Below are 56,839 nucleotides of genomic sequence, written 5' to 3' on the forward strand. Positions count from 1 at the left end.
CGGCGCGGGTCCTTGTCCGCGGTGGCCAGGCCGTCGAAGACCTCGACCTCGTCGGCGTGCACGGTCACGCCCCGGTAGGTCTCCGGAACGGGCAGATGGGCGAGCGTGTCCAACTCATCGGCGAGGATGGCGTCGAGAATCTTCGCCATGCCGCCCTGACCCGTCGCCCCAGACACGGTGTCCACATCAACACCTTAGGGCGATCGGCCCGGATCTGACATGTGTCAAGGTATCCCAGTGCACCGATGAAGCGCCTCGGCTACCGATCCGGTGGTCACGGCTTGTCCGGTAGCGGTTTCAGTGCTCGCGGACCCGGGCGCTGAGCCTGGTCAGCCCGTACAGGGCGTCGACGGTCGGCGTGGGCACGCCGACCACCGCCCCGATCTCCCGCACCGCACCGACGAGCGCGTCCAACTCCAAGCTCCGCCCGGCCTCGGCGTCCTGGAGCATCGAGGTCCGGAACGCGCCGAGCTTGCGGGCGACGTCGTTGCGTTCGGCCGGGGTCTGGGTGATCGGGCAGCCGATGCGCTCACCGACACGCCGCACCTCGACCATCGCCGTCTCACACCACGCGCGAACCAGATCGTCGTCCAGGATGAGGTCCACGGTCGCCCCGGTCAGCGCGGACACCGGGTTGATGGTCATGGCGCCCCACAGCTTGTACCAGACATCCGCGTGAATGTTCGACGAGACCGAGACATCCAATCCCGCCGAGGAAAGCAGCTCAGCAACCGCACGCGCCCGACCCGACTCACGATGGTCGGGCTCCCCGATGATCAGCTCACGGCCGCCGTGATGCGCGACCACCCCGGGCTCGGGCCGGTCGCAACTCAGGTGCACGACCCCGCCCACCACCCGCCGCCCCTCAATGGCCGCCGCGATCGCCCCGTCCGGGTCGACACTGGCCAGCCTGAGCCCATGGCAGGCCCCGGCCACGTCGTTGAAGAACCACCAGGGCATGCCGTTCATCGCCGTCAGCACAACGGTTTCCGGCCCGAGCAGCGGCCCGATCGAGCCCACGACCCCGCGCAGCGACTGCGCCTTGACCGCGACCACGACCAGGTCCTGCGGACCGAGCTCGGCCGCGTCCCCGCTGGCCCGGGTCGGCGCGCTGTGCTCACCGTCCTCGTCCCGCAGCCGCCATCCGTTGTGCCGCAACGCCTTGAGCGTGGCGCCCCGAGCGAGAGCGGAGGTCCGCACACCGGCCAGGGCCAGCCTCGCCCCCAGGAACCCGCCGATCGCGCCGGCCCCGACGACGGCTACTCTCATTGCGTGTCACCGAAACGGTAGATGACGGTCTCCGTGCTGAAATGGGTGTCGGGCGTCAGACTGTTGGACACGGCCACCAGCGTGTCCTCGCCGTCGCCGATCACCGCGACATCGGTGCCACCGGCGGTCGGAAACTCCTCCACCACAACGAACCGACCGTCCTCCCAGCGGTAGACCTGGGACTGCAACGCGGTGGTCGGGTTCTCCCGGGGCCCGATGATGAAGTTGACCCGGATCAGGTGCAGACCGGCCGCGTTCTCGACGAGGGCGAACTCCCGTCCGCCCTTGCCCGCCAACACCTGGTGCTCGACGAACGTCGAGCCGTCCCACCGGTAGACCAGCGACTCCGCGGCGATCACCGCCACCGCCAGGTAGGTCTGGCCGTCGACGGCGAAGGTGGCGAACGCCCGCCCCTCCGACTCGGTCAGCGTCTGGAACTCGACGAAGCGCTCACCGTCCCAGCGGTACAGCCGCGACGGGTCCCGGTTGTCGGCGTGGGCCAGGTAGAACTGCCCGTCCAGCTCGAAGAAGTGCCAGTTGTACGCCCACTTGGACGCGATCTCCTGGAACGGAACGAACTTGGCGCCGTCCCACTCGAACACGACCGACGGCCGGTTGTCCTTCTCCGTGTGCGGCAGGAACACTCCCTGCGCCAGCGCCAGGAAGTGCCGCTCGCCCAACTGGAAGTGCCGCCACTGCTTGGCCGCGAACGTCGGCACGCGCTGGAACTCGGCGAACTTCCCGCCGTCCCAACGGTAGATGACCGAGTCGATCTGGTAGGAGTACGGCCCGCGGCCGGAGCGGATGCTGGCGGTGGCCAGGAACGCGTCGTCGCCGATGCGGAAGAACTCCGCGTCCTCGCCGCCCGGCGCCGGCAGCTGCTGGTAGAGGACGTACCCTTCCGCCTCCCGGCGGAACAGCAGCAGGTCGGTGTCGCTGTCCCCGCCGTTCATGCCGGGCGGGGTGCCGGGCGAGTCGGAGGAAAGCTGGGGCACGGCAAGGAAAGCGTGGCCGTCCAGCTCGAACGGCGCGACGGCGCGGGCGCCGGAGGTGGGGATGCGCTGGATCTCGGTCAGCATGGTGGTCAGCCTTTCCCTGGGGAGAAGCCGACTCCGGGCAGCCGCCGGCCGACCGCCCGCGGCGGCCGGACGACGGTGCTGGGCTGGTCAGTCCTGGTGCGGCGTGGACTGGTCCGCGCCGGCCCGGAGCACGGCGATGATGTTGGCCAGGTGGCCCCGGGCCGCCGACTCGGCGGCCGCGGGGTCGTGCCGGGCGATGGCCTCGATGGTGGCGATGTGCTCGGGCAGCCAGGTCTGCGGGCCCTGCGGTTGCAGGGCGAGGCGGAACTGGTGCCGGGTGACCTGTTCGTGCAGCCGTTCCAGCAGGCCGGTGGCGACGTTCTGGCCGGAGATCCGCCGGATGGCCCGGTGCAGTTCGAGGTTGAGCGCGGAGAACTTCAGCGGCTCCCCGTCCTCGACCGCGGCGGTGAGCCGGCGGCCGAACTCCCGCAGCTCCTCGACCTCGGCCTCGGTGGCGTGCTCGGCCGCCTTGGCCGCGCACAGGCCGTCCAGCACCATCCGGCACTCGTTGATCGCGATGGCCTCCTCCAGCGGCACCACCCGGACCCGCGCGCCCTTGTTCGGCACGCGTTCGACCAGCCCGTCGGCGGCCAGGTCGATCAGCGCCGCCCGCACGCTGGACCGGCTGACCCCGAAGGCCTCGGCCAGGTCCGGCTCGATGAGCCGCTGCCCGGCCACCAGATCGCCGTCCAGCAGCGCCTTGCGCAGCGCGTCCACCGCGATCCGCTTGGCCGCCTCGCCCGTCCGTGACGTCGTCATCTCGCCACCTCCTGCCGGCATGACATCACCCTACTGACACGTCACAGAAATCGTCAACGATTTCGTTCGCGATACTTGTGACGGAATCGTCAGCGCGCTACCGTTCGGCCATGGACTCCAGTCCCGAACTGGTGGATCTGTTCACCGCCTACACCCGCGACGCCCAGGGCATCGGCCCGCTGTTGTCGCAGGTCAAGCACCGCAGCCTGGTCGAGGATCCGCTGATCGTGGCGACCGGGTTCGACGTCGCCCTCTACCCCGGCGGCGGCCGGCCGCCCATGGTCGACGGCTTCCGGCTGTCCGTCCGCGGCTTCAAGGAGCTCTCCGCCGTCTCCCACCTCGGGCCGGCGGTCGCGTCCCTGGTCAGCATCGCCCATCACACCGGGGACGACTCGTGGCACCACCAGGCCGTGCGCCTGCTGGCCGCGACCGAACGGGCCCGGGCGGCCAACAGCCCGCGGCTGTGGCGGGACGTCATCGCCGTGGAAGCCTTCCGTGGCCGGGAGTTCGCCATCGCCGGCATGTGCGACTACGCCTGCGCGGCCACGGAGGAGTACCTGCGCCGGGCCCTGACCACGCCCGGCTACCTCAGCGCCGAGACGCTGCGCGCGGACTTCCTCAACCGGGACAAAGGCAAGGACGGCACCGGCCTGATCAACGACATGATGGTCGCGACGTTCTTCCTGGCCGGCCTGGACACCTCGTTCCGGCTGATCCGCTGGTTCCGCGAACAGCAGATCGACTGGGAACGGGCCATGGTCGTGGTCGCCGGCCGGCAGGGCCGCCCGACCGCCGGCGTCACCTGGAACACCAGCAGCGTCGCCACGATGCTGCTGGGGGCCAGCGAGTACCGGCTTCCGTTGGAGCGCATGTACATCGCGCCGCACGCGCCGGTGTTCGCGACGCCGAAGGACGGCGACCTCTCCGAGGTCGTGGCCCTGGAGGAGCCGCTGCGCACACTGTGGGCCGGCATGCGCGGCATGCAGGAGCTCGGCGAGATCATGTTCGCCGGCTATCCCCGCTACTCCCCCGACGCCCAGCAGTTCCCGGACGTCTGCGACCCGCGCGTGACCGAGGTCGGCGAGATGCCGGTGATCCACGGGCCCGACGACCTGCGGGCCATGGTCACCCGGCTGCGGGTCGTGCTGGAGGACGCGCGGCAGCTGCTGTCCGGCTGCGTCACCGACTACGCCGTGGCCCAACTCGTCAAGCAGGACAACGATCCCACCGCGGTCACGGTGCCGGGACTGGACAACGTCCGGTACCCGCGGCTGCCGTGACCATCCCCTCCGTCGCGTCTCAACTCACCGGAGAGTTGGTCGACCCCATGTTCAACGCCATCAAGAAGACTCCGACACCGCCCTCAGCCGACGCCCCGACCCGCCGCGGCGCGCTGCTGGCCGTGTTCAGCGCGGTGTTCCTGGCCAACTTCGCCATGGTCATGCCGGCCGCCCTCAGCGGTGTCATCCAGTCCGAGCTCCAGGCCTCCGGCACCCAGCTGGGCTGGATCTCGGCCATCTTCTTCATCCCCACCGCCGCCCTGGAGCTCACCTTCGGCGTGATCGGCGACCGCGTGGGCCGCAAGCGACTGCTGGTGATCGGCACCCTGGTGCTGGCGCTGGGCGAGGGCGTCAACATGGTGGCCCCGGCCGTGCCGGTGCTGATGGTCGGGCAGGCCATCGCCGGCATCGGCGCGGCCATCCTGTTCCCGACCTCGCTGGCCGCCGTCGCCGCGCTCACCCCTGACCCGCGCGCACGGGCCCGGGGCATCGCGACGTGGGCGATGGCGATGGCCATCGGCGCGGCGACGGCTCCGGCGATCAGCGGGGCCATCGGCCTGCACGCCAGCTTCCACTGGGCCTACGCCGTGGTGTTCGCCGTCGCCATCGGCTGCGCCCTGATCAACGCCGTGGCCATGGTCGACTCGCGGGCCACCGAGAACCGGGGCCTGGACATCGCCGGCCAGATCACCTTCGCCGTCGCGCTGACCGCGATCCTGTTCGGCGTCATCCAGGGCGCGGACGTCGGCTACACCACGCCGCCGATCATCGCCAGCCTGGCCGGCGGCGCGGCGCTGATGGCGGTGTTCGTGCTCATCGAGCTGCGCACCGAGCACTCGCTCATCCACACCGAACTGTTCCGCAGCCCCACCTACACCGGCGCCGCCCTGGTCGGGTTGATCAACGCGGTCGGCTTCTTCGCCTACAACTACTGCGTCTCCATCCGGCTCGGCGTCATCCAGGGCCAGGACAGCCTCACCGTCGGGCTGGCCAGCACCATCCAGGTCGCGGTGCCGCTGGTGGTCTGGCCGGTGTTCGCCAAGTTCCTGTTCCGCCTGGCGCCGCGCCGGGTGATGGTCGGCGGGCTGGTCGCCATGGCCATCGGCCAGTTCTGGCTGGCCGCCGTGCCGATCGCCGACACCTCCCTGCTCGACCTGACGCCTTCGCTGCTGCTGGCCGGCATCGGCTTCGTCGCCGTGGTGTCGAGCACGTCGGCCTGCATGGTCGACGTGCCCGCGCACAAGGAGGGCATCGCCAGCGGCACCATCAGCATGGCCCGCGACACCGGCGCGGCGGTCGGCATCGCCGCCATCGGCGCGATCGCCCTGGCCAACGCCGGCTCCGTGCTGCCGGAGTTCCTGGCCCGGGCCGGCATCACCGGCGACGCGCTGGCCACCGTCAACCACGTCGCAGCGGCCGGCGGGCCGATCGCCGTCGCCCACGCGAATCTCGGGCCGATCTCCGCCCGGTCGATTCCGGCGGCCCAGAACGCCCTCTGGCACGGCTTCTCGCTCGGCTTCGTGTGGTGCGGCGGCTTCACCGTCGTGTCCATCGCCATCGCGCTGCTCCTCATCCGCGCGCGGACGTTCGAATCGACTCCCCAGGAGACACCATGAGCACGGATTCGCTGCGGCACAACCCGTTCCTCGACCGACTACGGGCCGGCGACCTGACCCTGATGCTCTCGGTCCGGGCCGCCCGCGGCGCCGAGGTGATCCGGATCGCCGCCAGCACCGGCCACCACGCCGTCATGATCGACCTCGAGCACTCGACGATGCCGATCGACGTCGCCGCCCAGCTGTGCGCCACCGCCGCCGATCTCGGCCTGACCCCGCTGGTCCGGGTGCCCGAGCAGGAGTACGGGGCGATCGGCCGGCTGCTGGACGGCGGCGCGCACGGCATCGTCTTCCCCCGGATCGAGACCGCCGAGCAGGCCCGCCAGCTGGGCCGGGCCTGCCGGTTCCCGCCGGCCGGGCAGCGCTCGGCGCTGACCATGGTGCCGCAGCTGGGCATGCGCCCCACCCCGGCCAAGACGCTCAACCCCGCGCTGGACGAGATGACCATCGTGCAGATCCTGCTGGAGACGCCCGAGGGCATCGACAACGCCGAGGCCATCGCCGAACTCGACGAGGTCGACATCCTCGCCATCGGGGCCAACGACCTGACCGCCGAACTGGGCGCGCCCGGCGACTACGAGCACCCGCTGTTCCGGCAGGCGGTGGCGGCCGCGGCGAAGGCCTGCCTGCGGCACGGAAAGCTGCTCCAGCTCGGCGGCGTCGGCGATCTGTCCATTGTGGAATCCCTGCTGCCGCTGGGCATCTGCCCCCTGCACATGACCGGCAACGACACCGATCTGCTGTTCTCCGGCGCGCAGCTGCGGGCCGAGCGGTTCACGTCGTGGCACAACAGCCGAAACGAAGGGTAGACACCCATGGCCTACGACCCCAACGTGACCACGGTCCGGGACGCCGAGACCAACACCAAGCCGGTGTTCACCATGCCGCCCAACAGCTGCGACACCCACTTCCACGTGTTCGAGCCGGGCTACCCGCACGTCGCCGACGCGCAGTACCCCTTCCCCCAGGCCACCTTGGAGCAGTACCGGCAGGCCACCGAGGTGCTCGGGATCGACCGCGTGGTCCTGGTGCAGCCGACGTTCTACGGCAACGACAACAGCCTGACCCTGCACGTGCTGCGCACCCTCGGCTCCCGCTGCCGCGCCGTGGTGCGGATCTCCGACGACACCACCGACGCCGAGCTCGACTCCTACCACGAGCTCGGGGTGCGGGCCATCCGCCTGGACCTGTTCGCCCGCCAGTCCTGGTCCGACGCCGAGCTCATCGACTACATCCGCCGCATGGCCGACCGGACCCGCCCGCGCGGCTGGCACCTCCAGTTCTACTCGCCCGGCACCGTCGTGCGGAACCTGCTGCCGTTCCTGGCCGATCTCGAAGACACGTTCGTCATCGACCACATGGGCTACATGAAGGAGTCCGACGGCCTGACCGAGGACGACTTCGGGCGGCTGCTGGACGTGCTCAAGCAGGGCAGCTGCTGGGTGAAGCTGTCCGGGCCGTACCGGATCGCCAAGGACAAGCCGCTGTCCACCGTCGGGCCGCTGGGCCGGGCCCTCGTCGCCGCCCGGCCGGACCGGCTCATCTGGGGCTCCGACTGGCCGCACCTGTCGTTCTCCCAGCTCGACACCGGCGAGCTGCTCAACCTGCTGGCCGACTGGGCCCCGTCCGAGCAGGACCGCCAGAGCATCCTGGTCGACGGCCCCGAGCGGCTGTTCTTCGCCCAGTGAGACCGGTGAACGGGCCATCCCGCCGACCGGGATGGCCCGTTCGGCTCAGACGGTCTTCAGGACCCGTTCGAGGCGGGACAGGAAATCGGTCAGCTGGGCGTCCGGGGTGGCGAAGTTGACGCGGACGTGCCCCGCGCCGGCGGCGCCGTGGTCCGGGCCGGCGACGGTGGCGATCCCGGCCTCGTCCCGCAGGTGGACGTCGGGCCGCTCCAGGCCGAATCGGCGCAGGTCGAGCCAGCCCAGGTAGGTGGCGTCGGGGCTGGTCATCAGCGGGCCGTGGCCGAGCGAGTTGACCGCCGTCACGACCAGATCCCGCCTGCGCTCCAACAGGATCAGCGCCTCCCGCAGCCACGGTCGGCCTTGCTCGAAGGCGGCGATGGTGGCGGGGATGCCGAGCGGCGAGATGCCGCCCCTGGCCCCGGCCGGCATCTGGCGGGACCTCACCGCCGGCGAGTCCGCCGCATGCCCGCTGTACCGGCGTCAAGCGCGGCGGATCGCCGCCGACTACGGCGTCTTCTGCACACGGATCGCGCGGGCGGCGCGCCTCGTGGACCAGCTTCGGCAGCAGAACTCGGCGAGGTACTACGTGTTCGCGGTGCTCGACTACCAGCAGCAGCTGGTCGACAACATCGATCTTCGTGCCCCAGACGGGCGCCGACCGACCTAGCACGGGCAGGTGGTGCCGTCGGTTTCGCGGGCGGGTGTGGTGGGGAACAGTCGTTCGACGGCGGTGATGATGGCTTCTCGCCGGGCCGCTAAGAACGTGTCGCGGTCCATGCCGTCCGGGATGGGGATGTCGGGCAGGTTGGCCCAGGTCATGGCGATCTGGCTGACGATCACCAGGATGTCCATCGGGTCCCAGGCCGGGTCGACCAGCCCGGCCTGCTGGGCCTGGCGGACCTGCTCGGTCTTGCGGGCGGCCGACTTGCGCATCGGGTCGTCGGCGTCACGTTCGGCGTCGCCCAGCTCCAGCCGGCTCCAGGCCGTCAGCCGGTACCGCTCGGGATGGGCGGTGTAGTAGTCGAACAGACGGCCCGCGTAGCCCGGCAGGTCGGTGGGGTCCAGTCGGGTCGCCTCGGCGATCGCCGCGAGCTCCTGAGTGGCGACGGACCGGTAGAGGTCGTCCTTGCCGCCGGCGAAGTAGGCGTAGACGCGTTCCGTGCTGGTCTTGGCCCCTTTGGCGATGCGGGCGATGCGCGCGCCGGCGATGCCGTGCCGGGCGAACTCGGCCGTGGCCGCGGCGACGATCCGGTCGCGGGTGGAGTCGGGAACGGCCTGGTGAGTCATGACACAGAGCCTACCAAAACGTTCGTTTTGACAGCGGCCACGGAGCGTCGTAAGTTCAAAACAAAAGTTTTGGTTCGACGACAGGAGCCAGTCATGCACCAGCGGACACTCGGCAGCCAGGGCCTGAAGGTCTCGGCCATCGGCTACGGCTCGATGGGCCTGACCATGGCCTACGGCCCCAGCGACGTGGAGGCGGGCCTGGCCGCCATCCGGCGCGCCCATGACCTCGGCGTCGCCTTCTTCGACACCGCCGAGATCTACGGCTGGGGCGGCGTCTACGGCTGGGAGGACAACAACAACGAGGCCCTGCTCGGCCGAGCGGTCAAGGACTTCCGCGACGAGGTGATCCTGGCCACCAAATTCGGCTTCCAGCGGACCGAGCAGGGCCTGGGCCTCAACAGCCGCCCCGACAACATCCGCCGGGTCGCAGACAACAGCCTGCGCTACCTCGGCACCGACCACATCGACGTCCTCTACCAGCACCGCGTCGACCCCGACGTGCCGATCGAGGACGTCGCCGGCGCCGTCAAGGAGCTCATCGACGCCGGCAAGGTCCGGCACTTCGGCCTGAGCGAGGCCGGCCCGGAGACAATGCGGCGCGCGCACGCCGTGCAGCCGGTGTCGGTGCTGCAGACCGAGTACTCCCTGTTCGAACGGGACGTCGAGCAGCTGTTCCCGACGCTGGCCGAGCTCGGCATCGGCCTGGTCGCCTACTCCCCGCTGGGCCGCGGCTTCATCACCGGCGCGGCCAAGCCCGCCGCCGAGTACGACAGCACCGACATGCGCACCTTCGACCCGCGCTGGCAGCCCGGCAACTTCGAGCGCAACGTCGCGGCCGTGGAGCAGCTGGCCGAGCTCGGCAAGGCCAAGGGGGCCACCGTGTCCCAGCTGGCCCTGGCCTGGCTGCTGGCCCAGGGCGAGCACATCGTGCCCATTCCCGGCACCCGCAGTGTGGCCCGGATCGAGGAGAACACCGCCGCCGCCGACATCACGCTCACCGAGGCCGACCTTGCGGCCATTCGCGAGATCCTCCCGCACGGCGGCTTCGGCGCCCGCTACCGCGAGGGCGAAGTGCCCGCCTGGACCTGAGACCTCGGCCCGGCTCCGATGTGGTCAAGAAGGAGAAACCTATGCGGCACAAGACACTTGGCGCGCAGGGCAGGAACGAGTCGACCACCGGTCGTGGCCCGTGGGATGCGGTCGCCGCCGCCAGATACGCCCTGCTCACCACCTACCGCAAGGACGGCACTCCCGTCGGCGTGCCGGTATGGCTGGCCCGCGACGGCCAGAAGATCGTCATCTGGACCTACGCCGGTTCGGGGAAAGTCAAGCGCATCAAGCGCAACCCCGATGTCACCTTGCAGATCTGCGACACCTACGGCACGAGGACCAGCGGCGAGATCGTCCGCGGCCACGCCGCCGTCCAGGATGCCGCCGCCACCAGGCGCACACGTGCCGTCGTCGGCCGGAAGTACGGCCTGATCGGCCTGGCCATGATCTATGCCAGCAGGTATCTGCGCGGCGCGGACGCCACGATCGGCTTGGCCGTCGAGCCGGTCTGACCCCGTTGCGCACCATCGGAATCGAGGTTTGCTCCATGTCACGACGTGACCCCGGCATCGACCGGCGTGCCGCGTTCCAGGCCCGCGTGATGCAGGCGTTGAACAGGGTGATGGTGCCCTTGGTGTTCTCCTCGCCACAGCTGCAATTCGCCAGCGAGCCGACAGCGGACCCGACGACCGTGACCATCCCGACCCGGCACGGGCCGGTGCGCGCGCTGGTGTACGCCCCGACCGCACGGCAGCTCGACCGGCATGCGGCGGCCGGCACCCGCCCGCCGGTGCATCTGGCCTTCCATCCTGGCGCGTTCATCGGCCGACAGCCGGAGCAGGAGGACAACGTCGCCCGCTACCTCGCCGCCGAGATCGGTTGCCACGTCGTGGTTCCTGACTACGACGTGGCTCCGCAGGTGCGGTTCCCGGTAGCCGAGGAACAGGCCTACGACGCCTACCGCTGGGTGCGCGAGCACGCCGAAGATCGAGGGTGGGACCGCGACCGGATCTCCGTCGGGGGCGGCAGCGTCGGCGGCAAACTCGCCCTCACCGTGGCCCTGATGGCGATCGACGATGACTACCACCGCCCGGTCGCCGTGTCGGCCGAGTACCCGTTCGTCGACACGACCCGCGAGGACGCGGCGCGCACCTCCAGCAAGAAGCGTCCGCTCGCGTCCCCCTCGCTGATGTCGCTGGTGCGGCGCACGTACTTCGCCGGCGTCGACCCGCACGCCCCGCTGGTCGCCACCGCGCACCACCCGCGACGTGGCGAACTGCCCCCGACGCTGGTCATGACCGCCGAGTACGACACGCTTCGCCACGAGGGCAACGACTTCGCCCGCGACCTCGCCGCCCTGGGCGTCGAGGTCACCCACCGCGAGTTCCCCGGCGTCGACCACCAGTTCACCCACACCGCGCCGGCCGAGACCGCCAGGGCCGCGATCCAGATGATCGGCGACCACCTCGCCAAGGCGTACGCCGAGACCGCGGTCAAGTGACGCCGACACACAGTGAACGACCACCCCTTGGGAGGTGTGAGATGGGCTGGACCGCAGCCGACATCCCCGACCAGCACGGCCGCACGGCCCTGGTCACCGGGGCCAACGGCGGACTCGGGTTGGTCACCGCCAAGCAATTGGCGGCCAAGGGCGCGCACGTGGTGATGGCCGTGCGAAACCAGAAGAAGGCCGCCGCCGCGGTCGACCAGATCCGCGCGACCGTCCCCGACGCCTCGCTGGAGCTGGTCGCGCTCGACCTGTCCTCGCAGGCGTCGGTGAAACAGGCCGCCGACACGGTGCTGGCCGCCCATGACCGCCTCGACCTTCTGGTCAACAACGCCGGCGTGATGGCGATCGCCGAGGCCCGAACGGTCGACGGCTTCGAGATGCAGTTCGGCGTCGACCACCTGGGCCACTGGACCTTGACCGCGCTGCTGCTGCCCGCGCTGCTGCGCACACCCGGCTCCCGGATCGTGACCGTCACCAGCACCGCCCGCAACACCGGCCGTCCCGTCGACGTGGCCAACCCGCACCTGCGGGGCCGCTACGGGGCCTGGCGCGCCTACGGGCAGGCGAAGCTGGCCAACTACCACTTCGGGCTGGGGTTGCAGCGTGAGCTGGAGCGGGCCGGCGCGGGCACGGCCAGCCTGATCGCGCACCCGGGCATGGCCAACACCGACTTGCAAACAGCCAGCGTGGCCGGCTCGGGCGGCGGGGCCTCCCAGCGGTTCGGCGTCTTCATGGCCGAGCTCACCGGCATGTCGCCAGACGACGGCGCGCTGCCGCAGCTACGCGCCGCGACCGATCCCGCCGCCAATGGCGGCGAGTTCTACGGACCACGGTTCGTGACCAGCGGTGCCCCGGTCCGCCGGCCGGTGCTGCGCAGGATCGGCATGGACCGGGCCATCTCCAAGCTCTGGCAGGTCTCCGAACGCGAGACCGGCGTCGCACTCGACGTCCATGCCCCGACCCTCGACTGATCGCACCACCACAACCACGCCGAAGGAGCCGGACGATGACGACCACACCCGCGAACGCGGTGAAGGCAGGCGGCGTGGCGCTGGCCGTCGCGGCCCTGTGGTACCTGATCGCCGAGGCGATCACCGCGTCGGCCTGGAAGAACCCGCCCTACAGCTACAGCCGCAACGCCATCAGCGACCTCGGCGTGCCCTCGTGCGGCGGCGAACTCCAGGGCCGCGTGATCTGCTCCCCGCTGCACGGCGTGATGAACAGCGCCTTCATCCTCCAAGGCGTGTTGTTCGTCGTCGCGGCGGTGTTGCTGTTCCGCCTGCTGTTGGGACGAATGCGATGGGTCTACCTGTTCCTGGCCCTGGTGCAGGGCGTCGGCATCGTCGTGGTGGGACTGATCCACGGCTCGCCGGAGTCGCTGGCCAACGGCATGATGGTCTGGCACGGCCTCGGCGCGTTCATGGCGATCCTCGGCGGCAACCTGGTCTTCGTCGTGATCGGCGGGCACATCCTGCGCCGCCGCACCGAGACGTGGCTCGGCATCACCGAGGTCGCGCTCGGCGTCATCGGACTGGTGGCCGCCGTCGTGCTGGCGATGAACTGGGACGCCCCCTACGCCGCGGTGTACGAGCGGATTTCGGTCTACCCGATCATCGTCGCCCAGCTGATCGCCGGGATCGTCCTGATCGGCTGGCGGCGCACCGCGCCCGCCGCCGCCCACGCCCAACCCCTGCCCACCGGCGCGCCCGAATAGGCTCCCGCTCCACCGCCATGGTCGGCAAGGCCGGCGGTGTCATTGGCAGTCCAGGCAACCGGCATATCTTCGGCGGCCCGGCCACTCGACGCGAACGGCCCGCGAAACAACCACCGCGCAGCAGGAAGTTGCACAGACAATGGAATTTGGCGTCGCGACCTTCGTCACCGATGAGACACTGCCGCCGGCCCAACTGGGACGCGCGGTCGAGGAACGCGGGTTCGACTCGGTTTTTCTGGCCGAGCACTCCCACATCCCCAGCAGCCGGAAGACGCCCTACCCGCCCGGCGGCCCGCTGCCTCGGGAGTACTACCGCACCCTCGACCCGTTCGTGGCACTGTCGGTGATGGCCGCAGTCACCGAGCGGCTGCTGCTGGGCACCGGCATCGCGCTGATCGTGCAGCGCGACCCCATCCACACCGCGAACGAGGTCGCCAGCCTGGACGTGGTCTCCGGCGGCCGCGCGGTGTTCGGCGTCGGGGTGGGCTGGAACCGTGAGGAGATGGAAAATCACGGCACGGACCCGCGCACTCGCGGGGCGCTGGCCGACGAGCGAATGCTCGCGATCCGCGAGCTGTGGACCAAGGACGAGGCCGAGTTCCACGGCCGCCACGTCGACTTCGATCCGGTCAGCCTGTGGCCGAAGCCCGTGCGCAAACCCCATCCCCCGATCTACGTCGGGGGTGCCAGCGACGCGACCATCCGCCGCATCGCCGAGTACGGCGATGGCTGGCTGGCCAACGCCGCACCCCAGGCTGATCTCGCCCGCTTCATCGACAAGCTCCGTGCCAACGCCGGCCGCGAGGTCCCCGTCACCGTCGCCGCTTTCGGCACCTCACTTGACGTCGCCACCCTGGACGCCTACGCCGAACTCGGCGTGGAACGCGTGGCCCTGCACCTGCCCGACCTCTCGCCAGCCGACGGCCTCACCAAGCTCGACCAACTAGCTGACCTCGCCGGCAAGGCCCGCTGATCAGGCCGGACTGTCACGTCGACAGCCCTGAAGAGCCGCGATCGGCAGGTCTTCGTCGACGGCGACGCAGGTGTCCGTTCCTGTTCAAGTTGGCGGATGATCAAGCTTCTGACCAGCGGTTCGCCAGCTCGCCATGTACGTCGACAAATGGTTCGACGACGTGCGCACCTGGGCGGAGGTCGTGACCGGTCAGGACCTCGACCCACGTTACCGTGTCTATGACGCCGAGTCGGCCGGCACGGGCCTCACCTTCATCGAGCCGCCCCACGACGGCCCTCTGGGCCTCACGATCACTACACCTCGCATTCTTCCACTCCACGCACTGACCAGGGACCGGACTGGGCCGTCGGTGCACAACACCGCGTCGGCCAACTCGAACAACCCGCCCGCTCGCGTGGTCAAGCAGCCGTAGAACTCCAGCCGGAACCGGTCCAGGTCCCCGAGCGCCTGCTCCCGGTTGACATCGTGCACACTGATCACGCAGCCCTTGGTCGGTCTTCCTTCTGTCGCAAGAGGAATGATCAACCAAAGGCTGCGTCCATGATCAACCGGGGTGCGCCTGGCAGACACCGGTGACCTGTTGGTTCGGCTAGTTCGTTGCCAGCGCGTGGATGTCAGCGGCGATCCCGGACAGCGGCGCGGTGTGACCGATCGACGCGAACCAGTCCCACAGTTCGAGCGCGTGATAGAGCCGATAGAGCTCGATTCGGTCGGCCGCGTCGGCCGGCAGCGGCCCGTAACCCTCGAACAGCCCGGCACGTTTCACCGGCGAGGCATCGAGGTCGTACTGCACCGTTTTCGCCAGGTCAATGAGGGGGTCGGCAGCGATCATGTTCTCCACGTCGACGAACCCGGTGACCACGCCTGCCTCGTCGATGAGCACGTTGCCCTCGTGGAAGTCGTTGTGGCACAACACCGCACCTGTGCACGAGGCCAGCAGATGGGTCTGCGCAGCGACCCGGTCCCGCACCGTGTCGTGCAGTTGCATCGGGCCGCCCAGCCCGGCGAACTCGGCCAGCTTCGTGGCGAACTGCCGGCCCATGTAAGCCGGGTTGTCCGGCTCCGGGTCGAGGATCTCGGTCGTCAGATACCCGTACGCGGGCTGGGTGATCCGATGCAGCGCCGCAAGCAGCTCGCCCATCCGCCGGTAGGCGACCCGCAACGCACCCGGCTCCAACGCCACCTCAGACAAGGGGCGGCCCGACAGCAGCGTCAGCACGGTCACCGCTTGGTCGGTGTCGACGTGCACGACCCGCGGCGCCGGCCCGACCCCGTGCTCGGCCAGCAGCCGGTAGACGTGGACCTCCTTGGCCTGCTTCCAGCGCCACTTCTCGGCATACTGCTTGACGATCAGCGGATCGGCATCGGCGAACCGGACCTCGTGCACCGTGCTGAGCTGCCCACCAGTCCGCGGCACGACCTCGGTGACAACCGCACCAGGCGCCACGACCGCCACCACAGCCGGGGTACGCACGAGCGAAACCTACCGACGGCCTGACGACAAGGCGAGCGTATTTCGCGCGGCCATGGGACCAACCCTGACCCCGCCATGCCGATGGCTCTGAGGCCCCATCATCTCCACGCGGAGCCCGAACAGGTCGAGCGACCTTAAACGACAAGCTTAGATGATCTTTCCGGCGATGCCAGCCTGACCTTTGAGGTGAGCGCTCACCCCGAGCTGCGGGTCATATGTGCGGCCAGTTCGGCCACGTTCGGTGTGCTGCTCATCTCGTCTGCGACGCGCTGAGCGGCGCTGCTGTAGGAATCGTCTTCCAGCACCTGTCGGATCGCGGTCCGGATCGCGGGTAGGTCGTCGGGGCCGAACTGGCCCATCGTGGCCTCGGTGCCACCCAGCGGCTCAACCATCCGACCGACGCCGGACGCGGCGACCAGCCGGCCGTTGGCTGGTTGGTCGGCGAACATCGGCAGGATCACCACCGGCACACCGGCGGCGAGGGCGCCGAACGTCGTGCCGGAACCACCATGACAGACCACAAGTCTCGCCTCCGTCAGTACGTCCGCTTGCGGCACCCAGTCGGTGATGTGCGTGTTCGGCGGGACCGGGTCGAGACTGGCGGCGTCGAAGGTGCGGCCGACCGTGAGCAGCACACGGACCGGCAGACCGGCGAGCGCGGCCAGAGCGGTGCGGTAGGCCGGGATACCCGCCGGCAGGCCGCCGGCGACGGTGCCCAGCGTGAGGTAGACGAGCGGGCGGGTGTCGTTCGGCCACCAGTCTGGCAGCGCGCCGGTCTGTTGCGGTCGTTCGTGGAAGCGGCGGGTGGCCGGGAAGGGGGACGGGTCGAGGGATTCGGGGAAGCGGGTGAGGTAGGGCGCGGTGCGGATGCGCTCGCCGATGCCAGTCGGCAGAACGGGCGCGACCAGGTCGAGCACGTGGGTTTCCACTGCGGCGAGGGAGATGGCCACCTGCGCGTGCGGGATGCCGTTCTCCTCGGCGACGATGGCGGAGGCGTATTCGCAGGGTTCGCGGAGGACCAGGTCGGGCCGCCAGTCGCGACAGGTCTCGGCCATGGTGGGAAGCATCGCCGTGGTGGTGAGGCGACCGAAGACCTCGCGGTCGATGAGGACGGTCGCTTCGGCGTGCGGAACAGTGGGGAGGCGCTGCTTGATGGCGTCAAGTTCGGTCCGGGGCGGGGTGGCGCCGATGCGGGCCGGGTGGCCGCGGGTGGCGTCGCGCAGCGACGGCGGACCGATCAGCAGGACGTCGTGGCCCTGATCCGCGTAGGCATCGGCGAAGGGCAGTAGCGGGTTGATGTGGCCGGAGCCGCCGGTGGCGGCGATGAGAATCTTGGACACTCCGGGCAGTGTATGGCGTGCCCTCCAGGTCGGTTGTCCTGTCCGGCTCGACCTCGTGGAGCCGCGCCGGGGTCAGCTCGGCGACTGTCCTGTCCGGGCGAACCTTGCGGACGCGCAGGTCGTCGACCTGCGACACGAAATCTAGATCCGGTCGGCGGCCGCCCGGGTTGTTCGGGGAAACCTTGCGGATTCGGGGCCGCTAACGACTACCTGCCGACGGGACGATCGCGAGTGGCATCGAGGGCTTGTTGCACGCGAATGGCTTGCTCGTCGCGTCCCTGCTGGCTGAACAGATGCAGCGCCTCCTGCCAAGCCTCGCGAGCGTGGTCGTGCTGGCCGACCGCAGAGTGGGAACGAGCGAGCCGGTCAAGGGTATTGGCGTAGTCCGAGGTGTTACCAAGGCTGCGATAGACGACGAGGGCCCGTTGGTAGTACGCGATGGCTTCGGCGTCGCGCCCGATTTGGTGGGCGAGATAGCCGAGGCTGTCCAGTGTGTTGGCTTCGCCCTCAGCGTTGTGGTGCTGCTGGTGTAGGACGAGGGCGGCTTGGCAGTGGGCGTGGGCGGCGTCGTAGTCGCCGAGGCTGGCTGCGAACCAACCCATCTGGTTCAAGGCGTCGGCTTCCCACACCGGCTGAGCGAGATTGCGGTACAGGTTAACAGCGCAGGTGACGTGGTCCAGTGCCTGCCGGTCGTCTCCTCGCAGCGTCAGGGCCCGTGCGATTACGCGATGCGTGTGCGCCTCCTCGATCTGCTCGTGGTGGCGCCGCGCCAGGTCTAAGGCCTTGCCGAGGTGGTCAGCCGCTTCCTGATGACAGGCCAGTTCGGCGTAGGCGCGACCGAGGTGGCGGTGAGCGAAGGACTGTGCCGCAGGATCAGGCAGATGCGCGGCGGCGTGCACTCCGGCCTTCCAGACGTCCATTTCGTCGCGCAGACGCCCGCGGCGAAGGTGGACGCTGGTCAGTGCCCAGGCCAGCTGCCACACGGTGTCGTGCCACTGGCGGTCGGTCGCCATGTGTTGAACGGCAATCAGGTTGGCGTACTCCCGGTCGAACCACGCTGCTGCGGCGCGGGCATCGGCGAGGTGGTGGAGGTGGTTGCCCGGTGCGGGATGGGTGGCCACGATCATCGGCCGGTGTGGCAGGAGGTGGTTGGCCGCGGCCTGTGCTGTGTGGGTGTAGAAGTCGGCCAGCCGCCGCAGTGCAGCCGCTCGGTCGTCGTCGGCGAGGTTGCGGCGGGCGGTGGTGCTGGCGTAGTCGCGGACGAGGTCGTGCATGGCATACCGCTCAGCAGGCTTGCGGTTCAGCAGGGAGGCGTCCACGAGGGCCCGCAGCACCGCTCGTGTCCGGGGCGTCGGCAGGCCGATGAGGCTGGCTGCAGCGGGCAGGCTGATGTCCGGGCCCGGGGCGACGCCCAGCAGGGCGAATGTCGTGCTCTGCTGGGCGGTGAGGTCACGCAGGGAAACCGACAGCACGGCGGGCAGGCTGGCAGTGGGATCGCTGTCGTCCAACGCGTCCAAGCCCGGTTCGCGAAGCTCCGCAGTGAACTCGGCCAGCGGGATGTCCGCACAGGCGTGTGCGCGGGCGGCCATGATGGCCAACGCCAACGGATATCGGCCACACAACTCGATCAGCTCGGTCACGGCCTCGAGTTCGACGGCGATGCGTTTGTCGCCGAGACGGCGCGCGAGCAGCGCCTGGGCCTCATCCTCGTCTAAGACGGTCAGCGTCAGGTGCCGGGCCCCGTGCCGATGCAGCAACGCCGTGAGGGCATTGCGGCTGGTGACCAGCACGGTGCAGGTCGGCGTGCCGGGAAGCAACGGAATCACCTGGTCGGCGGTGGCGGCGTTGTCCAGCACGATCAGCATCCGCTTGTCCGCGACGTGGCTTCGGTAGCGGGCAGCGTGCTCGGCCAGGCCGCCGCTGATGCCGGCCGGGTCAATGCCGAAGGCGTCGAGGAATCCACGTAGTGCGGTCAGCGGCTCAACCGGATTGCTGGTGGGGCTGAAGCCGCAGAGGTCGACGAACAACTGCCCGTCAGGAAAGCGATCCGCGTGCTGGTGCGCCCACCGCACGACCAACGAGGTCTTGCCGATCCCACCGGGTCCAGCGACGACAGTAATCGTGATGGCCTCGGACGGGCCAGCAGTTGCGTCGAGGCTGGCAGTAAGAGCAGCCAGTTCCGTGTCGCGACCGGTAAACCCGCATGGTGGCGCAGGAAGTTGCCGTGGCGGGCTCGGCGCAGGCGCGCTCTGCGGGCCCAGGCCCAGTGCCGACGCCATCAACTCCTCCCGCTCGTCGGTGGACAGGTTCATCGCGTCGGCCAGGCGGCGCAGCGAGTCGAGCTGGGGATTGCGCCGTGTCCCGGTCTCCATCCCACGGATCGTTCTGGCCGACACCCCGGATCGCTCGGCCAACTCCTCCTGAGTCAATGCCGCACGTTGTCGGTATCGGCGCAGCACGGCGCAGCCCGGGTCTCCCATGCAGACCTCCCCCGTCGCGTCCCAGACCCGAACGGTAGCGCGCTCACCGGACACACATTGCCGGTCCGTGTCCTGGTCCCACCATCGGCGCAACGCGACCATAGGTCTGTCGGGATATCCGAATTAGACGCAGAACCTGCAAGGGTACGCCACACCCTGAGCACCATCGCGAATCGCATGACGGACCGAAAAGCGTGAATGGCCAAGTTAGCTATGCGTTTGGCGCGAGACGGCAGATGCCTGCTACTGACAGTAGGTAAGGACGACCTGTCAGCGGGCACGGGCAGTGAAGACTGTCGTTCGGCCTCGGCGCATCCAACCCCGGACAATCCCCGTCGCTACAACCGTGCGACACGGCAACCAACGAAGGAAATCAACGTGAAGCGAGTACTCGCAGCGCTATCCATCGCATCGCTCAGCGCCGGTATCGGCGTCATCAGCGCCACGCCGGCCGACGCCGCCCCCGCGGCCTACTGCGCCTCCGGCGACATCTGCGTCTACAACGGTTTCAATTTCACCGGATCCATGCATCCCTCATGGAAGTGCGGCCAAATCGACAACATCGGCCTCAGTTGGGGATCCGACCAGGTCCGCTCGTACATCAACAATCAGACCGGTCACGTCACCGCGACCTTCTACAACTGGGACGGATCCAACTGGATCCCGATCGGCTACTCCACGGCCTACGACAGCCGCGCCTATGCCCCGGCCGCGTACTACAACGTCCCGGACGGCGTCGACGGGATCAAGCCCTGCTGAGTGACCCTTGCGGCCGGTAGCGGCGAGACGAGTCGCGGCTACCGGCCGCACCGCCGGCCACCTTGCGGCGTTCAGCAGGACGAGGCCGGACTAGCGACTACGTTCGGGCTCGGACCGGACGCCGTGCTGCCCACGGGCGCGAGAACCGCTCGGCAAACGCGGGCGGGGCACCACCGGGCACAAAATCAAGCTCCGGCACCGGGACACTGTCCCGGCCCGTCCCGGCCGGTCTTCAGCGACCCGCAAGGTAGACCCGAACACCCGCAAGCAGTCCCGCAACCTAGACCCGAACCCCGCAAGGTTCATCCGAACAGGACAACAATGCAGGCAGGCAGCACGAAGCGATTGTCGATCTTGGTGTCAGTTGTCGGCCACCATGTGTCAGATAGCGCCTTCAGTCACGCCCGGTCGCCATCGGCACCTCGACCGTCGGCCGCCGAGCCACGAACATGGCGGCGAAGGCCTGGCGCTCCACCGAATCCCGCAGCGCGGCCATGATCGGCTCGGCCACGGGCAGGTCCATCTCGGCCACCGTGAGGTCCAGGACGTCGGCCGGAAAACGGCCCCAGCGCTTGACTCCACGGCGGCGGGAGTCCGCCACCGTCCAGCCGGCCAGCCCGCTCTCACCCATGCTCAGACGTTCCCCCAGGTCACGGCCGTGCCGTCGGCGCGGTCGCAGGGCTTGTCGGTGTGGGCCATCAACACGATCGGGTCCGAGTCCTTGCCCGGGCCGCTCTCGATCGTCACCGAGGCGCCGCCCGACACTTTGCTCTCGCCCGACGTCCTGCTGGCTATCGTGCAGCTCGTGACGGCCAACACTGCCACGGCGACAGCGATGGCACGACCGGTTCTCCACTGTGTGCGCACGTCCGGCTTCCCCCTGAAGTCACTGGTCAGCCGACCTTACCCAATGCGGCCGGGGAGACCGGTGTGAGCGGGATCAACGCGCATCCCGACCACATCCGCCGCTCGGGCGGCAAGCTCGGCGACTTCGGCGGCAAGCTGGCCGAGGGCGGCGAGAAGCTCCAGACCTCCGGCCAGAACCTGGTGTCGCACGCCGGCGGCGACCGCTCCGGCATCGGCGCGGTGGTGGCCAAGGCCATGGGCCGGGGCATCCAGGTCACCGGCAAGGTGTTCAGCGAGGGCGGGCGGGTCGTGCAGGGCGCGGGCAAGCGGCTGGGCGCCACCGCCGATCTGTACGAGGAGGCCGACGGGCAGGGGGCGAGCCGGCTGCGGCGGCTGCACCCGGACGCGGCCAAGGGCGACATCGACCCGCAAGGCGGGCGGCCGGGCCGCCGGGTCGGGGGCTCGCCGCGCTCGGGGCGTCGGCAACTGGGCGACACCACGCGCCCAGGCGCCATTCCCAGGACCAAGAAGTGCGTCGGCGGCGACCCGGTCGACCTGGTCACCGGCGATGTGCTGATGACCCAGCTCGACCTGGCCCTGCCGGGCGCGCTGCCGCTGCTGCTGTCCCGGACCCACCAGTCGTCCTACCGCGCCGGCCGCCTGTTCGGGCCGTCCTGGGCGTCCACGCTCGACCAGCGGCTGGAGATCGACGCCCAGGGCGTGGTGTTCCTCGGCGAGGACGGGCTGTTGCTCGCCTTCCCGACGCCGGACGGGGAACCCGTGCTGCCGGCCGACGGGCCGCGCTGGCCGCTGCGGCGGTCCGGCGACGGCTACGTGCTGGCCGACCTCGACGCGGGCCGGGACCTGGCCTTCGCCGCCGACGGCTCGTTGACGGTGATCAGCGACCGGATCGGGCACCGGGTCGAGCTCGACCGCGACGAAGCCGGGAATCTGGCGCGGCTGCGGCATTCCGGCGGCTACGTCGTCGACATCGTCACCGCGAACGGCCTGGTAGTCGGGCTGTCGGCGGCCGGCGCGCCGGTCGCCCGCTACACCTACGACGAGGACCGGAACCTGGTCGAGGTTTCCGATCCCGAGGGTCGCGCGTACCGCTTCGCCTACGACGCCGCCGGTCGGCTGACGCAGTGGACCGACCGTGGCGGCCACTCGTACCGCTACACCTACGACAGCGCGGGACGGTGCGTGGCCGGCGAGGGCGACGACGGTCTGCTCAGCGCCGTCTTCGAGTACGGCGAGTCGGTCACCACGATGACGAACTCGTTGGGGGCGGCCACTTCCTACCACTTCAACGACGCGCTCCAGGTCGTGCGGATCGTCGACCCGCTGGGCGGCGAGACCGTCTCCGAGTGGGACCCCTACGACCGATTACTCGCCCGCACTGATGCCCTGGGCCGCACCACCCGGTACGAGTACACCGAATCCGGCTTCCTCCACCGGCTGACCCGCCCGGACGGCACGCAAACCGTGGCCGTGTATGGGGAAAACCGCCTGCCGGACATCGTGGTCGAGCCGGACGGCACGCAGTGGCGGCGGGCCTTCGACCACAACGGCAACACGATCGCCGTCACCGACCCGACCGGGGCGACCACCCGCCTGGACTACGACGAGAGCGGCCACCTCGCGGCCGTGACCGATCCGACCGGCGCGACCACCCGGCTGGTGTGCGACGCCGCCGGCCAGGTGATCGCCGCGATCGACCCGCTGGGCGCGTTGACCCGGCAGGAACGCAACGAACTGGGGCAGGTCGTCGCCGTCATCGACGCCCTCGGCGGGATCACCCGGTTCTCGTGGACCATCGACGGCCGGCTGACCGAACGGGTCCTGCCCGACGGCACCAGCGAGCGATGGACGTACGACGGCGAGGGCAACGAAACCTCGTACACCAACGGGATCGGGCAGGTCTTCGGCGCCGAGTACGGCGGTTTCGGCCTGCCGCTGGCCCGGATCGAGCCCGGCGGCCGGCGCACCGAATACCGCTACGACACCGAACTCCGGCTCACCGCCGTCACCGATCCGGCCGGGCTGGTGTGGCGCTACGACTACGACACGGCCGGCAACGTCGTCGGCGAGACCGACGTCAACGGCCGGACCCTGACCTACACCCGGGACGCCTGCGGCCAACTTCTCTTCCGCACCAACGGCGCCGGCCAGGCCACGCGCCATACGCACGACGCGCTGGGCCGGCTGGTGCGGCGGGAATCCGCCGACACCGTCACCACCTTCGAGTACGACCCGGCCGACCGGCTGGTGCGGGCGGCCAACGAGGACACCGAGCTCACCCTCACCCGGGACGTGCTCGGCCGCGTCGTCGCCGAGACCTGCGACGGCCGGTCGCTGCTCAGCGCGTACGACGCGATGGGCCGCAAGATCGCCCGCACCACCCCGACCGGGGCCGTCTCCCGCTGGGCCTACGACCCCACCGGCCTGGCCGCCCGGCTCACCGCCGGCGGGCAGAGCATCGGCTTCGAGCACGACGCCGCCGGCAACGAGACCAGCCGCCAGTTCGGGGCCACCACCCTGACCCAGACCTGGGACGCCAACCACCGCCTGCGCACCCAGGCCCTGACCACGCCCGGCGCCGGCGGCCAGGAGCGGCTGCTGCAACGCCGGGCCTACCGGCTGCGCGCCGACTCGGCCGTGACGGCGATCGTCGACCAGCTGGCCGGGATCCGGGAGTTCGACCTCGACGCCGTCGGCCGCGTCACCGTTGTCACCGCGCCGCAGCATCGTGAGCAGTATTCCTACGGCCCCAACGGAATTCTCACCGGACCCGACCGCGCCCACACCGGCGCCCTGCCGCGCGCCGCCGGCGGCAGCCGGTACGAGCACGACGGCCAGGGCCGGGTCATCGCCCGACACTCGCGGACCCTGTCCGGCCAGTCCCGAACCTGGCGCTACACCTGGAATTCCGACGACCGGCTCACCGCCGTCACCACGCCCGACGGCGTCACCTGGCGGTACCGCTACGACCCGCTCGGCCGCCGGATCGCCAAGCTGGGGCCCGCCGAGCAGATCGCCTTCGTCTGGGACGGCGCGACCCTGGTCGAGCAGATCCACTCCGGCGGGCAGGCCCTCACCTGGGACTACCACCCCGGCGGCTTCACCCCCGTCGCCCAGACCGAACGGATCCGGGCCTCGCAGGAATGGGTCGACAGCCGCTTCTACGCCATCGTCACCGATCTCGTCGGCACCCCGTGCGAGCTCGTCGACGCCTACGGCTCCGTCGGCTGGCGGCAGCAGACCACCTTGTGGGGCGGGCCGCTCTCGCCGGCCGGGCAGCCGACCTACTGCCCGCTGCGCTTTCCCGGCCAGTACTTCGACGCCGAGACCGGCCACCACTACAACCTGTTCCGCCACTACGACCCCGAGGCCGCGGCCTACCTCTCGCCCGACCCCCTCGGCCTGGACGCCGGCCCCAACCCCCACACCTACGTGCCCAATCCCCTCGGCTGGCTCGATCCCCTGGGCCTGGCCGGCTGCGACGACCCGCGTAACCAGCCCGGCGCCGCCAGCGGGGCCGACGGGCTGCCCGACGTGCAGGGCAAGTGGCTGCGCGGCTCCCACGGCAACGCCGGCCGCATCCCCGGCCAGATCGCCCGTCAGCTCCAGGGCCAGCAGTTCACCACCTTCGACGACTTCCGCAAGGCCTTCTGGACCGCCGTCGGCAACGACCCCCACCTGTCCGCCCAGTTCGCCCCGCACAACGTCAGCGCCATGAGGGACGGCCTCGCTCCGCACGCGCACCAGAGCCAGCACGTCGGTAAGGTGGGCTACTACGCCCTGCACCACTCCACCCCCATCCAGCACGGGGGCGCCGTCTACGACATGCGCAACATCGTCGTGGTGACTCCCCAGTTCCACCGCGACGTCCTGGACCGCACGTACCACTACGGATGAGAGAGGCCATGACCCGCGAAGAGATGATCGCCCTGGTCGAGCGCGTCATCCGCCACGAGGGCGACGAGGACCAGATCGGCGAGTGGCTCGACCAGCTCGCCCGGGCCATCCCCAACCCCCACATCAGCGACCTCATCTTCTGGCCGGCCAAGGGCGAGGAGAACCTCACCGCCGAGCAGATCGTCGACAAGGCCCGCCAGTACCGGCCCATCGAACTCTGACCCGCGCTCGGTCCCGACGCCGTAGCTTCATCGGAGTCTGTCGGTTCGACCAGGGGGATTCGGTGAAGACACTCGTCATCACGGGCGGCACCGACGGCATCGGCCGTCACCTCGCGAACACCCATGTCCGGCAAGGTGATCACGTCGTCGTCATCGGCCGGGACGGGGCCAAGGCGAAGGACATGGCCGACGGGCCGGGCCGGCTGGAGTTCGTGCGCGCCGACCTGAGCCTGCTGGCCGAGACCAGGGCGGTCGTCAAGGACCTGCTGGCGCGGTTCGCGGCGGTGGACGCGCTGGTGCTGTGCGCGCGGAACTACCGCTCGGCCCGCACGGTCACGGCCGAGGGGTTCGAGGAGAACTTCGCTCTGTTCTACCTGAGCCGGTTCCTGGTGAGCCACGGGCTGCGGCCGGCGCTGGAGGCCGCGTCGGCGCCGGTCATCGTCAACGTGGCCGGCCCGGGCGGGGATCTCTCGCTCGTGCGATGGGACGATCTCCAGCTGGAGCACGGTTATCAGGGCGGGCCGGCGCTGGGCCAAGGCGGCAAGCTCAACGACCTGCTCGGCGTGTCCTTCGCGGCGCAGCACGCCGACGGCGCGACCCGGTACGTCCTGGTCCATCCCGGCGTCACCGCGACCGGCTTCGCCGGCGCCTACGACCAGGAGACGCTGGCCCACATCAATCACATGAAGCAGCACGGCCGACCGGTCGAGGACAGCGCCGAGCCGATCCTCCGGCTGATCGCCCAGCCGCCGGCCGAGCCGCTCAGCGCCTTCGTCGAAGGCGAGCGGATCTCCGTGCGCACCACCGGTTTCGACCCCGCGGCGGCGGCACGGCTGGACCGGCTCACCCGGAACCTGTTGTCCTGAAGCACTGCCGGCCTGGCGTCCTCTACGATCGCGCCGTGGCCAGTGGTCCGACCGAACGCGCCCGACTCTTGGGCCTGACCTGCGAATTCGTCCTCACCCGAGGCGTGGTCGGGCTCTCCTTGAGTGAACTCGCCCGCGGCATCGGCTCCAACAACCGCATGCTGCTCTACCACTTCGGCTCGCTGGAGGAGCTGCTCGCCGCCGCCGTGGAGGAGATCCTGGGCGGCACCGCGCTGCTCGACCGGCTGGCCACGATTCTCGACACGCCCGGCGCCCGGGCCGAGCGGATCTCGGCGGCGTGGCGACACATCGCCGACCCGGCCCGGCGGCCGCACCTGCGGCTGTTCTTCGCCCGGTTCGGGATGGCCGCCGACGTGCCCGGGCGGGATCCCGAGTTCCTGGCCCAGACCCGGGAGCGCTGGACGGCGGTGGTGGCCGGGGCGCTGCGGCGCGCTCCGGCCGTGGCCGACCCGGACGAGACGGCGACGGCGATCGTGGCCCTCTGGCGGGGGCTCCAGATGATGCTGATCTGCGGCGAGTCGGCGGCCGTGGTCGACGCCGCGCACGACCGCGCCGTTGCCGCCCTGGTGTAGCCTCGTCCACAAAAAGTGAATTGATCAGTTCACTTCGGGTTCGAGGAGGCTGCTGTGACCGCGTTGCCCAAGGCCGAGCTGCATGTGCATCTTGAGGGCACGCTGGAGCCGGAGGACATGGCCCGGTTTGCGCGACGCAACGGCCTGGCGCTGCCGTGGGTGACTCCGGACGAGCTGCGGGCGGCGTATTCGTTCACGGGGCTGGAGAACTTCCTGGCGGTGTACTTCGCCGGGTGTGGGGTGCTGCGGACCCGGGCGGACTTCCGCGAGCTGACGGCCGCCTACCTGCGCCGGGCCGCGGGCCAGGGCGTTCGGCGCGCGGAGATGCTGTTCGGGCCGCAGGCCTTTCTCGACCACGACGTCCCGATCGACGACCAGCTCGGCGGCATCACCGACGCCATCGCCGAGGCCCGCGAGGAGACCGGCATCGAGGGGGCGCTGCTGGTCAGCGCCCACCGGCACCGCACCGAGGCCGACGCGCTCGAACTGCTCGACCTCATCCGGCCGTGGCGCTCCCACGTCCTCGGCGTCGGCCTCGGCAGCGCCGAACGCGGCAACCCGCCGGCGAAGTTCGCCCGGTACTTCGCCGCCGCCCGGGGCCAGGGCTACCGCACCACCTGCCACGCCGGCGAGGAGGGGCCCGCCGCCTACATCCGCGAGGCGCTGGAGGTCTGCGACGTCGACCGCATCGACCACGGCTACACCGCCACCGACGACCCCTCCCTCGTCTCCCTCCTGGCCGACCGCCAGGTCACGCTCACCATGTGCCCGCTGTCCAACCTCCGTCTGCGCGTCACCGACGACCTCCGGACCTACCCGCTGAAGCGCCTGATGGACGCCGGGGTCCCCGTGACCGTCAATTCCGACGATCCCTCGTATTTCGGCGGCTACGTCAACGAGAACTACGAGGCCGTGACCGAGGCCCTCCAGCTGTCCGACGCCGACGTGATCACCTTGGCCCGCAACAGCTTCACCGGCTCCTTCGCCCCGGCCGAGGAGACCGCCAAGGCGTTGGCGGAACTCGGCTGAAGTCGAACTCGTCGCCCACGGCCGGCATCACGGTGATCAGCGCAGGTCGTCGGTGGCGACGGATTCCCAATGGGCGCTAAGGGTGTTGAGCAGGGCGGCGATGTCGAGACCGTCGGGCACGCCGGCGCCGGCGAGCAGGGCCTTGTCCAGGCGGCGGGCACGGCGGTTGACGCGGGCGAGGGCGGCCTTGCCCTCCTCGGTGAGGGAGAGCAGCTTGCGCAGCACGCCGACGGCGCGAACGGCTGGACCGGCTCACCCGGAACCTGTTGTGCTGACGGCGGGTTCGAGGAACAGGGTGCACCAGATGATCTCGGCCAGGGCCTGGGCGAGGGCGGGGTCCTGGTCGGGGTGGGTGAAGCGGACGGTCTGGTGCACGGTGCGCTCGACGGTCCAGGTCAGGGCGCTGGCAGTCTCGGCGGCGGGCAGGGTGTGGCGGATGGCGCCGTCGGCCTGGCCGCGTTCGATGACGGCGCGGGTGCCGAGGGCGATGTCGTCGAGCAGGCGGTGGTAGAACTCGCCGACCTCGGGGTCGTAGGCGGCCATCTCGATCACGGCGGTGAGCAGGGCCTGGTGCCGGCGGTAGATGGCGATGATGGCGGCCATGGAGCGGCGGGCGTCGGCGGGGTCGTGCCGGTCGACGACGTCCCACCAGGTGCGCGCGCCGTCGGCGAGTTGGCCGAAGACCTGGGCGGCCATCATGCGCAGCAGCTGGCCCTTGTCCTCGAAGTAGACGTAGAACGTGGCCCGTGAGATGCCGGCCTCGGTGGCCAGGCGGTCCACGCTCAGCTCGGTGTAGGCCAGCCCCTCACCCATCAGCCGCTCGGTGGCGTCGAGCAGCTGCCGCTCGATCTCGGCTCGCCGCTGCTGGCGGCTGGCCTGGGTCTTTCGGGACAGTGCTGGCATGAAACGGGCTCCCTTCGCCGTGCTCACCGTAACGCCGACACAATGCCTGGACAGTATGTCTTGACGTCGTGTCTTGAATTGCTACGCTCGGGGTTTCGCCATGGACGGGCCTGCGACGAAGGAGAGCCCGATGCGGATCACGGGGGCAGTGCTGCGCGAGAACGACGGCCCCCACCAGATCGAGCAGGTGGAGCTGGCCGGCCCGGCGTCCGGGGAGATCCTGGTGCGGGTGGTCGGGGCGGGCCTGTGCCACACCGACCTGCTACCCCGCTCGCCGAAGTTCATGGGCCAGCCACCGGTCATCCTCGGCCACGAGGGATCCGGCGTCGTCGAGGCGATCGGCCCGGGGGTGACCGGGTTCGAGCCCGGCGACCACGTGGTGCTGTCCTTCGACTCGTGCCGGGCCTGCGCCAACTGCCGCACCGGCCACCCCGCCTACTGCGACACCTTCTTCCCCCGCAACCTGGTCGGCCACCACCTCGACGGCTCGACGCCGGTCGTCGACGGCGACGGCCAACCGGTGGCCGCCCGCTGGTTCGGGCAGTCATCGTTCGCGACCCACGCCCTGGCCTCGGCCCGCAATACGGTGAAGGTGGACCGCGACCTGCCGTTGGAGCTGCTCGGACCGCTCGGCTGCGGGGTCCAGACCGGCGCCGCCTCGATCCTGATCGCGTTGGGGGTGACGGCCGGTTCGAGCGTCGTCGTGTTCGGCGCCGGCGGCGTCGGCCTCTCGGCCGTGATGGCGGCCCGGGTCGCCGGCGCGGCGGTGATCATCGCGGTGGACATCAATCCCGCCCGGCTCGACCTGGCCGCGGAACTCGGCGCCACGCACACGTTCCACGGCGCGGAAGAAGATCTACTGTCCCGTGTCCAGGAGGCCGCCGGCGGCGGCGTCCAGCACGCCCTGGACACGACCGGTCGGCCGGAGGTGATCACGACCGCGATCAACGCCCTGCGCCCGACCGGGACCTGCGGGCTGGTCGGGGTGCAGCAGGGCGACCTGTCGCTGGAGCCGTCGACGCTGGCCGTCGGCCGCAACGTGATGGGCATCCTGGAGGGCGACGCGGTGCCGGAAGTGTTCATTCCCCGGCTGATCGCGTTGTGGCGGCAGGGCCGCTTCCCATTCGACAAGCTGATCAGGACCTTCCCGCTGAGCGAGATCAACGCGGCCGAACGGGCCAGCCTGGCCGGCGAGGTCGTCGAACCGGTTGTCCTTCCCTGATCGCAGGAGCGCGCATGATCGAACACGATTCCCTCTACATCGGCGGGCAGTGGCTGCGCCCGGCCGAGAACGGCGTGATCACCGTCGTCTCCCCGGCCGACGAGCAGACCATCGGCGCCGTGCCGCTGGCCACCGCCACCGACGTGGACCACGCGGTCGCGGCGGCCGGCGCGGCCTTTCGCGGAACCTGGCCGCGCCTGACCCCGGGCGAGCGGGCCGACGTGCTGGAGCGGCTGGCCGACGAGCTGGCGAAAAACCGCGACGAGCGGGCCGCGTTGACCAGCAGACAGAACGGCATGCCCATCGCGATCGCCGCCTCGGCCGAGGGCGACTCCCCGGTCGGCCTGCTGCGCTACTACGCGGCGCTGGCCCGCGCCACGCCGCTGGAGGAACGGCGCCCACGCCTGGACGGCAACGGGGAAACCTTGGTGCGCAAGGAACCCGTCGGGGTCGTCGCCGCCATCGTGCCGTGGAACTTCCCGCAGGCGCTGACCATGTTCAAGCTGGCCCCGGCGCTGGCGGCCGGCTGCACCGTCGTGCTCAAGCCGGCCCCTGAGACCACAGTGGACGCACTCGAACTGGCGGCCGCCTGCGAGCGGGTCGGTCTGCCGGCCGGCGTGCTCAACGTGGTGACCGGCGGCGCGGATGTCGGCGAATACCTGGTTTCCCACCCCGGCGTGCACAAGGTCGCGTTCACCGGCTCCACCGCCGCCGGCCGCAGGATCGGCGAGGTGTGCGGGCGGCTGCTGCGCCCGGTGACCCTGGAGCTGGGCGGCAAGTCGGCCGCCATCGTGCTCGACGACGCCGACCTGGCCGCCACCGTGCGGGGCCTGGCCACCAGCTCGCTGCTCAACAGCGGCCAGACCTGTTACCTGTCAACGAGAATCCTCGCGCCCCGGACCCGGTACGCCGAGGTCGTGGACGCGGTCGCCGGGCTGGCCGGCTCGCTGACCGTCGGCGATCCCCTCTCCCCCGACACGCTGGTCGGGCCGATGGTCAGCCGCCGGCAGCGCGACCGCGTCGAGTCCTACATCGCGGCCGGCAAGGCCGGCGGGGCCACGGTCGCCACCGGCGGCGGGCGGCCGGCACAGGACCGGGGCTGGTACGTGCAGCCGACGGTCTTCGCGAACGTGGACAACGACGCCAGGATCGCCCGCGAGGAGATCTTCGGCCCGGTGCTGGCGGTCATCCCCTACGGCGACATCGACGAGGCCGTCGGCATCGCCAACGACTCCGACTACGGGCTGGGCGGCACCATCTGGACGTCCGATGTGGACAGAGGGGTGGAGCTGGCCCGCCGGGTCGAGACCGGTTCGATCGGGGTCAACTTCTACGGCCTGGACGTCGGCGCGCCGTTCGGTGGCGTGAAGGCCAGCGGCATCGGCCGCGAGCTCGGCCCCGAGGGCCTGGCCGCCTACCACCACCTGAAGTCGATCTACCTGCCCGCCTAGGAGCAGCCATGACCTCGACCGAAGCCCGGCCCTACGACGATGTGGACCTGTCCTCGCGAGCGTTCTGGAGCACCACCGCGGCCGACCGGGAGCGCACGTTCGCGCTGCTGCGCGAGCAGCGCCCGGTCAGCTGGCATCCGCCCGTGCAGGACGCGCTCCTGCACGACCCCGACGACCCCGGCTACTGGGCCGCGGTCCGGCACGCCGACATCGTGGAGATCAGCCGCCGCAACGACGTCTTCGCGTCCGGACACGGAGTGCTGTTCGAGAACATCCCGCAGAATATGCTCGAGGCCTCGCAGTCGTTCCTGTCCATGGACGCGCCCCGGCACACCAAGCTCCGCCGACTGGTCGGCTCGGCGTTCACGCCGCGGCAGGTGGCCCGCATCGAGGAGCGGATCCGGGCCGACGCCGCGGAGATCGTGCGGGAGCTGGCCGAGGCCGGCAGCGGCGCCGACTTCGTCGAGCACTGCGCCCGGCAGCTGCCGCTGCGCACGTTGTCGGACATGCTCGGCGTGAGCGAGGAGCAACGGGAGCAGACCTGCGAGGCGGCCAACGACCTCATCTCCTGGGCCGATCCGGCGCACCTGGGCGACCGCGCCCCGTTCGACATGATCCTGACCGCGCAGGCGTTCCTGCACCAGGTGGCGTTCGGGCTGGCCGAGGACCGCCGGGCCCGGCCGGCCGACGACCTGATGACCAGCCTGGTGCGGGCCGAGATCGACGGCGAACGGCTGACCGACGAGGAGATCGCCGCGTTCTTCGTGCTGATCTCGGTGGCCGGCAACGACACCACCCGCCAGACCACCAGCCACGCGCTCAAGGCGCTGACCGACTTTCCCGAGCAGCGGGCGTGGCTGGCCGCCGACTACGACGGCCGCGTCGGGCCGGCGGTCGAGGAGTTCCTGCGCTGGTCCTCGCCGGTGATGACGTTCCGCCGCACCGCGACCGCCGAGTTCGAGCTGAGCGGGCGACGGATCCGGCCCGGCGACAAGGTCGTGATGTTCTACCCGTCGGGCAACTGGGACACCGAGGTGTTCGCCGATCCGAACTCGTTCGACCTGTCCCGCGACCCCAACCCGCACATCGCCTTCGGCGGGGGCGGCGTGCACTTCTGCCTCGGCAGCCAGCTGGCCAGGACCCAGCTGCGGGCGCTGTTCCGGGAGCTGCTGCGCCAACTGCCCGACATCACCGCCGGCGAACCCGAGTACCTGGCCGGCAACTTCGTGCACGCCATTCGCGCCATGCCCTGCCATTTCTGAGGCCGGCACGCGTCGGTCGGGCACCGCGTCGCGGGCGACTTCGTCCGCCACGATCGCCCCGTGGCCAGCGGCCCGACCGAACGCGCCCGGCTACTGGGCGCTGGCCGAACTCAGTTGACGTCGAACTCGTTGCCCTCGGGGTCCTTCATCCCGACCGCGTAGTGGTCGATTCCCTCCTGGTACAGGACAACCGTGATGGTCGCGCCCAGTCCCACCAGCCGCTCGGCCTCGGCGTCCACCCGGCTCCGCCGCACCGGGAGCGGATCCGACCGGTCGCCGCCGGCGTGGATGTCGATGTGCAGCCGGTTCTTCACCGTCTTCGCCTCCCCGACCGCGTTGAACCAGATCGCCGGCCCGCCGCCCTTCGGGTCGCTGATCCGGTCCACGCCGTCGGTCAGCGCTTCCTCCGGCAGCCCCAGGTCCCGGTAGTAGTCGCGCCAGGTGTCGAACCCGGCCGGCGGCGGCGCGAGCTCGTAGCCCAGTGCCGCCGCCCAGAAGCGGGCCTGCCGATCGGGATTGGCGCAGTCGATCACCAGTTGGTAGCGAACGGACATCGGGGCTCCCTCCCAGCCGCTGTGCCGGTGATCGTGCCAGAGGCGGCGCCGGTCAGCCGCGGGCGAAGGCGGCGAGCGGGTCGGTGCGGGTGACGGCCCAGTCCAGCTCGCGTTCGGCCTTGGCCGGGGTGAGCTGCTGGTCCAGGGCGAAGGCCTCGGCGATCGGCCCCATGTCGGCGCGGGCCTGGTCGAGGGTGATCGACACCGTCTTGCCGGCGAGGCCCACGCCGTTCGACAGTGCCTCGGCGACCTCGCGGGCGGTGGGGTTGACGCCGCCGACGCCGAGGTAGACCGAGCCGGGCCGGGCGGCCAGGGCGGCGACGTAGAGGGTGGCGATGTCGTCGATGTGCGCCAGGGCCCAGTGGTTGGCGCCGTCGCCGATGTACGGGATGGCGCCGTGGCGAAGTCCGGGCTGGACGAAGAAGATGTCGATCAGACGGTTGTCGCCGCCGTAGAGCAAGCCGGGCTGCACGATGACCGGACGGCCGCGATGGGCCAGCACGGCGTCCTCGACGGCCCGGCGCCACGCCACCACGGCGGGCGGGTTCCACGGGGCGGTCTCGTCCCGCACACCGTCGGTGTCGCCGTAGACCCAGCTGCCGCCGGTGTGCACGTAGGCGCCGGACCCGACGCCGTCCTGCATCGCGGTGGCGGCCGCGAGGTCCTCCTCGGCCGTGCCGGCCTGGGCCAGGTGGATCACCGCGTCGGCCCGGCCGGCGGCCTGGTTGAGGATGTCCAGATCGGTCAGTCCACCTTGGACGGAGGCGGCGCCGGCCGCTTCCACCGCCTTGGCCGCCTTCGGGCTACGGGACAGGGCTTCCACGGTGTGGCCCTGCCGCCGCAGCTCGGCGATCGTGGCCCGGCCGAGGTAACCGGATCCGCCCGTGAGAAAGACCTTCATCGTCGCTCCTTGGTTCATCGGGTTCGCCTCAACCCTGCGCCGCGCGCATCCCCGGCGTCCAAGACCTCTTCCGTCCGCTGTGATACCCGAAAGACATCTCCAGGCGCCCGAAGCCATCGAGGACTTCGATACGTCGATCGACCGCAGCCCGTTGTCCGGCCCCGACCAAGGCTCCTAGCGTGGCGGTCACCGCAGCCGAGCGAGGGAGACGCCCATGGGTCGGTACGTCATCCAACCGCACCACCGCCTGCAGGAATGGGTGGCCGAGGAAGAGGGCTACTTCACCGCCGAGGGGCTGGACTACGAGTTCCAGGCCGAGGGATTCGCCGCTGCCGCCAAGCAGACCTCGCCGGTGCGGTCGGCGGACGAGGCGCCGGTGCAGCTGCGGGCCGGGGCGTTCGAGGACATGTCGGCCGGCCGGGCCTGCGACGTCTCATCGGCCTGCCACTGGGCGGTCAACGGCGTCGCGTCGGCCGGGGCCGGCAAGATGTGGGGCCACGCCTACACAATCACGCCGGCGGGCATCTTCGCGGCCCCGGGCACCGGGTACCGGACCGCGGCGGACCTCGCGGACGTCCCGGTCGCCGTCGGATACCACTCCGGCAGCCACTACGCGACCGTGCAGGCGCTCGAACCGTTCGTGGCCCGGCCGCGCATCAAGCTGGACTTCGCCGGCCTGCCCGTCGACCGGGTGCGGCTGCTGATCCGGGGCGAGATCGAGGTGGCGACGCTGTTCGGCGCGGAGTGCTACATCGCCGAGCAGCTGGGTTTCCGCAAGGTCGCCGACGCCACCTTCATGGTCGGCTTCCTGATCGCCCCGACCGCGGACCTGGCCGACACCGCGAAGTACTTCCGCGCGCTGCGGCGGGCCCAGACCGCCATCGACCTGCACGTGGAGCCGTACAAGCACTACTGGTCCCGGGAGATGCCGCCGGACCTGGCCGAACTGGTCGACGTGCGGCGGTTCGGCCCCGGGGAGCGCATCGTGTTCGAGCCGTACACCAAGGACATGTTCGACCGCACGCAGCAGTGGATGGGTGCGCACGACCTGCTGGACCTGCCCGCCGACTACGGTCAGGCCGTGCTGACCTGACGATACTGGGTGGATGAACCTGGACCTGTTCCGGCTGCGCGTGTTCGTCACCGTCGTGGACAGCAACGGCTACTCGGCCGCGGCGCGGCGGCTGGACCTCACCCAGTCCACGGTGTCCCACCACGTCGCCGAGTTGGAGCGGAGCTGCGGCGCGACACTGCTGGACTACCGGTCCCGCGCGGTGCACCTCACGGCATCCGGCCGCGAGGTGTACCGCGCCGCGCTGGCCATGCTGATCGAACAGGACCGGCTGCGAGCCTCGCTGGACGACCTCACGCAGGGCCGGCACGGCCGGGTGCGCCTCGGCGTGAGCATGGCGTTCGAGCAGAAGCACTTCTTCCGCGCGGTGATCGCGCCGTTCTGCCGTGCGCACAAGGGAACCCTGCTGTCGCTGCGGTTCGGACACAGCCGCCGCGAGGCGCAGGCCGTGCTGGACCGTGAGCTCGACCTGGCGTACGTGATCCGCTGGCACCTGCCCACCGGCGTGGAGTTCGAGCCGCTGACCGAGCTGCGCCTGGGCTTCCTGGTCACGCCCGACCATCCCCTGGCCGCAACCCCGCGGCCGACGGTCGCCGAGATCGCCGCGGCCGGCCTGATCACCGCCCCGCTGACCAGCGCCGAGACCGGCTTCTACCTGGAGGCCCTGCGCGCGGCCGGCATCAGCGGCGACCGCTCGGTGCTGGAGATCGACGGTCTCCAGTCCCGGGTCCTCGCCGCCGCGGCCGGGCTCGGCGTGCTGGCGACCTTCCTCCTGGACGGGGCCACGGTGTCGGACGACCTCGTGGTGCTGGCGTCCGCCGCTCCCCTGCCGCAGGTCGAGGTCGGCCTGGTGCGCCGCCCCGGCGAGCCGCTGTCGGGCAGCATGGAGGCCCTGGCGTCCTGGCTGCGCTGAACCGACAGCGGCTCAGCGCAGGTCGTCGGTGGCGACGGATTCCCAGTGGGCGCTGAGGGTGGTGAGCAGGGCGGCGATGTCAAGGCCGTCGGGCACGCCGGTGCCGGCGAGCAGGGCCTTGTCCAGGCGGCGGGCACGGCGGTTGACGCGGGCGAGGGCGGCCTTGCCCTCCTCGGTGAGGGAGAGCAGCTTGCGGCGGGCGTCGCGGGGGGACTCGACGCGGCGGATGAGGTCGCGGCGTTCCAGGCGGCGGCAGAGGTCGGCCATGGTGGAGGTGTCGAGGGCGACGGCCTCGGCCAGTGAGCTCTGGTCGCTGTCGGGATAGTCGCGCACGGCGGTGAGCACGGCGAACTGCGGCCCGGTCAGCACCGGGTCCACGTGCCGGGTCCAGGCGGCGAGGTAGGCCTGGTAGAGCCGCCGCGCGCCGTAGCCGGGGGCGGCCAGCAGGTCGGCGGGGCGGGCCGGAGTGGCGGCGTCGCCCCGTCCGCGTCGGCCCGTGCGCGCCTGCTCCACCATCGTGTTCCTCCCGTCGAACGGTCCCCGGTGATCATACGGGCGATGCCCGCCAGCTGCGGAATCGCCGCCAACTCTTGCGTACCCAGATAATACGTGCTCGGATGAGTTGGGAGGTGCGCGAACGATGGACCAGAACCTGTTCAACGAGATCTGCCTGCGCCAGCTGACCTTGTCGGGCGTGCGCGAGGACGAGACGGTGGTGGTGCTGACCCGCGGACACGATCGGGCGGAGTACGCCGACGCCTTCCTGTGGGCGGCGCAGCGGCTGGGCGCGGCGACCTACCACCTGCGGCTGCCCTCCCCCGCCAGCGCCTCCGGCGCGTGGGCGGTGGGCGACTCCGGGCTGGCCGAGATTCCCCTCGCGGTCGAGGCGCTCAAGGCGGCCGACATGGTCGTGGATTGCACGTTCCTGCTGTTCAGCAAGGAGCAGTTCGCCATCCAGGACGCCGGCACCCGCATCCTGACCGCGGTCGAGCCGCCGGAGCTGCTGGCCCGGCTGATGCCGACCAAGGAGCTCCGTGAACGGGTGGAGATCGGCGCCGAGCTGCTGGCCAAGGCCGGCACGATGCGCATCACCAGCCCGGCCGGCACCGACGTCACCTACCGCCTTGGCGTCTATCCGACGCTGTCGGAGTACGGCTACACCGACACCCCCGGCCGCTGGGACCACTGGCCGGCGGCGTTCGTGTTCACCGGCGGCGCGGACGACGGCGTGGACGGCAGGATCGTGCTGTCGCCCGGGGACGTGCTGCTGCCGTTCAACACCTACGTGCAGACCCCGGTGGAGATCACCATCGAGCAGGGCTTCATCCGCGACATCCGGGGCGGGGCCGGCACTTCGGGCCTGGACGCGGACCTGCTGCGGTCCTACATCGAGAGCTTCGACGACCCGCGCGGCTACGGCATGAGCCACGTCGGCTGGGGCCTCGACGAGCGGGCGCACTGGCACGGCCTGACCCAGTTCCCCGGCGGCATGGGCATGGAGCTGCGCAGCTTCTACGGCAACGTGATGTTCTCCATCGGCCCCAACAACGAGCTCGGCGGCCCCAACGACACGCCGTGCCACTTCGACATCCCGATGCGCGGCAACTCGCTCTACCTGGACGACGAGCTGATCGTGGACCGCGGCGAGCTGACCGTGGCCGAGATGCGCCCGGCCGGCCGGCTGCTCAACTGACAAGGGAGGTTGGTGTGGCCGCGAGTCAGTCGTTCGAGGTCGTGGTCGTCGGCGGCGGGTTGGGCGGCCTGTGCGCCGCGTTGTCGCTGCGTCAGCGGGGTCTGCGGGTCACGGTGGTCGAGGCGGCGCCGCAGCTGGGCGAGATCGGCGCGGGCATCCAGACCGCGCCCAACGCCAGCCGGGTCCTGTTCGGGCTCGGCCTGCGCACCCGCCTGGAGCAGGTGCGTTGCGTGCCGCAGGACCAGGTCCGCCGGCGGTGGGCGGACGGCAGCATCATCGCGCAAATCCCGCTGGGGCAACGGATCGTCGAGCAGTACGGCGCTCCGTACTGGCACTACCACCGGGCGGACCTGCACGGCGTGCTGATGGACGCCTGCCTGGACCCGGAAGGGCCCGGGCCGATCGTCCGCGTGGCGACCGATGCCCGCGTGATCGACCTGGACCGCACCCAGCCCGAGCGCCCGGCCGTGCTCACCGCGGACGGCCGGCGGTTCGAGGGCGATGTGGTGATCGGGGCCGACGGCATCCGCTCGGCCGTGCGTGATCTCGCCGGTTTCGACGACACCCTGGTGTTCTCCGGCGAGATGGCCTACCGCGCGCTGATCCCCGGCGACCTCGTCGCCCAGGATCCGGCGACCCGCTTCCTGGTCGACCGCTACCACTCCACGATCTGGTACGGGCCGGACAAGCACCTCGTGCACTACATGATCCGCGGCGGCCAGCACCTCAACGTGGTGGCGATCGTGCCGGCCAACGACACGATCGCCCGGTCCTGGAGCGAACCGGCGACCGCCGCCGAGCTGGCCGCGCAGTTCGGGGACTGGGACGACCGCGTGCCGACCGTGCTGGCCAAGGCCAAGGACGAGGACGTCTCGCTCTGGGCGATGTACCGGCGGCGGCGCAACCCCGTGTGGGTGGACGGCCGGGTGGCGCTGCTGGGCGACGCCTGCCACGCGATGCTGCCGTACCAGGCGCAGGGGGCGTCGCAGGCCATGGAGGACGCCGCCGTGCTGGCCGAGGAACTCGGCCGGGTGACCCGCGACGGCATCGACGCCGCCCTGGTCCGGTACGTCGACCGGCGGGCGAAACATGCCGGAATGGTCCAAGACGCCTCGCTGCGGAACATGAGCTTCTACCATCTGCCGGACGGGCCGGAACAGCGCGAGCGCGACGAGAAGCTGCGCCGGTTCGACGGGGAGTCCGACGTCTCGTACCACTGGCTGTGGAGCGGCAGCCCGCTGACCGACCCGGACACCGAGTCCGTGCACTACCAGTTCGCCCGCTGATCGGCCCGCGATCCCAGGGAGCGACCCATGAGAACCGGAGACCAGATCGTCCAGGACCTGCCGTGGCGCTGGCGCGTGCAGGGCAGGATCTTCCTCATCGGCGGCCTCGGCTATCTGTTCGACGCCTGGGACGTCGCCCTCAACGGCTTCCTGACACCCCTGGTCGGGGCCGAGTTCGGGCTCTCGCCCGGGCAGCGGGGGCTGGTGGCCACGGCCAACCTGATCGGCATGGCGGTCGGCGCGGTCGCCTGGGGCACGGTGGCCGACCGCATCGGCCGCAAGCGGGCGTTCGGCGTGACCCTGGTGCTGTTCGCCGGGTTCTCCGTGCTCGGGGCGCTGTCGCCGAACGTGGAGACCTTCCTGGCGCTGCGGTTCCTGGCCGGGATCGGGCTCGGCGGGTGCATTCCCGTCGACTACGCCATCGTCAGCGAGTTCTCGCCCCGCCGGCAACGGGGCCGGGTGCTGTCGGCGATGGACGGCTGGTGGCCGATCGGCACCACGCTGGCCGGCCTCGCGGCGACGGTCCTGCTGCCGGTGTCCGGGAACTGGCGGTGGATGCTGGCGTTGATGATTCTGCCGGCCCTGCTGCTGTTCTGGGTGCGGCGCGGCATTCCCGAGTCCCCGCTGTACCTGGTCCGCACGGGGCAGGAGGACCGGGCCCGGGCGGTGATCGACGATCTTGTCCGGCGGACCGGGGCTGTGGCGGAGCCGTACACGATCCCGGAAGCGCCGCCACGGGCCCTGAGTGGAGCCGCGACCGCCGCGTTCGACCAGCTTCGTAAGGTGTGGCAGGAATATCCCAAGATCACCGGCGTCGCCTGGTCGCTGTTCATCACGGTGTTGTTGACGTATTACGCGGCGCTGAGCTGGATGCCGTCGATCCTGCGGGCGCAGGGATTCGGGGACATCGCGGCCTTCGCCTCGACCGCGTTGATGAACGCACTGGGCATCGCCGGGGTGGCGGTGGCGGTGCTGCTGGTGGAACGGGTGGGGCGCAAGCGAATCATCATGGTCGCCGGGCCGTTCTCGGCGTTGTCGCTGGTGGCGTTCGCGCTGCTGCTGGGCTCCCCGACCGCCGCGGTCGTGGCCATCGCCGTGTTCGGATTCTCTTCCCTGGTGGTGATTCCCGTGATGTACGCCTATGTTTCCGAGCTGTATCCGACGGAGTCACGGGCCTCGGGCTTCGGTTGGGCCTCGGCATCGAGCCGGGCCGTCACCGGGTTCGCCCCGCTGTTGTTCGGCAGCGTGCTGTGGCCGGTGCTGGGCCTGCCGCTCACCTTCACCGTGTTGACCGTCCTGGTGGTGGCAGCAGTGGTGTTCATGATGGTCGCCGCACCGGAAACCCGTGGCCGCGAACTGGATCACGTCGTCGCGGAGACGGCTGCGGCATGAAGGCCGCCGCGTTCGGCTACCACCGGGCCTTCGACGTCGCCGACGCCGTCGGGCTGCTCGACGGGCTGACCAGGGCCGGCGAGGATCCGAAGCTCATCGCCGGCGGCCAGAGCCTGCTGCCGATGATGAACTTCCGCCTGGCCCGGCCGACCGCCCTGATCGACCTCGCGCCGCTGCGCCGCGATCCGGCGCTGGGCACGTTCCGCCGGCAGGGCGACGAGCTGGTGGTCGGGGCGCTGGTCACCCACCGCCAGATCGAGGTTGCCTTGCTGGGCCGGGACTTCGACGTGCTGTCCCGGGCCATGCGGTGGGTGGGCCACCTGCCGATCCGGTCCCGGGGCACGGTCGCCGGCAGCATCGTGCACGGTGACGCCACCGCCGAGTGGTGCCTGCTCGCGCTGCTGCTGGACGCCGTGATCGTGGCCGAAGGTCCCCATGGCACAAGGGAAATCCCCGCCGCCGAGATGTTCTACGGGTTCTACGCCACGGCGGTCGACCCCGGCGAGGTGGTGACCCGGGTGCGCTTCACCCGTCCCGCGCCGAGGGCCGCCCTCACGGAGTTCGCCCGCCGCCATGGGGATTTCGCCACTGTGAGCGCCGCTGTCTCGTTGGACGCCGAGGGTGGCCGGGTGGTGCTCGGCGGCGTGGCCCCGGCCCCGATCCGCGTGCCCGAAGCCGAAGCCGTGCTGGCCGGCGGAACTCCCGGGCCGGCGTTGTTCGCCGAGTGCGCCGAGGCTGCCGCGGCGGCCATCGACCCGCCAGAGGACGGTCCTTATCGCTGCCGGCTCACGCGAACCCTGGTGGCCCAGGCGTTGGAGCAAGCATGGGAGAGGCGATGAGCGGGCCGCGATTCGACGGGCGGGGCGGGCGCTGGGTCGGGGCCTCGGTGCCGCGGCGCGAGGATCCGCGCCTGCTCACCGGGCGCGGGCGGTTCGTCGATGACATCCAGCTGCCCGGCATGCTGCACGCCGGGTTCGTCCGCTCCACCGTCGCCCACGGCGCCATCCTCGACGTCGACCTGTCGGCCGTGCGGGCGGTCGACGGGGTCGTGGCCGCTTATGCCGCAACGGATCTGGCACTCGGGGACATCGTGGCGCTGCTCGACCGGCCGCCCGAGGAGTTCGTGCCGACCGCCATGCCGATCCTGGCCCGGGACAAGGTCCGGTTCGTCGGCGAGCCGGTGGCGTTGGTGGTCGCCCGCGACCCCTACGCGGTCGAGGACGGCATCGAGGCCGCCGCCGTGACGTACAAGCCGCTCGACGCGATCGTGTCGCAGGAGACGGCGTTCGCCGAGAACGCCGCCCTGGTGCACGAGGAAGCCGTGGGCAACGTGCTGCTGGACGTGTCGATGTTCGACACTCCCGGCGTGGACGAGGCCTTCGCGGCGGCGGGCTGCGTGGTCGAGGTGATCACCAGGACCGGCCGGCAGAACGCGTTGCCGCTGGAGACCCGGGGCGTGGTCGCGTCCTGGGACGACCACGACGACCAGCTGCTGGTGCAGACCTGCACCCAGGTCCCGCACCAGGTCCGGACGGTGCTGGCCCGCTCGCTGGGGATGCCGGAGCGGGCGGTGCGGGTCGTGGTGCCGGACATGGGCGGCGGCTTCGGCCAGAAGTGCGTGGTGGGCCGGGAGGAGATCGCCGTCGCGGCGGCGGCCAAGCGGCTGGACCGGCCGGTGAAGTGGATCGAGGACCGCCGGGAAGCGCTTACCGCCGGCTTCCTGGCCCGGGAGCAGCATTACCGCACCCGGGCCGCGTTCGACACCGACGGGCGGATCACCGCCCTGGACGTGGACATCGTGTGCGACATGGGCGCGTACTCGTGCTACCCGTTCACCGCCGGCATCGAGCCGCTGATGGCCTCGGCCGAGATGCCCAGCGTCTACCAGGTGCCGGCCTACCGCGTCCGGGGCCGGGCGATGGCCAGCAACAAGGCCCCGACCGCGCCGTATCGCGGGGTCAGCCGGCCGCAGTACGTGATGGCGATCGAGCGGGTCATGGAGCGGGCCGCCCGCGAGCTCGGCATGGACCCGGTGGAGGTCCGGCGGCGCAACCTGATCACCGACTTCCCGTACACCGGGATCAACGGCGTCACCTACGATCCCGGCAGCTACCGGGAATCGCTCGACCTGGCCGAGACGATCCTGCGCGACGAGGGCTGGCCGGAGTACCGTGACCGGGCCGCCGCCGAGGGCCGGCACATCGGCATCGGCTACTGCTGCTTCTCCGAGCGCACCGGCTACGGCTCGGACGCCTTCGCCAAGCGGAAGATGCGGGTGGTGCCGGGTTTCGACATCTCGGAGATCCGCATGGACACCACCGGGTCGGTGGTGGTCACCAGCGGCACCATGAACCACGGCCAGTCCCATGAGACGACCTTCGCCCAGATCGTCGCCGACCGGCTCGGCGTGCCGTTCGAGAAGGTCAAGCTGCGGCAGGGCGACACCGAGCGCATCGCTTACGGCTGGGGCACTTTCGCCTCCCGCTCGGTGACCATCGGCGGCTCGGCGGTGGCGTTGGCGGCGACCCGGCTGGGCGAGCTGCTGTGCACGATCGCCGCGCACCTGCTGGAGACCGACCGTGACAACGTGCGCCTGGACGGCGACGGCGGCGTGATCCAGGTCGACGACCCGGAGCGGCGACTGTCCTTTGAGGACATCGCCGACGTGGCCTACCTGCGCAGTCACCTGCTGCCCAAGGACGTGGAGCCGGCGCTGACCGCCACCGCCAGCTTCGACGTCGCCGGCGACGGCACCTTCTCCAACGCCACCCATGCCGTTGTCGTGGAAGCCGATCCCGGCACCGGGAAGATCACGATCCTGCGCTACGCCTGCGTGGAGGACTGCGGTGTGGTGATCCACCCCAAGGTGGTGGACGGCCAGTGCCGCGGCGGGATCGCACAGGGCATCGCCGGCGCGCTGTTCGAGGAGATCACCTACGCCGACAACGGCGAGCCCTCGGCCGCCAGCTTCATCGACTACCTGGCGCCGACGGCGACGGAGGTGCCCGACATCACCGTGACCCATCTCGAAACCCCTTGCGCCTTCACCGAAAACGGGGCGAAGGGCGCCGGCGAGGGCGGCACCATCGGCGCCCCGGCGGCGGTGCTCAACGCCATCAACGACGCCCTGCGGCACACCGGCGTGGAACTCGACACGACGCCGGTGCACCCGAGGACCGTGCTCGCCGCGCTCGAAGGGAGCACTCTCGTATGAGAGAACGACATCTGATCGTGCTGAGCGTCAACGGCACCGAGCACGAGGCGCTCGTCGAGCCGCGCGAGACGCTGGTCGACGTGCTGCGGCACAAGCTCGGGCTCACCGGCACCCATGTCGGTTGCGAGCACGGCGTCTGCGGGGCGTGCACGGTGCTGGTGGACGGCGATCCGGTGCGGGCGTGCCTGATGTTCGCCGTACAGGCCGAGAACTGCGACATCCGAACCGTCGAGTCCTTGGGACGCGACGGCGAGTTGTCGGATCTGCAACAGGCTTTCAGCGATCATCACGGCTTGCAGTGCGGGTTCTGCACGCCCGGATTCCTCATGCTGGCCGAGGGATTCCTGGCCCAGCAGCCGGATGCCGGCCGGGAGGAGGTCCGGGAGGCGATCTCCGCCAACCTGTGCCGCTGCACCGGGTATCAGACCATTGTGGACGCCATCGCCGCCACGGCCGTGTCCCGACGGGAGGCGACGTCGTGATCCTGGAGAACCAGCTCACCGTCGACGCCGACCCGGACGCGGTGTTCGCGCTGGTCAACGACGTCGAGCGGGTCGCGGGCTGCCTGCCAGGGGCCGTGCTGGAAGGCCGCGACGGCGACGCCTACCTCGGCCACGTGAAGATCAAGGTCGGGCCGATCAGCGCCGCCTACGCCGGGCAGGTCCGGTTCGCCGAGGTCGTGCCGGCCGAGCGCCGGCTGCGGCTGCTGGCCCGGGGCGCGGACAGCCACGGTAACGGCGACGCCGAGGCCGAGGTGACGCTGACCGTGCGCGAGGCGCCCGGCGGCGCGACCATCGACCTGCGCACCGACCTGGCCATTCGCGGCAAGCTGGCCCAGTTCGGCAAGGGCGCGATCGGGGCGGTGTCCACGCGGCTGCTCGACCAGTTCGCCGGCAACCTCGCCGGCCAGCTGCACGGAGAGGACCCCGTTGTGCCCCAGGCCGCCGATTCCGTTGACGGGGCGGCGGCCATGTTGCTGCCCCCGGCCGTCAAGCGCTACGGCCCGATCGTGGCCGCGGTGGCGTTCGGCCTGGTGCAGGGGTGGCTGCTGGGCCGGGTCCGGACCCAGCACAAGCTGATCAAGGAGTTGCTGCGTGCCCGTCGATGAGCAGCTGCACGAGGTGTACGACCGGGCCGGCTTCGGCGCGGCGGTGCCCCGCGGTTCCCGGCCGGCGCTGGTGGTGGTCGACCTGACCCGTGGCTTCACCGAGCCCGACTTCGCCTCCGGGGCCGACCTCACCGCCGAGGTCACCGCGACGGCCGCCCTGGTGGCCGCCGCCCGCCGGGCCCAGGCGCCGGTGATCTACACGGCCATCAGCTACAGCCCGGCCGAGGCCGACGGCGATTCCGTTGCCTGGCTGCGGAAGGCCCCCGGCATGCGGGCGCTGCGGGACGGCAGCCCGGCGGTGGCCCTCGATCCCCGGCTCGATCGTCGCGAGAGCGACCACCTCATCGTGAAGAAGGGCGCGTCGGCGTTCCACGGGACCGACCTGGCGGCGTTGCTGGCCGGGCTGGGCACCGACACCGTGATTGTCTGTGGTGCCACCACGTCCGGGTGTGTGCGGGCGACGGCGGTCGACGCCGTGCAGTCGGGGTTCAACACCCTGGTCGTGTGGGAGGCGTGCGGCGACCGGGCCCGTGGGCCGCACGACGCGGCGCTGTTCGACCTCCAGCAGAAGTATGCCGACGTCGTGCCGTTGGCCGATGCCCTGTCGTATCTGGATGGGTTGGATCCGCGTACTCTGGGCCAGCCCGCGCTGGCCGACCTCGCCGCCGTGCCCGCGAGCAGCCGCTGGGTCCAGTCCGGGGCGATCCGTCTGCACCTGCTGGACTACGGGCCGGCCGACGGGATTCCGCTGCTCATGCTGCCCGGGATCACCAGCCCGGCCATCACCATGGACTTCGTGGCGCGGGAACTCACCGACCTCGTGCGCCCGATCGTGCTCGACGTGCGGGGACGCGGCCTGTCCGACAGCGCTGCGGAGTACGACCTGGCCAGCTACGCCGAGGATGTCGACGCGGTCATCTCACAGCTGGGCCTCGATCGGCCGATCCTGCTCGGGCACTCCATGGGCGCGCGGATCGTCGCCGTGGCCGCGCCCGGTCACGAGCTGCGCGGGTCCGTGCTGGTCGATCCCCCGATGAGCGGCCCCGGTCGCGGCCCGTATCCCACGTCCCTGGACGCCTTCCTCCAGCAGCTGGCCCAGGCCCGGCGCGGCACCGATGCCGACGAGGTGGCGCGGTCCTGGCCGCGCTGGCCCCGCCGTGAGCAGGAGCTGCGGGCCCGCTGGCTGTCGTCGTGCTCCCGCACGGCGATCGCCGCCACCCACGCCGGCTTCGAGTCCGAGGACTTCTTCGCCCACTGGCCCAAGGTCCCCGCGCCGACCGTGTTGATCTACGGCGGCGACAGCCCGGTCGTCACCGCCGCCGGCGCGGCCGAGGCCTCGGCGACCAACCCGTCCGCGCAGCTGGTCGAGGTGCCGGCGGCCGGGCACATGGTGTTCTGGGACCAGCCCGAAGCCGCCATGGCCGTGCTGCGCGACCTTCTCGAGAGGCTCAGGTAAACACGATGTGACGGCGGTGACGGCTCACGGGTCAGCCCCGGAACGCGGTGTTCACACGGCCGACCCGATCGCGACACGGCCGGCCGGTGCACTTGTGGCGACCCGCGGCAGCGCGGGGCGCGTCTAGGGTTCCGCCGCGAACGCGGGTCTGGTCCGAGAGACGCAGGCGGTCCGCGTCGGGACCGTTCCACGGCGGGAGAAAAGCCCGGGAGGCCATTGGCCCCGGACTGCGCGCGTGGGCGGGGCCCGCACAACGCGGAGGCTGTCGTGAGCGTGACACCCATCGACGTGGAGCCCGAGTCCGCCGCGGACGCCGGGGACCTGTCCACCTTCGGCTACGGCCAACAACTGCGCCGCAAGATCGGCGGCTACGGCTCGTTCGCCGCCGGCTTCTCCTTCGTCTCCATCCTGACCACCGTGTTCCAGCTGTTCTTCTTCGGCTTCGGCTTCGGCGGCCCGGCGTTCTTCTGGACCTGGCCGATCGTCCTGATCGGACAGTTGCTGGTCGCGCTGTGCTTCGCCGAGCTGGCCGCCCGCTACCCGATCTCGGGCGCGATCTACCAGTGGGCCACCCGGCTGGGCGGCCGGATCTGGGGCTGGACCGCCGGATGGCTGATGATGGTGGCCCAGGTGGTGACGCTGGCCGGCGCGGCGATCGCGTTGCAGGTGGTGCTGCCGCCGGTGTGGTCGGGATTCCAGCTGGTGCCCGGCGACAGCTCGCTGACCAGCCCGACCGGCGCCGCCAACGCCGTCGTGCTCGGCGTGCTTCTGTTATGTGTCACCACGGCGGTGACGGCGACCGGTGTGCGGCTGATGTCGGTGATCAACAGTGTCGGGGTGACGTGCGAGCTGGTCGGCGTGGCGCTGCTGTGTGTCGCGCTGTTCTCCCACGCCGAACGCGGCCCCCAGGTCGTGTTCCAGGCCCAGGGCACCGCCGGGCACAGCTACCTGTGGTCGTTCGCGGTGTCGGGGTTGATGGCGGCGTACGTGCTGGTCGGGTTCGACAGCGCCGGTGAACTGTCCGAGGAGACCCGGGATCCGCGCCGCACCACCCCGCGCACGATCATCCGGGCGGTGCTGGTGTCCGGTCTCGGCGGCGCGCTGATGTTGCTGGCCACGCTCATGGCGGCCGGCAGCGTGACCGACGGCAGCCTCGGCGATCCGGCCCGTGGCTTGCCGTTCGTGCTGACCGACCGGCTCGGCGAGACGCTGGGCTCGGTGTTCCTGATCGACGTCGCCATCGCGGTTTCCGTGTGCACGCTGGCCATTCAGACCGCCGCCACCCGCATGGTGTTCTCCATGTCGAGGGACGGCGTGCTGCCGTTCTCCGCCGGCCTGGCCACCGTCAACCCGCGCACCGGCACGCCGGTCCGGGCGTCGGTCCTCGTCGGGGTGCTGGCGGCGGCGCTGCTGCTGGTGAACGTCGGCAATCCGGCCCTGTTCACCACGATCGCCAGCGTCTGCATCATGTTGCTGTACTTGGCCTATCTCATGGTGACGCTGCCGATGCTGGTCCGTCGGCTGCGCGGCGGCCTGCCGTCTCGACCGGGCGAGTTCAGCCTGGGCCGGTGGGGCGTGGTGGTCAACGTGCTCGCGGTCGCGTGGGGCGCGCTGATGGCCATCAACCTCGGCTGGCCCCGGGACGAGGTGTTCGATCCGACCGGCGGGCACCTCTATCTCCTGTGGTTCGCGCCGCTGTTCCTGATCGGCGCCCTCGCCGTCGGCGCCTTGGCCTACCTGACCCGGACCCGTCGGCTGGCTCTGCCGGTGCTGGCCCTGGACGTCGCCGAATGAGCGATGTGCTTGTCTCCCATGAGATCCCGGCCGGCGCCGCGTGGTCGGTGCTGGTGCGCGCCGGCCGTGAACTCCGGCTCACCGCCCTCGGGCCCGGGGCCAACTGCTCGACGCTGCTGTTCGCCGCGCACCACCCGGTCGATCGACTGAACGTGCCGGACACGTTGAAGGCGCAGATGTCGGCGGTGATCCGGCCGCCGATGGTGCTGATGTCCGACCGTGGCCTGGCCCTGTGTTCGGTCACCGGGTCATCGCTGGCGTGGCACGACGCGTTGTGCGGCCACTCGACCGATGCCCACGTGGGTCCGTCCAGCTACCAGCAGGACGGCAACAACTGGCGTCGGTCCGCCCGTACCGGCCTGCTGTCCGAGCTGCGCAAGCACGGCCGGGACACGGCGGACCTGCACGGGTGCGTCAACTTCTTCGCCAAGGCTGCCACTTCCGATGACGCGGCCGGATCTTTGAGTTTCGAACCCGATCACGCTCTGGCCAACGACTGGGTGGCGCTGCGGGCCGAGATCGACGTGTTGGCGGTGCTGTCGACGGCGCCCCACCCGCTGGATCCCCGATGGAATCCGCAACCGGTGCGGGTCGAGGTGCTGTCCATCCCACCGGCCGGACCGGACGACCCGTCGTGGGCGTTTCGGGCCGAGAGCGAACGGGCCCTGCTGCTGGCCAAGGAGGTGCTGGCGTGACCGAGAATCCCGTGCTGGACACGGTTGTCGACGCGGGCGACGGTTTCCTCGGCGCCATCCCGGCCGGCGGCACGTTCCGCATCGTCGACCTGCACGGCAACCAGGCCGTGGACACGCTGTTCTACGACGCCGCCGACATCGACAACCGGTACAGCGCCTTCGACACCATCCGCGAACAGGGCGCGGTCTACCTCACCACCGGCTCGCGCCTGCTCTCGACCCGTCTGGACCTGCTGGCCACGATCACCGACGACACCTGCGGCCGGCACGACACCGTCGGCGGCGCGTGCGCGCAGGAGTCCAATGTGGTCCGTTACGGCGAGCACACCCGCCACCAACACGCCTGCCGCGAAACCTTTCTCCGCTACGGCGCCGCCGCCGGCATCGACGCCCGCCACCTCGGCCACAACATCAATTTCTTCATGAACGTGCCGCTCACCGCCGCCGGCGGCCTCACCTTCGCCGACGGCGTCTCCGCGCCCGGCAAACACGTCCAGATCCGCGCCGAACGCGACCTGCTGGTGCTGATCAGCAACTGCCCGCAAATCAACAACCCCTGCAACGGCTGGAACCCCACACCCGTGCGGCTCCTGGGCTGGTGGTCCCCGTGACCGCTGTCTTGCGAGCTACCACCCTGACGGTGCTCTCGGCCGGCACGCAGACCACCGTGCAGGATCTTGCCGGCCGTGGCGGCATGTGGGACGTCGGCGTGCCGCCGTCCGGCGCATGGGACGACTTCTCCTTCGGCCTGGCCAATGTCGCGGTGGGCAATGCGCCGTGGGCCGCCGGCCTGGAGGCCGTGGCGACCGGCCCCGTGGTGCGTTTCGACCGGCGGGCCACCATCTGCGTCACCGGCGCGGCCCATCAGGCCACAGTGGACGGTCGTCCCCTGGCCGCGGGCATGGTCACGGTCGTCGCCCCCGGCTCGGTCGTCGACCTCGGCCCGTGCGGAGGGCCCGGTTTCCGGTCCTATCTCGCCGTCGGCGGCGGCATCGCCGTGCCCCCGGTTTTCGGCAGCCGCGCGACCTTCCTGCTCGGCAAGTTCGGCGGGCTGGACGGCCGAGCCCTGGAACCGGGCGACGCCCTTACCTTGGGCCGCGAGGAAAACCTCAGCGCCCCCGTGGACGTCGCCTCCGTGCTGCCATCCTTGAGTCCGATGTGGACTGTCCGCGTGCTGGCCGGCCCCCACGGCGCCCCCGAGCACCTCACCCCCGCCGGCGCTTCGGACCTGCTGGCCGCCACCTGGACCGTCGACCACCGCGCCGACCGCACCGGCGTCCGTCTCGTCGGCCCGCGCCCCCAGTGGGCCCGGTCCGACGGCGGCGAGGCCGGCCTGCACCCGTCCAACATCCACGACAGCGCCTATCCCATCGGCGGCATCATGCTGTCCGGCGACACTCCCGTCGTCGTCGGTCCCGACGGCCCCAGTCTCGGCGGCTTCGTCGTGCCGTTCACCGTCATCCGCGCCGACCGCTGGGTGTTCGCCCAGGCCCGCCCCGGCGACTCCGTGCGCCTCGTCCTGGTGTCCCCCGACGAGGCCGACGCCGTCAACTCCGCCCGCGACACCCTCCTCACCGACCCCACCGCCGCCATCTCCGAGGCGTTCGAACGCTCCCTGGCCCGCGTCCCCACCCCACGCCCGGCCACGCCCAGCATCCGGCCCGAGCTGCTCCGGGACCACGGCCTGCTGCTGTCCCGCGCGGCCACCGCCCATGCCCCGGCGATCGTGGTCCGCCGGGCCGGTGATCACCATGTGCTGCTGGAGGCCGGTCCCCCGGCGCTCGACCTCGACGTGCGGATGTGGGTGCACCTGCTGGCCAACGCCCTCCGCGGGGCGGCGGTCGCCGGTGTCCGGGAGATCGTCGAGGGCGTGCGGTCGCTGCTGGTCCGGGTCGACCCGAGCGCCTGTCCCCTGCCGCACCTGGCGCAGACGCTGCACGAGCTGGCCGCGGACGTCCCCGACCCGACGACCGTCACCCTCGACGTGCGGGAAGTGACCCTGCCGATCGCGTTCGACCATCCCGCGGCCCACGAGGCGATGGCCCGCTACGCCCGATCGGTCCGCCCGGACGCGCCCTGGTGCCCCGACAACGTCGAGTTCATCCGCCGTGTCAACGCCCTCGACGAACGAGCCGACGTCTTCGACATCGTGCGGGCGGCGACCTACCTGGTGGTCGGCCTCGGCGACGTCTACCTCGGCGCGCCGGTGGCCATCCCCATCGATCCCCGCCACCGCCTCGTCACGACCAAGTACGACCCGGCTCGCACCTGGACCCCGCAGAACGCCGTCGGCATCGGCGGCGTCTACCTCTGCGTCTACGGCATGGAGGGCCCCGGCGGCTACCAGCTGGTCGGCCGCACTGTCCCGGTATGGCGGCACGTCCCCGGCTCCGATGAGCGACCGTGGCTGCTGCGCCAGTTCGACCGGCTGCGCTTCCGTCCGGTCGGCGTCGACGAGCTGGCCGACCTCCGCGCCGACATCCTCGCCGGACGATCCACATTGGACACTCGCCCGGCCCGGTTCGGCCTGTCCGAGATCGCCGACCTGGAACGGGATCACGGCGAGGAGATCAGCCGCTTCCGCACGGCCCGCGAAGCCGCGTTCACCGCTGAGCGGGACCGCTGGCGAAGGCAGTGACGCCTTCGCCAGCCCGGTCCCCTACCTAACGATCGCCCAGATACGCCATCCACGACCCGTACCGGGTGATGTCCACCCCGCCAGCGGCCGTCTCCGGATCGCAGTGGAAGCCCAGGACCTGTTCCCCGTCCGCCAGCACGATCCGCCCCAACGCCATCGGCGCCGGCAGCCCCGCCAGGAACCGGCCGAGCCCGGCCGCCGACAACGTCCACCGCTCCCCCGCCAACGACGCCCCGCCGGCGGAGTCCCGCACCACCCCGGGCTTCGCCGGCTCGGTCGGCAACGCGACCATCCGATACTCCGGAGAAGTCCTGACCTCGCCGGCAAAACGCCCGCCCAACTCGGTCAGCTGGCTAGTGAGCGGCTGCCCCCGCAGATGCGCCCCGAACACCACCAGATCAACGCCGCCGCCCGGATACACGTCATCCACCGGCTCACCGGTCAGCAGCGCGGCAACGTCGATCCCGACCTGGTCGTCGAACGCCCGCGTGATGACGCTGACCCCGAACGGCCCGCCGTCCGCGTCCCCGGCCGGCACCGCCACCGCCGCCAGATCCAGCAGGTTCACGAAGTTGGTGTACGTCCCCAGCCGCGAGTTCACGCCGACCGGATCGGCCGCCACCTCGGCCAGCGTCGGATGCCCGACCGTGGTCGGCAGCAGCAACGCGTCGTGCGCCGCGAACACCGCCCGCGCCCCGGCCCGATAGCCGTCCAGGCGTTCGAGATCGGCGGCCAGCCGGTGCGCCGGAATGTCCCGCGCGGCCCGGATGATCCCCGCCACCACCGGATTCGCGTCGACGGGCTCAGTGTCGAGGAACGCCCCGACCGCCGCGTACCGCTCCGCCACCAGGGCGCCGTCGTAGAGCAGACTCGCCGCTTCCAACAGCGGCGCGATGTCGATGACCGTGATGACCGCCCCCTCGGACCGCAGCCGCTCCACCGCGTCAGCAAAGGCAACCCGCGCGGCCGTCGACAGCGGAGCCAACCCGGCCTCATCCGGCACCGCCACCCGCACCGCCGGCGACGCCCCGAACCGCGCATCCGCCGGCCAGTCCCGACTGCCGGAATCCCCGGCCTCGGGCCCGGTCATCACGGCCAGCGCCGGCAACCCCGAACCCAGCGTGCGAGCGAAAACCGTGACGCAGTCATAAGGACGGGCCGCCGGCACCACCCCGGCGGTCGGCACCAGCCCCCGAGTCGGCTTCAACCCGACGATGCCGTGCAGCGCGGCCGGAACCCGCCCGGAACCGGCGGTGTCCGTGCCCAGCGCGAAATCGACGATGTCCAGCGCCACCACCACGGCCGACCCCGAACTCGACCCGCCGGAGATCCGGTCCGCCAGCTCCGCGTGCCGCACCGCGCCGTACGGGCTGCGCGTGCCGACCAGCCCCGTCGCGAACTGGTCCAGGTTGGTCTTCCCCAGACACAACGCCCCCACCGCCAGCAACCGCGCCACCGCCGGGGCGTGCCGACTCGGCTGGTAGGCGTAGGACGGACAGGCCGCCGTGGTGGGCAGTCCCGCCACGTCGATGTTGTCCTTCACCGCGAACACCGACCCGGCCAGCGGCAACCGCTCCCCGCCGGCCACCCGTTCGTCGAGGCTTTTGGCCTCTGCCAGCACATCCTCCTCCGGACGGAGCGTGATCCACGCTTCCGGCCGGTCGGTCTCCCCGAGCCGGCGATAGGCGGCACGGACGCGATCGGTGGCGGTCGAGGTGCTCATGCTGCCTTCCAGGGCTGGGAAACGGTGAACGCTTCGATGATGCCACTGTGGACCGCGGCAACCGACTCTATGTGGGAATGCCGACTTCCCCCGGAGCCCTAGCGCCCGCTCGGCCGGGCCAGGCCGAGGCGGTCCCGCTGTGTCCGGCCGCTGTGCTCGGTGCGGAACCGGCCCTTGGACCCGACATGGTCGATGAACGCGGCCAGCTCGCATGGGTGGCCGCGCGTTGTCGAGCCGGCGTCGATCAGTCCACTGTGGTCGGTCACCGCGGCCGGCGCCGACCGCACCGAGATCGAGTCGGACCGGGTCCGCGGCGGACGGGTGACCCGAGCCGCGCCCCCGGTCGACACCCCTCGTGACCGGCTGATCCGATTTACGTAGTGTCAATTTCTTGCATTCACTTGTAACCACTTACGTGTGAATGCTCGACATATTGCGCGATCATGTCGTCGGGATTACGGTCCAGAACACCTGTCCCTGCTCGGAGTTCCGCCGTATCAGCCGCTCAGGTCGAGCTGTCGACGCCGTTGTCCAGCCATCCCTGCCGAGAGTGAGCGCACCATGGTCCGACTCATCACACGTCTGCGCCGCACAATGGCCATCGCGACGGGCGCCGCCCTGATCGCCGCCGGCGTCGCCACCGTGACCGCCCCGTCCGCGATCGCCGCCACCGGAGGCGGCGGCGCCACCCTGCCCTACGTCGAGGTGCAGGCGGAGAACTCCGCCACCAACGGCACCGTGATCGGCCCCAGCTACACCCAGGGGCAACTGGCCGACGAGGCGTCCTACCGCAAGGCCGTGACCCTGCAAGGCACCGGCAAGAACGTCACCTTCACCACGCCGGTCGCCACCAACACCATCAACTTCCGTTACAGCATCCCGGACACCGGCGGCGGCTCGGTCTACACCGCGCCGCTGTCGCTGTACGTCAACGGGGCCAAGCAGGCCGACTTCACCCTGACCAACGCCTACAGCTGGTACTACGGCAGCTACCCGTTCACCAACACCCCGGGCAGCAACCCGCACCACTTCTACGACGAGGCCCACCGGCTGTTCACCACCACCTACCCGGCCGGCACCACCTTCACCCTCCAGGTCGACGCCGGGGACACCGCGTCCTCCTACACGATCGACTTCGCCGACTTCGAGCAGGTCGGGCCGGCCCCGTCCCAGCCGGCCGGCTCGGTCTCGGTGACCAGCCAGGGCGCGGACTCCACCGGCGGGGCCGACGCCACCGCCGCCTTCAACGCCGCGATCAGCGCCGCCGGCGCCGGCGGCACGGTGTGGATTCCGCCGGGCACCTTCAAGATCCCCGGCCACATCGCCGTCAACAACGTCACGATCGCCGGCGCCGGCATGTGGTACTCGACGGTCACCGGAACCGCGCCCGGCTTCTACGGCAACTCCGCGCCCTCCGCGAGCACCGGCGTGCACCTGCAGAACTTCGCCATCTTCGGCGACGTCCAGGAGCGCTGCGACAGCTGCCAGGTCAACGGCATCGGCGGCGCGATGAGCAACTCCACCGTCAGCAACCTGTGGATCGACCACATGAAGGTCGGCGCGTGGATGGACGGCCCGATGACCGGCCTGACGTTCAGCGGCATGCGCATCCGCGACACCACGGCCGACGGCGTCAACTTCCACGGCGGCGTCACGAACTCGTCGGTCACCAACAGCGACTTGCGCAACACCGGCGACGACGGCCTGGCCACCTGGGCCGACGCCGCCATCGGCGCGGACGCCAACGACTCGTTCACCAACAACACCGTGCAGTTGCAGATCCTGGCCAACGGCATCGCGATCTACGGCGGCCACGACAACACCGTCAGCGGCAACCTGGTCAAGGACAGCGGCATCAGCCAGGGCGGCGGCATCCACGTCGGCCAGCGCTTCACCTCCACGCCGGTCGGCACCACCACCATCGCCAACAACACGTTGATCCGCAACGGAAGTCTCGACCCCAACTGGCAGTTCGGGGTCGGCTCGCTGTGGTTCGACGGCAGCCAGGGCGCGATCACCGGCCCGATCAACGTGACCAACGCGCTGATCCAGCAGAGCCCGTTCGAGGCGATCCAGTGGGTCGAGGGCACGGTCAGCGGCGTCAACCTCAACAACGTCACCATTTCCGGCGCCGGCACCTTCGCCTTCCAGGAGCAGACCGGCGGCTCCATGTCCGCGACCAACGTCGTGGCCACCGGCATCGCGCAGAACCCGCCCAGCTACAGCTGCGAGGGCGGCAACTTCACGATCACCGACAACGGCGGCAACTCCGGCTTCACCCCGACCCAGTGCGGGGCCTTCCCGGCGCCGGTCTACCCGCCGTACCCGCCCGAGGGCGTCACGACCGCGCCGAGCGCCCTGAACTTCGGGGCGGTGGCGACCGGCGCGACCAGCGCCCCGCAGACCGTCACGGTCTCCAACCCGACCGGCGCGGCCGCATCGGTCTCCGGCATCTCGATCAACGGTGACTTCGCGCAGACCAACACCTGCGGGTCGTCCATCCCGGCCAACGGATCGTGCTCGGTCAGCGTCACCTTCAAGCCGACGGCGGCCGGCAGCCGCGCCGGGACCCTGACCGTCAATGCCGGCGGCGTCACCAACACCGTCAGCCTCTCGGGCACAGGCACCGCCCCCGGACCGGTGCTCGGCGCCAACCCTGCGAGCCTGTCCTTCCCCGGCACGGTTGTCGGCTCGACGGCGACCGCGCAAACCGTGACCGTGACCAACAGCGGCACCACGGCGGCGACCGTGTCCGCCGTCTCGGTGACCGGGGACTACAGCCAGACCAACAACTGCGGCACGATCGCGGTCGGCGGCTCCTGCGCCGTGACGGTCTCGTTCAAGCCCACCACCGGCGGCGCGCGCAACGGCGCGGTCACGATCACCAGCAACGCCAACAACAGTCCCACCTCCATCGCCCTGTCCGGCACCGGCATCGACAGCACCACCAACATCGCCGCCGGCCGGCCGGCGTCCGCGAGCTCGACCAACGGCACGTTCGGCGCGGCCAACCTCACCGACGCGGACGCCTCCACGTACTGGGAGAGCGCGAACGGCGCGTTCCCCCAGTGGGCCCAGGTCGACCTCGGGTCGAGCTACAGCGTCGGCAAGGTGGTCCTCAAGCTGCCGCCGTCGACCGCGTGGGGCGCCCGCACGCAGACCCTGTCCGTGCAGGGGTCGACCGACGGCTCCACCTTCGGCACCATCGTCGGCTCGGCCGGCTACACCTTCGACCCGACCGCCAACAACAACACCGTCACCATCACCTTCCCGGCCGCCACCGCGCGGTACGTGCGGGTGAACATCACCGCCAACACCGGCTGGCCGGCCGGGCAGCTCTCGGACTTCGAGGTCTTCCCCAGCGGCAGCGGCGGCACCGGAACCACCCTGTCGGTCGCGCCCTCCTCGCTGACCTTCGCCAGCCAGGCGGTCAACACCACCAGCCCGGCCCAGTCGGTGACGGTGACCAACACCGGCGCCACGGCCGCGACCATCTCCGGCATCACCGCGTCCGGTGACTTCGCGCAGGCCAACACCTGCGGGACGTCGATCGCCGCCGGCGGGTCCTGCACCGTCACCGTCGCCTTCACCCCGACGGCGTCCGGCACCCGCGTCGGCACCCTCACGATCACCAGCAACGCCAGCAACAGCCCCACCACCGTCGCCCTCACCGGCACCGGAGCCGGCGGCGGCAACACCAACCTCGCCTCGGGCAAGCCGACCAGCGAGTCCAGCCACACCCAGACCTACGCCTCCGCCAACGTGACCGACAACAACCAGGACAGCTACTGGGAAAGCGCCAACAACGCGT

General features: G+C 70.8%; 52 protein-coding genes, 1 pseudogene and 1 riboswitch (1 of these 54 cut by a window edge). Of the genes and pseudogenes, 36 read left to right on the forward strand and 17 right to left on the reverse strand.

Going from position 1 to position 56,839, the window contains the following annotated elements; all coding sequences use genetic code 11:
• From ACIG5F_RS42240 to ACIG5F_RS42255, 4 genes and pseudogenes are all read right to left on the reverse strand, one after another.
• Positions 1-149, reverse strand: a pseudogene (locus tag ACIG5F_RS42240) (crotonyl-CoA carboxylase/reductase); the annotation flags it as partial.
• Positions 150-297: 148 nt separating this feature from the next.
• Positions 298-1,269 (reverse strand): 2-dehydropantoate 2-reductase, encoded by a 972-nt coding sequence (locus ACIG5F_RS42245; RefSeq protein WP_396525856.1) that lies wholly within the window; start codon positions 1,267-1,269, stop codon positions 298-300.
• A complete protein-coding gene (locus tag ACIG5F_RS42250; RefSeq protein ID WP_396525857.1) occupies positions 1,266-2,348 on the reverse strand; it encodes a hypothetical protein in 1,083 nt (360 codons plus the stop codon). Before ACIG5F_RS42250 ends, ACIG5F_RS42245 begins: the two co-directional genes overlap by 4 nt.
• A gap of 87 nt (positions 2,349-2,435) precedes the next feature.
• A complete protein-coding gene (locus ACIG5F_RS42255) occupies positions 2,436-3,107 on the reverse strand; it encodes a GntR family transcriptional regulator (RefSeq protein WP_396525858.1) in 672 nt (223 codons plus the stop codon).
• Between the two features lie 110 nt (positions 3,108-3,217).
• Here ACIG5F_RS42255 and ACIG5F_RS42260 point away from each other — a divergent pair, with 110 nt between their 5' ends.
• Genes ACIG5F_RS42260 through ACIG5F_RS42275 form a run of 4 tightly spaced genes read left to right on the forward strand, consistent with a single transcriptional unit; the run spans position 3,218 to position 7,691 of the window.
• Positions 3,218-4,387 carry a DUF5624 domain-containing protein gene (locus ACIG5F_RS42260; protein ID WP_396525859.1) on the forward strand — a complete coding sequence of 390 codons (1,170 nt, stop codon included), beginning with the start codon at positions 3,218-3,220 and terminating at the stop codon, positions 4,385-4,387.
• Positions 4,384-6,003, forward strand: a complete 1,620-nt coding sequence (locus ACIG5F_RS42265; RefSeq protein ID WP_396525860.1) for an MFS transporter — start codon at positions 4,384-4,386, stop codon at positions 6,001-6,003. The genes ACIG5F_RS42260 and ACIG5F_RS42265 overlap by 4 nt, the downstream gene beginning before the upstream one ends.
• On the forward strand, positions 6,000-6,812 hold the full coding sequence (locus tag ACIG5F_RS42270) for an HpcH/HpaI aldolase/citrate lyase family protein (protein ID WP_396525861.1): 813 nt from the start codon (positions 6,000-6,002) through the stop codon (positions 6,810-6,812). Before ACIG5F_RS42265 ends, ACIG5F_RS42270 begins: the two co-directional genes overlap by 4 nt.
• A 6-nt stretch (positions 6,813-6,818) precedes the next feature.
• On the forward strand, positions 6,819-7,691 hold the full coding sequence (locus tag ACIG5F_RS42275) for an amidohydrolase family protein (RefSeq protein WP_396525862.1): 873 nt from the start codon (positions 6,819-6,821) through the stop codon (positions 7,689-7,691).
• Positions 7,692-7,736: 45 nt separating this feature from the next.
• On the opposite strand, the gene ACIG5F_RS42280 is transcribed toward ACIG5F_RS42275, so the two are convergent.
• Positions 7,737-8,120 (reverse strand): hypothetical protein, encoded by a 384-nt coding sequence (locus ACIG5F_RS42280; protein WP_396525863.1) that lies wholly within the window; start codon positions 8,118-8,120, stop codon positions 7,737-7,739.
• On the opposite strand from ACIG5F_RS42280, the gene ACIG5F_RS42285 reads away from it, so the two are divergent.
• On the forward strand, positions 8,095-8,358 hold the full coding sequence (locus ACIG5F_RS42285; protein WP_396525864.1) for a hypothetical protein: 264 nt from the start codon (positions 8,095-8,097) through the stop codon (positions 8,356-8,358). The genes ACIG5F_RS42280 and ACIG5F_RS42285 overlap by 26 nt on opposite strands.
• On the opposite strand, the gene ACIG5F_RS42290 is transcribed toward ACIG5F_RS42285, so the two are convergent.
• Positions 8,355-8,978 carry a TetR family transcriptional regulator gene (locus tag ACIG5F_RS42290; RefSeq protein WP_396525865.1) on the reverse strand — a complete coding sequence of 208 codons (624 nt, stop codon included), beginning with the start codon at positions 8,976-8,978 and terminating at the stop codon, positions 8,355-8,357. The two genes, ACIG5F_RS42285 and ACIG5F_RS42290, sit on opposite strands and share 4 nt — an antisense overlap.
• A gap of 93 nt (positions 8,979-9,071) precedes the next feature.
• On the opposite strand from ACIG5F_RS42290, the gene ACIG5F_RS42295 reads away from it, so the two are divergent.
• From ACIG5F_RS42295 to ACIG5F_RS42325, 7 genes are all read left to right on the forward strand, one after another.
• Positions 9,072-10,067, forward strand: a complete 996-nt coding sequence (locus ACIG5F_RS42295; protein ID WP_396525866.1) for an aldo/keto reductase — start codon at positions 9,072-9,074, stop codon at positions 10,065-10,067.
• Positions 10,068-10,108: 41 nt separating this feature from the next.
• Complete coding sequence (locus tag ACIG5F_RS42300) at positions 10,109-10,540, forward strand: PPOX class F420-dependent oxidoreductase (protein ID WP_396525867.1); 432 nt, start codon at positions 10,109-10,111, stop codon at positions 10,538-10,540.
• Positions 10,541-10,575: 35 nt separating this feature from the next.
• Positions 10,576-11,529 (forward strand): alpha/beta hydrolase fold domain-containing protein, encoded by a 954-nt coding sequence (locus tag ACIG5F_RS42305; protein WP_396525869.1) that lies wholly within the window; start codon positions 10,576-10,578, stop codon positions 11,527-11,529.
• A gap of 41 nt (positions 11,530-11,570) precedes the next feature.
• Positions 11,571-12,509 carry an oxidoreductase gene (locus ACIG5F_RS42310; protein WP_396525870.1) on the forward strand — a complete coding sequence of 313 codons (939 nt, stop codon included), beginning with the start codon at positions 11,571-11,573 and terminating at the stop codon, positions 12,507-12,509.
• A 35-nt stretch (positions 12,510-12,544) separates the two neighbouring features.
• Positions 12,545-13,252 (forward strand): DUF998 domain-containing protein, encoded by a 708-nt coding sequence (locus ACIG5F_RS42315; protein ID WP_396525871.1) that lies wholly within the window; start codon positions 12,545-12,547, stop codon positions 13,250-13,252.
• 139 nt (positions 13,253-13,391) lie between these two features.
• Entirely contained in the window at positions 13,392-14,225 is an 834-nt protein-coding gene (locus tag ACIG5F_RS42320) for an LLM class F420-dependent oxidoreductase (RefSeq protein WP_396525872.1), read from the forward strand.
• Positions 14,226-14,358: 133 nt separating this feature from the next.
• On the forward strand, positions 14,359-14,637 hold the full coding sequence (locus tag ACIG5F_RS42325) for a hypothetical protein (RefSeq protein ID WP_396525873.1): 279 nt from the start codon (positions 14,359-14,361) through the stop codon (positions 14,635-14,637).
• Positions 14,638-14,814: 177 nt separating this feature from the next.
• On the opposite strand, the gene ACIG5F_RS42330 is transcribed toward ACIG5F_RS42325, so the two are convergent.
• The 3 genes from ACIG5F_RS42330 to ACIG5F_RS42340 all read right to left on the reverse strand — a co-directional run bounded on the left by ACIG5F_RS42330 (position 14,815) and on the right by ACIG5F_RS42340 (position 19,519).
• Complete coding sequence (locus ACIG5F_RS42330; protein ID WP_396525874.1) at positions 14,815-15,699, reverse strand: phosphotransferase family protein; 885 nt, start codon at positions 15,697-15,699, stop codon at positions 14,815-14,817.
• 194 nt (positions 15,700-15,893) lie between these two features.
• Complete coding sequence (locus ACIG5F_RS42335; protein ID WP_396525875.1) at positions 15,894-17,039, reverse strand: glycosyltransferase; 1,146 nt, start codon at positions 17,037-17,039, stop codon at positions 15,894-15,896.
• 206 nt (positions 17,040-17,245) lie between these two features.
• Positions 17,246-19,519 carry an ATP-binding protein gene (locus ACIG5F_RS42340; protein WP_396525876.1) on the reverse strand — a complete coding sequence of 758 codons (2,274 nt, stop codon included), beginning with the start codon at positions 19,517-19,519 and terminating at the stop codon, positions 17,246-17,248.
• Positions 19,520-19,897: 378 nt separating this feature from the next.
• Here ACIG5F_RS42340 and ACIG5F_RS42345 point away from each other — a divergent pair, with 378 nt between their 5' ends.
• Entirely contained in the window at positions 19,898-20,278 is a 381-nt protein-coding gene (locus tag ACIG5F_RS42345; RefSeq protein ID WP_396525877.1) for a peptidase inhibitor family I36 protein, read from the forward strand.
• A 394-nt stretch (positions 20,279-20,672) separates the two neighbouring features.
• Here ACIG5F_RS42345 and ACIG5F_RS42350 read toward each other — a convergent pair whose 3' ends face one another.
• On the reverse strand, positions 20,673-20,909 hold the full coding sequence (locus ACIG5F_RS42350; protein ID WP_396525878.1) for a hypothetical protein: 237 nt from the start codon (positions 20,907-20,909) through the stop codon (positions 20,673-20,675).
• A 299-nt stretch (positions 20,910-21,208) separates the two neighbouring features.
• Between ACIG5F_RS42350 and ACIG5F_RS42355 the strand changes: the two genes are divergently transcribed.
• The 5 genes from ACIG5F_RS42355 to ACIG5F_RS42375 all read left to right on the forward strand — a co-directional run bounded on the left by ACIG5F_RS42355 (position 21,209) and on the right by ACIG5F_RS42375 (position 27,751).
• The gene (locus ACIG5F_RS42355) at positions 21,209-25,042 is read left to right on the forward strand and encodes a DUF6531 domain-containing protein (protein WP_396525880.1); all 3,834 of its coding nucleotides are present in this window, start codon (positions 21,209-21,211) and stop codon (positions 25,040-25,042) included.
• An 8-nt stretch (positions 25,043-25,050) separates the two neighbouring features.
• Positions 25,051-25,263, forward strand: a complete 213-nt coding sequence (locus ACIG5F_RS42360; RefSeq protein ID WP_396525881.1) for a bacteriocin immunity protein — start codon at positions 25,051-25,053, stop codon at positions 25,261-25,263.
• Between the two features lie 62 nt (positions 25,264-25,325).
• Complete coding sequence (locus ACIG5F_RS42365; RefSeq protein WP_396525882.1) at positions 25,326-26,129, forward strand: SDR family NAD(P)-dependent oxidoreductase; 804 nt, start codon at positions 25,326-25,328, stop codon at positions 26,127-26,129.
• Between the two features lie 35 nt (positions 26,130-26,164).
• Positions 26,165-26,722, forward strand: a complete 558-nt coding sequence (locus ACIG5F_RS42370) for a TetR/AcrR family transcriptional regulator (RefSeq protein WP_396525883.1) — start codon at positions 26,165-26,167, stop codon at positions 26,720-26,722.
• A 54-nt stretch (positions 26,723-26,776) separates the two neighbouring features.
• The gene (locus tag ACIG5F_RS42375) at positions 26,777-27,751 is read left to right on the forward strand and encodes an adenosine deaminase (RefSeq protein WP_396525884.1); all 975 of its coding nucleotides are present in this window, start codon (positions 26,777-26,779) and stop codon (positions 27,749-27,751) included.
• A 36-nt stretch (positions 27,752-27,787) separates the two neighbouring features.
• Here ACIG5F_RS42375 and ACIG5F_RS42380 read toward each other — a convergent pair whose 3' ends face one another.
• Positions 27,788-27,976, reverse strand: coding sequence for a hypothetical protein (locus ACIG5F_RS42380; protein WP_396525886.1), 189 nt, complete (start codon positions 27,974-27,976; stop codon positions 27,788-27,790).
• Between the two features lie 27 nt (positions 27,977-28,003).
• Positions 28,004-28,654 carry a TetR/AcrR family transcriptional regulator gene (locus ACIG5F_RS42385; protein WP_396525887.1) on the reverse strand — a complete coding sequence of 217 codons (651 nt, stop codon included), beginning with the start codon at positions 28,652-28,654 and terminating at the stop codon, positions 28,004-28,006.
• A gap of 130 nt (positions 28,655-28,784) precedes the next feature.
• Between ACIG5F_RS42385 and ACIG5F_RS42390 the strand changes: the two genes are divergently transcribed.
• Genes ACIG5F_RS42390 through ACIG5F_RS42400 form a run of 3 tightly spaced genes read left to right on the forward strand, consistent with a single transcriptional unit; the run spans position 28,785 to position 32,589 of the window.
• A complete protein-coding gene (locus ACIG5F_RS42390) occupies positions 28,785-29,876 on the forward strand; it encodes an NAD(P)-dependent alcohol dehydrogenase (RefSeq protein WP_396525888.1) in 1,092 nt (363 codons plus the stop codon).
• 14 nt (positions 29,877-29,890) lie between these two features.
• Positions 29,891-31,327 (forward strand): aldehyde dehydrogenase, encoded by a 1,437-nt coding sequence (locus ACIG5F_RS42395; protein WP_396525889.1) that lies wholly within the window; start codon positions 29,891-29,893, stop codon positions 31,325-31,327.
• Positions 31,328-31,335: 8 nt separating this feature from the next.
• On the forward strand, positions 31,336-32,589 hold the full coding sequence (locus ACIG5F_RS42400) for a cytochrome P450 (RefSeq protein WP_396525890.1): 1,254 nt from the start codon (positions 31,336-31,338) through the stop codon (positions 32,587-32,589).
• 110 nt (positions 32,590-32,699) lie between these two features.
• Here the strand turns inward: ACIG5F_RS42400 and ACIG5F_RS42405 are convergent, their stop codons facing one another.
• Together ACIG5F_RS42405 and ACIG5F_RS42410 are read right to left on the reverse strand one after the other, a co-directional pair.
• Positions 32,700-33,143, reverse strand: coding sequence for a VOC family protein (locus tag ACIG5F_RS42405; RefSeq protein ID WP_396525891.1), 444 nt, complete (start codon positions 33,141-33,143; stop codon positions 32,700-32,702).
• A gap of 52 nt (positions 33,144-33,195) precedes the next feature.
• Positions 33,196-34,044 carry an NAD-dependent epimerase/dehydratase family protein gene (locus ACIG5F_RS42410; RefSeq protein WP_396525892.1) on the reverse strand — a complete coding sequence of 283 codons (849 nt, stop codon included), beginning with the start codon at positions 34,042-34,044 and terminating at the stop codon, positions 33,196-33,198.
• A gap of 214 nt (positions 34,045-34,258) precedes the next feature.
• Here ACIG5F_RS42410 and ACIG5F_RS42415 point away from each other — a divergent pair, with 214 nt between their 5' ends.
• Complete coding sequence (locus tag ACIG5F_RS42415) at positions 34,259-35,137, forward strand: hypothetical protein (RefSeq protein WP_396525893.1); 879 nt, start codon at positions 34,259-34,261, stop codon at positions 35,135-35,137.
• A 13-nt stretch (positions 35,138-35,150) separates the two neighbouring features.
• On the forward strand, positions 35,151-36,029 hold the full coding sequence (locus ACIG5F_RS42420; protein ID WP_396525894.1) for a LysR family transcriptional regulator: 879 nt from the start codon (positions 35,151-35,153) through the stop codon (positions 36,027-36,029).
• 12 nt (positions 36,030-36,041) lie between these two features.
• Here ACIG5F_RS42420 and ACIG5F_RS42425 read toward each other — a convergent pair whose 3' ends face one another.
• Positions 36,042-36,545, reverse strand: coding sequence for a MarR family winged helix-turn-helix transcriptional regulator (locus ACIG5F_RS42425; RefSeq protein ID WP_396525895.1), 504 nt, complete (start codon positions 36,543-36,545; stop codon positions 36,042-36,044).
• 124 nt (positions 36,546-36,669) lie between these two features.
• On the opposite strand from ACIG5F_RS42425, the gene ACIG5F_RS42430 reads away from it, so the two are divergent.
• The 12 genes from ACIG5F_RS42430 to ACIG5F_RS42485 all read left to right on the forward strand — a co-directional run bounded on the left by ACIG5F_RS42430 (position 36,670) and on the right by ACIG5F_RS42485 (position 51,305).
• Positions 36,670-37,722 (forward strand): leucyl aminopeptidase, encoded by a 1,053-nt coding sequence (locus ACIG5F_RS42430; RefSeq protein ID WP_396525896.1) that lies wholly within the window; start codon positions 36,670-36,672, stop codon positions 37,720-37,722.
• Between the two features lie 14 nt (positions 37,723-37,736).
• On the forward strand, positions 37,737-39,008 hold the full coding sequence (locus tag ACIG5F_RS42435) for an FAD-dependent oxidoreductase (protein WP_396525897.1): 1,272 nt from the start codon (positions 37,737-37,739) through the stop codon (positions 39,006-39,008).
• Positions 39,009-39,035: 27 nt separating this feature from the next.
• On the forward strand, positions 39,036-40,400 hold the full coding sequence (locus tag ACIG5F_RS42440; RefSeq protein ID WP_396525898.1) for an MFS transporter: 1,365 nt from the start codon (positions 39,036-39,038) through the stop codon (positions 40,398-40,400).
• Complete coding sequence (locus tag ACIG5F_RS42445; protein WP_396525899.1) at positions 40,397-41,239, forward strand: FAD binding domain-containing protein; 843 nt, start codon at positions 40,397-40,399, stop codon at positions 41,237-41,239. The genes ACIG5F_RS42440 and ACIG5F_RS42445 overlap by 4 nt, the downstream gene beginning before the upstream one ends.
• Positions 41,236-43,614, forward strand: coding sequence for a xanthine dehydrogenase family protein molybdopterin-binding subunit (locus ACIG5F_RS42450; RefSeq protein ID WP_396525900.1), 2,379 nt, complete (start codon positions 41,236-41,238; stop codon positions 43,612-43,614). Before ACIG5F_RS42445 ends, ACIG5F_RS42450 begins: the two co-directional genes overlap by 4 nt.
• Entirely contained in the window at positions 43,611-44,096 is a 486-nt protein-coding gene (locus ACIG5F_RS42455; protein WP_396525901.1) for a (2Fe-2S)-binding protein, read from the forward strand. Before ACIG5F_RS42450 ends, ACIG5F_RS42455 begins: the two co-directional genes overlap by 4 nt.
• Positions 44,093-44,722 carry an SRPBCC family protein gene (locus ACIG5F_RS42460; RefSeq protein WP_396525902.1) on the forward strand — a complete coding sequence of 210 codons (630 nt, stop codon included), beginning with the start codon at positions 44,093-44,095 and terminating at the stop codon, positions 44,720-44,722. The genes ACIG5F_RS42455 and ACIG5F_RS42460 overlap by 4 nt, the downstream gene beginning before the upstream one ends.
• On the forward strand, positions 44,709-46,178 hold the full coding sequence (locus ACIG5F_RS42465) for an isochorismatase family protein (protein ID WP_396525903.1): 1,470 nt from the start codon (positions 44,709-44,711) through the stop codon (positions 46,176-46,178). Before ACIG5F_RS42460 ends, ACIG5F_RS42465 begins: the two co-directional genes overlap by 14 nt.
• 112 nt (positions 46,179-46,290) lie before the next feature.
• A riboswitch (guanidine-I (ykkC/yxkD leader) is annotated at positions 46,291-46,392 on the forward strand.
• 53 nt (positions 46,393-46,445) lie between these two features.
• Entirely contained in the window at positions 46,446-47,972 is a 1,527-nt protein-coding gene (locus ACIG5F_RS42470) for an amino acid permease (protein ID WP_396525904.1), read from the forward strand.
• Positions 47,969-48,667 carry a DUF1989 domain-containing protein gene (locus ACIG5F_RS42475; RefSeq protein ID WP_396525905.1) on the forward strand — a complete coding sequence of 233 codons (699 nt, stop codon included), beginning with the start codon at positions 47,969-47,971 and terminating at the stop codon, positions 48,665-48,667. The genes ACIG5F_RS42470 and ACIG5F_RS42475 overlap by 4 nt, the downstream gene beginning before the upstream one ends.
• Entirely contained in the window at positions 48,664-49,278 is a 615-nt protein-coding gene (locus ACIG5F_RS42480) for an urea amidolyase associated protein UAAP2 (RefSeq protein ID WP_396525906.1), read from the forward strand. Before ACIG5F_RS42475 ends, ACIG5F_RS42480 begins: the two co-directional genes overlap by 4 nt.
• The gene (locus ACIG5F_RS42485) at positions 49,275-51,305 is read left to right on the forward strand and encodes a 5-oxoprolinase/urea amidolyase family protein (RefSeq protein WP_396525907.1); all 2,031 of its coding nucleotides are present in this window, start codon (positions 49,275-49,277) and stop codon (positions 51,303-51,305) included. Before ACIG5F_RS42480 ends, ACIG5F_RS42485 begins: the two co-directional genes overlap by 4 nt.
• 25 nt (positions 51,306-51,330) lie before the next feature.
• On the opposite strand, the gene atzF is transcribed toward ACIG5F_RS42485, so the two are convergent.
• Both atzF and ACIG5F_RS42495 read right to left on the reverse strand, forming a co-directional pair.
• Entirely contained in the window at positions 51,331-53,028 is a 1,698-nt protein-coding gene (gene atzF / locus ACIG5F_RS42490; protein ID WP_396525908.1) for an allophanate hydrolase, read from the reverse strand.
• A 98-nt stretch (positions 53,029-53,126) separates the two neighbouring features.
• Positions 53,127-53,378 carry a hypothetical protein gene (locus tag ACIG5F_RS42495; protein WP_396525909.1) on the reverse strand — a complete coding sequence of 84 codons (252 nt, stop codon included), beginning with the start codon at positions 53,376-53,378 and terminating at the stop codon, positions 53,127-53,129.
• A 211-nt stretch (positions 53,379-53,589) separates the two neighbouring features.
• Here ACIG5F_RS42495 and ACIG5F_RS42500 point away from each other — a divergent pair, with 211 nt between their 5' ends.
• Positions 53,590-56,839: the 5' portion of a choice-of-anchor D domain-containing protein gene (locus ACIG5F_RS42500; RefSeq protein ID WP_396525910.1), read on the forward strand. The gene runs 296 nt beyond the window's last position; 3,250 of the gene's 3,546 nt are visible here — the first part of the coding sequence; it begins with the start codon at positions 53,590-53,592; its stop codon lies off the right edge, out of view.

The sequence above is a fragment of the Kutzneria sp. NPDC052558 genome, from assembly GCF_044547355.1.
Classification (GTDB): domain Bacteria; phylum Actinomycetota; class Actinomycetes; order Mycobacteriales; family Pseudonocardiaceae; genus Kutzneria.

Bases quoted from the DNA above. Each gene is read 5' to 3' on its own strand.
- ACIG5F_RS42245 (WP_396525856.1), bottom strand. From the start codon at position 1,269: ATGAGAGTAGCCGTCGTCGGGGCCGGCGCGATCGGCGGGTTCCTGGGG.
- ACIG5F_RS42250 (WP_396525857.1), bottom strand. From the start codon at position 2,348: ATGCTGACCGAGATCCAGCGCATCCCCACCTCCGGCGCCCGCGCCGTC.
- ACIG5F_RS42255 (WP_396525858.1), bottom strand. From the start codon at position 3,107: ATGACGACGTCACGGACGGGCGAGGCGGCCAAGCGGATCGCGGTGGAC.
- ACIG5F_RS42260 (WP_396525859.1), top strand. From the start codon at position 3,218: ATGGACTCCAGTCCCGAACTGGTGGATCTGTTCACCGCCTACACCCGC.
- ACIG5F_RS42270 (WP_396525861.1), top strand. From the start codon at position 6,000: ATGAGCACGGATTCGCTGCGGCACAACCCGTTCCTCGACCGACTACGG.
- ACIG5F_RS42275 (WP_396525862.1), top strand. From the start codon at position 6,819: ATGGCCTACGACCCCAACGTGACCACGGTCCGGGACGCCGAGACCAAC.
- ACIG5F_RS42285 (WP_396525864.1), top strand. From the start codon at position 8,095: ATGCCGCCCCTGGCCCCGGCCGGCATCTGGCGGGACCTCACCGCCGGC.
- ACIG5F_RS42280 (WP_396525863.1), bottom strand. From the start codon at position 8,120: ATGCCGGCCGGGGCCAGGGGCGGCATCTCGCCGCTCGGCATCCCCGCC.
- ACIG5F_RS42290 (WP_396525865.1), bottom strand. From the start codon at position 8,978: ATGACTCACCAGGCCGTTCCCGACTCCACCCGCGACCGGATCGTCGCC.
- ACIG5F_RS42295 (WP_396525866.1), top strand. From the start codon at position 9,072: ATGCACCAGCGGACACTCGGCAGCCAGGGCCTGAAGGTCTCGGCCATC.
- ACIG5F_RS42300 (WP_396525867.1), top strand. From the start codon at position 10,109: ATGCGGCACAAGACACTTGGCGCGCAGGGCAGGAACGAGTCGACCACC.
- ACIG5F_RS42305 (WP_396525869.1), top strand. From the start codon at position 10,576: ATGTCACGACGTGACCCCGGCATCGACCGGCGTGCCGCGTTCCAGGCC.
- ACIG5F_RS42310 (WP_396525870.1), top strand. From the start codon at position 11,571: ATGGGCTGGACCGCAGCCGACATCCCCGACCAGCACGGCCGCACGGCC.
- ACIG5F_RS42315 (WP_396525871.1), top strand. From the start codon at position 12,545: ATGACGACCACACCCGCGAACGCGGTGAAGGCAGGCGGCGTGGCGCTG.
- ACIG5F_RS42320 (WP_396525872.1), top strand. From the start codon at position 13,392: ATGGAATTTGGCGTCGCGACCTTCGTCACCGATGAGACACTGCCGCCG.
- ACIG5F_RS42325 (WP_396525873.1), top strand. From the start codon at position 14,359: ATGTACGTCGACAAATGGTTCGACGACGTGCGCACCTGGGCGGAGGTC.
- ACIG5F_RS42340 (WP_396525876.1), bottom strand. From the start codon at position 19,519: ATGGGAGACCCGGGCTGCGCCGTGCTGCGCCGATACCGACAACGTGCG.
- ACIG5F_RS42350 (WP_396525878.1), bottom strand. From the start codon at position 20,909: ATGGGTGAGAGCGGGCTGGCCGGCTGGACGGTGGCGGACTCCCGCCGC.
- ACIG5F_RS42360 (WP_396525881.1), top strand. From the start codon at position 25,051: ATGACCCGCGAAGAGATGATCGCCCTGGTCGAGCGCGTCATCCGCCAC.
- ACIG5F_RS42385 (WP_396525887.1), bottom strand. From the start codon at position 28,654: ATGCCAGCACTGTCCCGAAAGACCCAGGCCAGCCGCCAGCAGCGGCGA.
- ACIG5F_RS42390 (WP_396525888.1), top strand. From the start codon at position 28,785: ATGCGGATCACGGGGGCAGTGCTGCGCGAGAACGACGGCCCCCACCAG.
- ACIG5F_RS42395 (WP_396525889.1), top strand. From the start codon at position 29,891: ATGATCGAACACGATTCCCTCTACATCGGCGGGCAGTGGCTGCGCCCG.
- ACIG5F_RS42400 (WP_396525890.1), top strand. From the start codon at position 31,336: ATGACCTCGACCGAAGCCCGGCCCTACGACGATGTGGACCTGTCCTCG.
- ACIG5F_RS42405 (WP_396525891.1), bottom strand. From the start codon at position 33,143: ATGTCCGTTCGCTACCAACTGGTGATCGACTGCGCCAATCCCGATCGG.
- ACIG5F_RS42410 (WP_396525892.1), bottom strand. From the start codon at position 34,044: ATGAAGGTCTTTCTCACGGGCGGATCCGGTTACCTCGGCCGGGCCACG.
- ACIG5F_RS42415 (WP_396525893.1), top strand. From the start codon at position 34,259: ATGGGTCGGTACGTCATCCAACCGCACCACCGCCTGCAGGAATGGGTG.
- ACIG5F_RS42420 (WP_396525894.1), top strand. From the start codon at position 35,151: ATGAACCTGGACCTGTTCCGGCTGCGCGTGTTCGTCACCGTCGTGGAC.
- ACIG5F_RS42425 (WP_396525895.1), bottom strand. From the start codon at position 36,545: ATGGTGGAGCAGGCGCGCACGGGCCGACGCGGACGGGGCGACGCCGCC.
- ACIG5F_RS42430 (WP_396525896.1), top strand. From the start codon at position 36,670: ATGGACCAGAACCTGTTCAACGAGATCTGCCTGCGCCAGCTGACCTTG.
- ACIG5F_RS42440 (WP_396525898.1), top strand. From the start codon at position 39,036: ATGAGAACCGGAGACCAGATCGTCCAGGACCTGCCGTGGCGCTGGCGC.
- ACIG5F_RS42445 (WP_396525899.1), top strand. From the start codon at position 40,397: ATGAAGGCCGCCGCGTTCGGCTACCACCGGGCCTTCGACGTCGCCGAC.
- ACIG5F_RS42450 (WP_396525900.1), top strand. From the start codon at position 41,236: ATGAGCGGGCCGCGATTCGACGGGCGGGGCGGGCGCTGGGTCGGGGCC.
- ACIG5F_RS42455 (WP_396525901.1), top strand. From the start codon at position 43,611: ATGAGAGAACGACATCTGATCGTGCTGAGCGTCAACGGCACCGAGCAC.
- ACIG5F_RS42475 (WP_396525905.1), top strand. From the start codon at position 47,969: ATGAGCGATGTGCTTGTCTCCCATGAGATCCCGGCCGGCGCCGCGTGG.
- atzF (WP_396525908.1), bottom strand. From the start codon at position 53,028: ATGAGCACCTCGACCGCCACCGATCGCGTCCGTGCCGCCTATCGCCGG.